This window comes from Ignavibacteria bacterium, assembly GCA_016707005.1.
Taxonomy (GTDB): Bacteria; Bacteroidota; Ignavibacteria; order Kapaibacteriales; family Kapaibacteriaceae; genus UBA10438.
On record JADJIQ010000001.1, the window covers coordinates 636,714 to 694,384 of the forward strand.

A 57,671-nucleotide genomic window follows, 5' to 3' on the forward strand; every position below is an offset into this window, starting at 1 on the left:
GGCACACCCGGCCACCTATACCGAGGCGCGCACGTCCATGGAGCTCACCACGCGCTGGGCGCAACGTTCGCGGACGCATCATCTGGAGAGCCCCTTTCTCTACGGACATCGGCAGGCACAATTCGCTATCGGACAGGGGAGTACGTATGCCGACCTGCGACGCGGATGTATGGAAGAGCTTGTGGGGATGGACTTTGAAGGCTATGCCATTGGCGGACTCAGCGTTGGGGAATCGGCCGAGGATATGTATGCCATGACAGAGGCTTCTACGGCGGTAATGCCCCCTCACAAACCTCGATATCTCATGGGCGTGGGGACGCCCGAGAATATCCTGAGGGCGATCGACCTGGGGGTGGATATGTTCGACTGTGTGATGCCCACCAGGAATGCGCGGAATGGGACGCTGTTTACTACGTCCGGACGGGTCAATATCAAGAATGCACGGTGGAAACAGTGCGACGAGCCCATCGACCTCCTGGTGGGGGCAGAAAGCAGTCAGAACTACAGCATGGCGTATCTTCGTCATCTTATCCACGCCGGAGAGATCCTGGGACTCATGCTGGTAATCATCCAGAACGTGGTTCTTTATCTTTGGCTGGTAAAAACAGCTCGGGAGAAAATTCTCGAGGGCACATTCCGTCCTTGGGCTGCTGAGACCATTGAACGACTCAATCAACAACGATCATAAACGACCTTTTCGAACGGAGAACCAATGCTTGCACTCTTTCTGATGTCACCTGCCCCTGCCGGCGGTGCTGGTGGTGATACAACCGGACAACTCATTCAAACAGTAGTGATGTTCGGTGCAGTGATCGCCATCTTCTACTTCATGATGATCCGTCCGCAGCAAAAGCGCGCCAAGGAACACCAGAAGTTGCTTGCCAGCATCAAGAAGGGCGACGCCGTGGTTACTTCCAGCGGCATCCATGGAACGGTCTATGAGGTTGACGAAACCACCATCACCGTTACCATCGCTTCCAACACCAACGTCAAGTTCGATAAGAGCTCCGTTGGCACCGTCGTAGCCAAATAACACGTCAACTCTCGATGCTCGACTCAATCGAATCAGCGGTCAACGACCTCAAAGCCGGTAAGTGCATCATCGTTGTTGATGATGAAGACCGTGAGAACGAAGGTGATCTGATCTGTGCGGCAGAGCTATGCACGGAACAGAACATCAACTTCATGGCCACAGAAGGTAGGGGGCTTATCTGCACCAGCCTTACGGAGGAACGCGCACGCGCGCTGGATCTTCCGCTCATGGTGAGCGATAACACTGCCCTGCACGGCACTCGGTTCACGATCAGCATTGATTACGTGCATGGTACTGCCAGTGGAATTTCTGTGAGTGATCGTACGGCAACCGTGCGCGCTATGGCAGAAGATGCCGTGCGTCCGGAAGACTTCGCACGTCCGGGACACATCTTCCCCCTCATCGCTGTAGAAGGTGGTGTGCTGCGCAGAGCAGGGCATACCGAAGCAACGGTTGATCTGATGAAGCTTGCCGGACTCAAACCCGTTGGTGTGTTGTGCGAGATCCTCAAAGTCGATGGGTCAATGGCCCGCGTGCCGGATCTTCTGGAAATGGCAAAACACCACGATCTCAAGATGATCTCCGTGCAGGATCTCATTGCGTACCGACGCAAACATGAGACCCTTATACGCATGGTTGCCGAGGCAAAACTGCCAAGCGATCATGGTGATTTTGTGCTGCGCATCTATGAGAACAGTTTGGATGGCAAGGAGCATGTGGCCGTTATCAAGGGCGACATCACAACGCCCGAGCCCGTTCTTGTACGCGTCCACAGTGAATGCCTTACCGGGGATATCTTTGGGTCGCGCAGATGTGACTGCGGACCCCAGCTCCACGCCGCCCTCGACCAGATCGAGAAGGAAGGTCGCGGAGTTGTCCTCTACATGCGTCAAGAGGGAAGGGGCATCGGACTAGCCAATAAGATCAAGGCCTATGCCTTACAGGAACAGGGAATGGACACCGTGGAGGCCAACACCCACCTCGGTTTTCCGCCTGATCCACGGGATTATGGAATTGGCGCGCAGATCTTGCACGACCTAGGTGTGCGGAAGATGCGCTTGATGACCAATAATCCCAAGAAGCGTGTTGGTTTGCAGTCGCACGGACTCGAAGTAGTGGACCTTGTTTCCCTCGAAGTTCCGGCAACAGCAGAAAATCAGGGTTATCTTGAGACCAAACGCGACAAGATGGGGCACCTGCTCCGTCACCTCTAATCATACTTCCGAAATCGATCTCTTCAAGGTTCAGTCATGGCCAGCGAATCCGTATACGTCACCAAAGAGTTCTTCCACGAACTGCAAGCAGAAGTCCACGAACTCAAAACCGTTGGACGCCGAGACATCGCCCAGAAGATCGCCGATGCACGCGCGCACGGAGACCTTTCTGAGAACGCAGACTACGATGCAGCCAAGAACGCCCAAGAACTCCTCGAGATCCGCATCTCGCGCATACAGACCATTCTCGGCAAAGCCCAGGTCATCAGCGCCAGTGACTTCCCGGACGACAAGGTCTACATTTTGAGTCGGGTTACCCTCCTCAACAAAAAGACCAAACGCGAGATCGAATACCTCCTCGTATCCCCAGAAGAAGCCGACTTCGAAAAGGCCAAACTCTCCGTAACCAGCCCCCTCGGAAAAGCCCTCCTCGGCAAGGTTGTTGGTGACATCATCGAGACCAAGGTCCCGGCCGGTGTGATCCAGTATGAGGTGTTGAAGATCGGGAAATGACGTTATGACTTTTATGACGGTATGACAATCATGACGGTATGACGAAATGACGTCATGCCGAGCTGTGCGCCAAGCAAGAACTCTCCCCCCGTCCCCCTCCCTCACGCTTCGCTAGGGAGGGGGTGCCAGTACGTGTAGTCGGTCATAGTCCTTTATGCCCGTCATACTTGCAATGACTGATGCTAGTTTGCAGCCGTCGAAACAGGCGGGGACTCCATGGTAGTAGGGGGTAAGGGCTCTGCTACTCGATACGCTGACAGAGAGAAAACACGCACCGAGGACTCACATGGACATGTTGTCGACGATTACATGGAGAAAATGCTTGACAGTTATTCTCTGTGCGCATGTTGGTATATGCAATTCCTTGATTGGATGCGCACCGCGTGAAAGCGAGAAAAAGGACCCGGAACTCATTGAGTCATCACAGCCACGGTCGAGCTATTACAAAAAAGACAGTACCGTCCATGAACATTTTGAGATTGAAGACAGTGGGGAAGGAACCATATCACATGTCGTCGTAGGCCACAAGTTCTTTGGCGACTCTATCTGGGTAACCATGAACGGGTCGGGTTTCGGGATCAGTGATGTGCGTGGTTACGATACTGCATATATTCTCAAGAATACGATGCTCGTTGTTGAGGGTATACGGCCTCGATCAAGTGCAGCAGTTATTCGGGTCACGTATCTGTTCCGAGTTCTGAACGGAAAGCTTGTCCACAGCTCAATTCTTGAACGTCATGTAGAAGTGCTTGAGTTTTGGACGGGGACTTCCGAGTTTCGAGCTGGAGATATACGTGTTGGTCAGATGACATACGGAGGATTTACATCCGATCTAACGATTTCGAAAGACTTGAGAACAATTCGGATACGGTACGTAGATACGAACTATCGTGTGAAAGAGGTAGGTGCGATACCACTTATCCGTCGCAGTAAATACAAACTGACGTACGATGAGAAAACCGGCGTCTACTTTACATCGATCCGTTCAGCGGAAGCGTTGCAACCGATGGAAGATGGTGAAGGTGAACGTCTTCAATCAGATTTACTACCTAGAATGCAATATCTCGGAATGCATCGCCAGTATGCATATTATGGCTTGCGATGGTATGAAAAATGGTTCAGAGGCAAGTGGAGTCAGGTATCCCGAGTTCAGGTCATACCCTAAGCATATGACGCGTTGGCAAATGACTCAATGACGTCCCCCTCGATCCTCCCTTCGGCAGGACAGGCTCCGCTCGGGGTGAGAATCGTGAGTTGAAGTAGTGACAGTTGTGACGATTTGACGGTTAACTTGTGTGACAGGCTTTCCCCAACTAGCCCAAGCGTTCCGATGATCGTGACACGAAATGCCTAGCCCCTTTACCAGCACAGAAGCAATGTGCACTCAGCTGCCTTTGTTGCGACTAGCCCTGCTCGCAGTTGTTGGAATATTGTGCCAGATAACGACGATGGCGCAGTGGCAGCGTGCAGTGATCGTACGCCCGCAGTATCTGGATATCACGGAGATCCACATTGCAAATCCTACGGCTGTGTTTGCTGCGGGGGTTCGTGGTGATACTCTCGTTATTGCCCGTTCTTCTGACCGTGGTGCATCGTTCGCAATTGCCTACGAAGCGCCAGCGGACGGGGACGGAAGTGGCATTCAGACCATTGCTAGTGTCAATGACTCAATGCTTTTCGCATGTGGAGGCAATGTGTTCATTGCCTCACGTGATACTGGAAGGAGCTGGTCCGACGCTTCACCGCTCTTACCCGATTCAATACTGTCGCGATTAGGCACACAGTACAAATTGACTTCATCTGCATCATATCGGGGCGAATACACGGTCATTTCTGGTTACGTAGATGAAACCGAGTCGGTCTTTATCAAGTACTTTCCACGCACGGGTTCCTGGCAGTTGATTGATTCGCAACTCGCTTTTGACGGAATGACAGCACCGGGTGAAAATGTTGTTTACGCCCATGTGTGGGATCGAGACATCTTCAAGAGCACCGATTCAGGAACTACGTATTCTGACATTACGAAATACCCATTCGATAGAGCTTTCGATATTTGTTTCCTTGATACTCTTATTGGAAAAGCAGCTGGCGGTTTGTTGCATTCAACTAGTGATGGAGGATCGACGTGGTCAAGTAAGGACGTGTGCAGGTTCGGTTGTTCATCCGTCGTGTTCGTCGACACATTGTACGGCTGGACTAGTGGTAGCAAAGCGCTACATCGTACAACCGATGGAGGCCTGACATGGCAGGATCAATCTAGCTTCATTGATACTCGTCCTGAGGCTGCGAATCTGTGGAGAGCTACGCACTTGGCCGCTATTGACTCAAACAATGCGATCTTTGGTGGTAGTTACGGTCTTTGGGTAACCTTCAATGGAGGGGTAGGCACAACATCCGTAGATCCGAGCGGTGATCTAACGCACCTTAAAGGCCTACAACTCTCGCCGAATCCTGCCATTGACGACATTACAATAACAACACCAACGGCTTCCACTGGTCGTGTACTGATCGTTGATCAAGCAGGGCGTACTGTTTATGAACGTGTTGTAGAGTCCGCAAGTTCTAATGTTCATACGCTCCGAGTTTCAACTGATCAATTCCAGCGCGGCGTCTATCTGGTGCTGTTCCAATCCGCCGATGGAGTTGTGGCTGAGAAACTCCTTGTCTCGTGGTGAGGTGGGGGAGTAAGAAGAGACGTGGGACCTCGGGAAGAAATGACGCCCCTCGATCCTCCCTTCGGCAGGACAGGCTCCGCTCGGGGTGACGAACGCCTCTTCGCCCCTTCGCCCTTTCGCCTCTTAGCCCCTTCGCCCCTTCGCCCCTTCGCCCTTTCGCCCTTTCGCCCCTTCGCCCATTCGCCCCTTCGCCCCTTCGCCCTTTCGCCCCTTCGCCCTGCCCCTACGGCATGCCGCGTCGTACCCACGTCTTCAACAGCTCCACCTCTCGTTCGCTTACGCGGGTTCGTCCCGGTGGCATGGGGACGTAGCCATCTTCGTGTTCTATGGTTTGCATGAAGTGACCGTTGATGATCTCGTCCTTCACACGTGCGTGGGTTGTGAGGATGGGGCCGCTGCCGCTCACTTGTTTGATGTGACATCCAACGCAGTAGAGATCAACGATCCTCTTGATGGAAGTTGTGTACGTTACTGTTGTTGTGTCGAGCGGGGATGTGCAGGCGCTGACAGAAGCCCCTTGATCGATCCATTGCGAGATGGTGTTGATGGTCTGTGAATCAAATGCAGGCCATGGTGGGAGGGGGCATGCGTACGGTGAGATCGGTTGAGGTGAGGAGCTTGATGAGTCGGCTCTGGGCGGGATCTCCGGGGACAACGATGCCCGGACGTTGCAATACATCACCGGCGGGGTCGGCTTCGTCGTGACATCCGCTCTTTGCACAGCCGGCATCGATCACGGGCTGTACCTGGGTGGTAAAACAGACGTCTGTGGTTGGTGGCGGCGCACTCGTATCTTCACATGCAACGATGAGGAGGCAGAGAAGAAGAGGGAGTGATCGTTGAATTGCGGACATCTGTGTCTCAAAAATCGCACCTATCGTATCTTCGAACAACAGAATTCGACGGAGCGCACGTGAAGACCCTTCTTGTTGGTATGGCGGTGATGTTCGCAGTGGCCCAATCCTGGGCACAAACACCGCCCCACGTATGGCGTCCGCTCATGCCCGGACTTGCCTATACCATCCGCATCAACCCGCTCGATAAGAACAAACTCTACGTTGGCAATTGGTCGAACCAGCTCTATCGATCCTTTGATCAGGGTCGCACGTGGACGATCTCCGTTCTTGGTGATCTTGATGCCGGCAACCACCTCACAACGGTTCATGTGTGCAGAGCCGATACCAATGTGATCTTGGTAGGGGGCTATGTGATGGACGGAGTGATGCGTTCGGCGGATGGAGGACGGACATGGACGCGGGTGTTGGCCGATAGTATGAACCGACGTATCTGGTTCATCAGCGAAGCCATCGTTGACGATCCGAATAACGTGACAACACTCTATGCCGTGCGTGGATCAACGATCAATGAAGTGTACAGGAGTCAGGACTGCGGAGAGACATGGGAGGTGATGGGTGTAGTGCCAAACACCATGACCACGAAACTGCACACCGTTGCTATCCGACGTGACAGTTCAAACATCCTCTTTGCCGGATGTCAGTCCGGGGTGATCGTCCGCTCCGATGATTCTGGTCGATCCTGGCGTCCAGTCCCTGTCAACGACCGCTTCGATCTCTACACCCCCGACGCTGAGATCCCCAAGATCGCCTTCTCACCACGCACGCCAAACCTTGGCTATGCCATCGTTACCATCAGTGACCCAAAGAACATCAAGGGCAACGGCGGAACCTTGCGCACAACTGATGGCGGCGCATCGTGGTATCGCATCGCTCATGAAGACACCAGTCTGTGGGCCGTAGAGTTCCAACCCGTGGGAGACAGAGAAGATGTGTGGGTAGGGGGCTTTCGGACATTTACGTTGCCAACGATCATCAAAGGCGACAGCATTGTCCGTCGCAGCACCGACGGCGGAGAGACATGGCTCAACTACGACGACGTACCATGGATCCCCGATGAGTTCGGCGATGTCTCCGCAAACATCTGGGTCATCAAACACGACTCGCTGTCAGGCCGCATGTACCTCTGCACCGAGTCGGGCCTCTTCCTCCTTGACGACGCCACCTCCGTATCGCCCCCTTCCGGAAATGATATGGGGCTTGACGTGCTCCCCACCGATGCCGGCATCCACGTCCGCCTCCGAGACGGCCGCGACTGCGACGTAGACGTCTACACCTACACCGGCGAACACATCGCATCATCTACTCGCGCATGTGATCATCACATCGCGATCCCTCAGCGTGCAAGCTCCCGCTATCTCCTCATCCGCGTGATCCCCGTAACGGGCGAGGCGTTGTATAGGGTGTGGAGGCGGTAGCGTCATGCCGAGCGAAGCGTCATGCCGAGCGTAGTCGAGGCACAGCGTCATGCCGAGCTACGCGCCACGCAAGAACTCTCCCCCCGTCCCCCTCCCTCACGCTTCGCTAGGGAGGGGGTGCCGGTGCGTAAACTGTCATTAGTCATTTGTCATTAGTCATTGAGACACAGCGTCATTAGAGTAAATGATCGATCTCGGCATAGATGAGATCGAGGAGTCGTTCACATATAGCGTCGAGATCAGTTAACACATCTGCGTTGCTGACTCTCACTGTGCAATAGCCGTGGGCAGCCAACTGAAAGTCGCGTTCGTCATCGCGCTCTTGCTGAATGGGAGAATGATGGGCTTCGCCATCAACTTCAATGATCAAACGAAGCTCATGACAATAAAAGTCAGCGATCGAATCGCGGACCACATGCTGGCGTAGAAATTTAAAGCCACCAAGTCTCCGAGCGCGCAGCCTCTCCCAAAGCATCCGTTCGGCAGGCGTCATCTTCTTACGCATCTGCCGTGCGATCTTGATCATGTCGATCTGTTCGTAGGGGTTCCTCATACCCGCTACGTGCTTCCCAGCGATCACAACGTGACATTCATTGCACTACAACAGCGCTCGCGAAACACTCACAATAGGCAACGGCACCCCCTCTCTAGCGAAGCGTGAGAGAGGGGGCAGGGGGGTGAGTTCTTGATATCCCTAGCGAAGCGTGAAAGAGGGGGCAGGGGGGGTGAGTTCTTGACTAACGTCGGGCTTTAGCCCGATGTTGTGAGCCCCCTCGACTCCCATGCACGTATATTTCGGGCGAGGCATGGCCTCGCCCTTACTAACTGGTGCATCTATGAAGACACTCCTCCTCCTTCTCGCCATCACTACCTCTCTTTGCGCTCAGGTGCCGCAGGCCGGACTGAAGATGTGGCTGCGTGCTGACTCCTTAGTAACGCAGAACGCGCAGGGTCAGCTCGTGTCGTGGAAGAACATCGTTGATGGCAGAGCGGCGTTTGTACCCGAGGGTTCGTCCGCTGTTACAACGGCTCCGTTGAATGGTCGTGCATCAATGGTGCTTGATGGAGCGGGGTATATGGAAGCCCCTTCCCTCATGCCTGTTGGCAAGGACTATACGGTGGTTGTGGTTCTGCAAGTGAACAACATTGGTGCAACGAATAACATCGTGTCGGGCAATGACCGTGCGTTCTGGCTTGGCAGCTCTGCCTTTCCGCGGATGTTGCATGCAGGCAATTTCTCACAACAAGCGGTGAGTAGTGTTGGAGTGAATGGTCCATCAATCGTGCGTGTGCGGTTTGATACGGAATCGGGTGTAGCTCGTATCGCAGTGAACAATGAACAAGGGGCGGCCGATCCTATCCCACAAAACATGGATAGTGTGATCTTCCTTGGTGCGTTTCAGCGCGGGAATTTCTATAGTGGACAGATCGCCGAGGTGCTTGTGTATGATAGAGAGGTGGAGGGGGCTGACCTGCTTGCACTTGATACGTACCTGCATGCGCGGTATGCAATTGCACGCACGCCCGACCCATTGCCGCCAACGATCGTCTTTGATGCTGTGCCGCAGAATATGATGTTGGCGAGATGTGGAGATTCGTTGTTTGTTGCCGGACGTGTTGCTGCTGCTCGTGTGAAGAATGTTGCGGTGACGGTCGACACCAATGGTGTTGATGTAGTATCACAAAGCTTCTTTGACCTTGCCGTCAATGCAACGTTCCGTGTGGGCTTTGTTGTTGAGTCGGGCGCACACTTGTACAATGTTGTCGTCACAGCCGATACCGGCGGCGTTGAGCTCGACACCGTCATCAACAACCGCAACATCACGTGCGGTGAAGTGATCGCCATCACCGGACAATCCAATTCGATCTTTGGTGCGGCCGGGATAGCCCCCTCACCATTCTCTCGTACCTATGGCGGCAACTTCTCATCGCAGCGAGCCGATACATTATACAAGGCAAGCTCTGCAGAAGGCACCGGTGGCGGAGCAAATGTTGGCGGGTGGGGACTGTACATGCAGAATGCCATCATTGAGAAGATGGGAACGCCGACGATGGTGATCAATGGTGGGGTAGGGGGCACGTCAATCCAGCAACATCTGCCCGACCCAAACAACCGACTCAACCTTTCCACGATCTACGGCAGTTGGTTGTATCGTGTGATACAGAGCGGAAGCAAGGATCGCATCCGGTGGTTGTTCTGGTATCAGGGTGAATCGAACAGTGGTGCTGATGACTACACCGCATTGTTCGATCAACTGCGCAATGCGTGGTTGGAGGATCTGCCCAATCTGCAGCATATCGTGGTTGTGCAGATACGTCCGGGATGTGGTGGGGACGGACATCAAAAACTCCGCGACTCCCAGCGCAAGCTCGAAGACCGTCACCCAGAGGTTGTTGTCCACGCCGCCGCCGGCCTCCCCTTCCACGATGGTTGTCACTACAGCGCCGACGGATACTTCACACTCGGCGAACAACTCTTCAACCTCTACCGCATCACCGAACTCAGTCTGATGCCCGGCAAATACGCGTCATCTCCAACCATCGCAACAGCCAACTGCATCGACGCACAATGCACACGCATTCGCCTCACATTCAACCGCGCTGCACAACTGCGCATGACTCCCGATATGTCGATAGGGGGCTCCATGCGCACCGCACGAGACGCCTTCTTTGCCAATGACGATCCAACGATCCAGCCAACCAACGTTACTGTTACCAACGATGCCGTTGAACTCACGTTCGCAAGCCCCATATCACGCATCTCCTACGTGCCGGATAAGTTTTACGTCGGAACAGAAGTGATCTACGAAGGTCCGTGGCTGGTGAATGCCGACGGCGTGGGCGCGATCACGTTTCATAACGTGGAGGTGGGAGCTACGTCAATCGCTGAAGACGGGACTGAGGATGGGACGTATGATGGGACTGAGAATGGCTACTATGTGATGGACATGCGTGGGATGGTGGTGGCCACCACTAGTGCTCAGGTCGAGCAGCTTGCTTCTGGTGTGTATATGCGCCGTGCAAACGGGCGGACGGACAAGGTGGTACTGGTGCGGTAGCACTCAAAGTGTACGCAAATAGCGTATATTACGACACATAGATTATCACGAGATCAATGTGTCAACAAAGAAATCCAAGAGATCTCTTTTCAAAGAGATCGCCGAGGGAATCGATGCATTAAAGCATGAACGAGAAGGGAAGATCACCCTTCGCCGACATGTGCTTGTGGAGCACGACGTTCCGACCATCAGCCCCGACGAGTTAGTTGCCATCCGCACGAATCTGAGGCTTTCGCAGCCAGTGTTTGCGGCATACCTCCGTACCAATGCCCGAACCCTAGAGAATTGGGAGCAAGGCAGGGCTAAGCCCAATACCCAAGCCGCCCTGCTGATCCTCATGGTCAGGAAGTACCCAGATACCATCAAACGCCTCAGTCAGCTCTAGATTCGCTATTCGCTATTCGCTATTCGCTATTCGCTATTCGCTATTCGCTATTCGCTATTCGCTATTCGCTATTCGCTATTTTCGCACATGGCATGGTTCCTCAGAAAAAACAAAAACATCACAACGGAGCAGCAGCTTCGTGAGATGCCCGACGGACTCTGGACGAAGTGTCCGGAGTGCGCAACCATTATCTACCGCAAAGAGCTTGAAGAGAACGCCTACACGTGTCCTACGTGTGACAGTCACTTCCGCATTGGTAGCAGCAAGTATGTGGATGTGCTTATCGACCGGGGGACGTGGGTAGAGACCGACCGTCAGGTCCGTTCTGCCGACCCCTTGGAGTTCGTAGACACACGTCCGTACAAGGCCCGACTCAAAGAAGCCTACTCGCGCACGGACCTGCCCGATGCCGTTACAACCGGCACCGGTGCCATCCACGGCGTACCCGTTGCTTTTGGTTGTATGAACTTCGGCTTCATCGGCGGCTCCATGGGATCCGTGGTGGGCGAGAAATTCGTCAGAGCCGGTCGCCGCGCCCTCGAACAAAAGATGCCCTTTGTCTTCATCTCCGCTTCCGGTGGCGCCCGCATGCAAGAGGCCGCCCTCTCCCTCATGCAGATGGCAAAGACCAGCGCCTTCCTCTCCGAACTCGGCGAGGCAGGCCTCCCATACATCTCCATCCTGACAGATCCCACTACAGGGGGCGTATCAGCCTCCTATGCAATGCTGGGTGACGTGATCATCGCCGAACCCAAGGCCCTCATCGGCTTTGCAGGCCCGCGCGTGATCGAACAGACCATCCGCCGCAAACTCCCCGAAGGTTTCCAACGCTCCGAGTTCCTCCTCGAACACGGCTTCGTTGATCTCGTTACCCACCGCAAAGAACTCAAACGCCAGCTCGCCACCGTGCTCACGCACTTGATGAGCGGCGGGACAGTGCGGGGGTAGACGAGGCACACGTCACCCCGAGCGTAGTCGAGGGGCAGGGCGAAGAGGCAACGTCACCCCGAGCGTAGTCGAGGCACACGTCACCCCGAGCGTAGTCGAGGGGCGGGGTTCCTCGTCGCTCCGCTCCTCGGAATGACGCTACCTCAATCCTATTCCCAATGATAGAAACGCGAGCACCATCAATGATGGTGCTCGCGTTTCTTTGTACATAGACCAGCGAGGCCAGCGTCACCCCGAGAAGCGTAGGGCACGGCATGACATTCGCTATTCGCTATTCACTATTCGCTATTCGCTATTCAGTTAAGGTTTTGTCAAGGTTCCATTCGGTTCAATTGCCACTAGCTTTGCTGTATGAAATCTCTCATACTGCTACTTGTTGCTGTTGGATGCGGCGTTGCCTCTGGGCAAGTACCAGTTTTGCCTGTGGCATGGACGCTTCCACCGTACGTGGCGATTGTCAATGCAAGTGATTCGACGGTGGTGTATGCCAACGGCACTATTGTAACGATCTGCGATGCCGTTAGTGGGTCGATCATTCGCTCATGGGAGGCGGGTGGACGTGTAGAGGCAATCGCATTCGAGAAACATCGAGAGGGCGTTGTTGTAGCGATGAGGCTCTCCGGAGACACCACTCGGGCTTTACTCATATCTAGCTATTCGTTAGAAGGGGCTCTCCGTGAAGTTGATACACTTCCGACATCGTCAAGGCCCTATGAAAACAACGGGAAGCTATTCATTAGTCCGTCGGGGAATGTTCTTGTCGGTAATGGGTTCATCTACAACAGGAAAACTAAGTCCGTATCGCAGCCGTTTGAGAGAAGCAGCTACCTTTTCCACGCGTCCTTTGGTCAGCATGACTCATTGCTGCTGGCGTATGGCTTAACGTACTATATAGATTTCAAAAACAACGCCGTCCGCTATTGTCAAAGAGTCACTCGAGGATCAAAACTGATCGGCAATTGCCCCGGCGTTGGTATCGATCAGTTTCTTCATGGAACCAACTACATTCTCTCCAGCAATGGTATCTACGATGGTACCAACGACGTCCTCTTTGTAGAGTTACCTGAGATAATTAATGGAATAGTGAGTTCAGATGGTATGCGGAGTATTGGAGAGTCTCGTGATGGCTACATAGCCGTGTACGACATCTTTTCAGGGCCGAAGTATAGAATGCCGTTGCCGTACTCATTGTACATTTCATATGTATACAGTGCCCCTTGGTCGATATCACCGAATGGACAGGTTGTTGTATTGCCTGGTCAGCCCATGCCCGTGTATATCGTGCCGCCATCGACGCAAACTCCACGTATCCATGCCCAGTTTGAATCACTCGTGGTAACAGAGCATAGTCCTAAGGTCATGACCTTTGCATCTCTACCGATCACAAAGCCCCTTGAGATTCGCGTTGAAGTCGACGACAAACCAATTGCCGGTCGAGTCTATTATCCGAAGGAGATAGGGAGTCACTCGATCCGCGTTGGACTCTTTGATGGCAACAATGTTGTGAGTGATACTGTCGGACAATTCACGGTAGCCCCTTTGGAGCGTTCGAAGTACACAACGTGGATCGGATCAGCTGGTAGAAGCATTGCTCTCTCTCCCTCTGGGGATCGTTTAGCTTTTGGCGCACCGGTACCAGGGATCGTCGATCTTGATCATGATTCGGTGCTGATGATGAGAAGTGGTCTGGTAAGTTGGGAAACAAGGGCTGTTACCGCGTTTGCCTCAGACAACCTTGTAGTGTTTCAATCATCCTATCGGTCAAGTGATGGGTATGGCGGAAATGAACCGGGTCCAGACCCATGGCAGATACTTCACTACAATGTCGTTGACCTGCGAGACTTAGAATGGGCTTTCCGAAGTACGTCGTTCACATCCAACAATAGCCAATATCCAACTGCAAGGTATAGAATCGAGCGGGCCACCGATCAATATCATGGGAGATACATTAGTTACGGTTTGAGTTCTTTCCTACATGGAAATCTTGAATCAGGCTGGATGAATATGATGACGTTTTCTGAGGACTCCAATGCCAACGACGTGCCATGTTGGGACTCACCTCTCTACGTAGCATTCGACCCATCACAGGATAGACCATTGTTTTTGGGCAATCTTGCAGAGGACACATCAAAGGCGGTAAGACGCGTATGGCGAGAGAATGCCACTACGGGTGAATGCGAGGAACTGCCCAACATCCCGGTGGGCCCAGCAGTATTCGTACACAACGGGGAGTACCTCTGGGTACCAAATCATGGTGTGTATGACGCAACATCGGGTGCGCAAATACTGTCGGCACGGTTGCCGAAGAACATCCTAGCCGTTCCACATTCGAGTCTCGTTCTTGAGGTACGAAATCATATGAGTGGGAACTCAACTAAGTCTATCGACCTCGTATTCTATAAGTCAACAGATAGCATTCCATTGAGGATCGTTAACGTCCCAGGTAGATATTACATCGAAGCGTCCATTGACACGGCTGGCGCTCGCCTGTTAGTTGTTACAGGTGAACCAAACGTAGCCAATATCATTGATCTGCAGAGGTTGCTCCTGGATGAAGGACTCGACATCTATCGTGTGGAGGATCGACCGAAGGGACTACCTGATACTTCCGGAGGCCCCCCCCGCGGGCCCTCCGATTCACATGAATCATCGTACCCAAACCCATGCTACGACCACGTCACATTATCGTTCGTGAAGAAAGTCGCTGGAGCCACAACCGTCACCGTTGTCTCCCTACAAGGGGAGATAGTATGGAACGCTGCTCTTGCTGACTCACAACAGTCCGTCTCCTGGAATCTGCGTTCTACATACGGAACTGCACTCTCATCAGATCTATACTCGGCTATCCGTCGCACCCAGGACGGTACAATCATCGAATCACTGACATTCGTGGTTGGATCGGAATAGTCAACCATACCGCATCTATGTGCCTATCCCCAAACTCTGCCACGAACCGGCACCCCCTCTCTAGCGAAGCGTGAGAGAGGGGGCAGGGGGGTGAGTTCTTGCCAGTCGGCGTGCCTCGACTCCGCTCGGCATGACAGGCTCCGCTCGGCATGACATTCACTATTCTCTATTCTCTATTCGCTATTCGCTATTCTCTATTCGCTATTCAGTTAAGGTTCTGTCAAGGTACAACCAAGCTCCCCCAGTACCTAGATTGCCTTCGTCACTCACAGAGAAGGTCAATGAAACGCGTAGTAATGATCGCCATAGGCATCCTGGCCCTGCTTGTGCAGGTCTATGAGTCAAGAGCCCAAGAGACGCTTCCGCGTCTTGGCGAGCGCAAGTGGACGATCACACCTCCAAACATGCGGGGTACGGGAAGTGTTGCCTATGCGCGCAACGCTGATCTCTTCTTCGTTGGAACAAAACACGGCTTTGTGCTTGTGGTCGACACTAAACAAGGCAGGATCACCGACACCATCAATATGCGGGACTACCCATCAGTGTGGGACAAGATCAAGGGTCTAAGCCAGCAAAGAGTAGTTAACATTGGGACTACCTATGATGGGAGTTTAGTAGCATTTCGAAGCGGCGACATCGCTAACGTAGGAACGGTTATGATAGAGTATCCATCAAAGCGTCTGTTAGACTCTGCGGAGAGAGGTCTTGGATTCTACGACCATTATCCCCCACAGGGCCTTGTACTCTCCTCCAAAGGCAGGTTCCTCGCGATGGACTATGGGGTCGTCATCGACCGTCAAACCGGTAAAACGTGGAAGACGACTCAACGAGCTCAGTTTGGGTGGATGTGCTTTGACGAGGCCGAGACTATGCTGGCCTACAGAACGGATTCAATTATAAATGGGGTCACCTTTGATGGCTTTGTTGTCATCCAGCCATTGGCTGACACCGGTATTGCGCCTGTTAACACTGGCTTGTATGGATTCCCGGCGTTCTCGGATGACGGCAGTAAACTCATGACATCCGGTGGCACCGGTAGCGTGTCTGAACCGCGCGTGTCTCTTGAATCCAAGGCTGTCGTTATGGATTTGGCCTCTCGAGAGATTCTTTGGGAACTCAGAAGTAACGGCGAACCAGATTTCGGATTTTTTGCATGGAGTCCCGATGTCAAGACGTATTTCGGCATCCGATCTTCATCGTGGCTTCCAGATAATGAGCGCAATAGACTTTGCAAATGGAATGTCGGTGAAACAGAGCCACATGCAATCGTGGACGAGACAAGAATCGCATCTGATAAACTACCGACGTTCAACAATGAAATGACTGAGTTCTTTGTAGCATCTCAATCAGAAATATTTGCCGTCGACCTCACGCAGACCCCCACGAACATCGCTCATGAATCAGCGTCATCGAAACCAGATCTCATCTACCCCAACCCAGCATCAGGTTCGACAACCGTCTCATGCTCATCAACATCACAAGCTGTTGCATGGAGCATCTATACCATCAGCGGCGCGAACGTTGCGCAAGGAACACTTGATGTCAACACCGACAACGAGAACAACACCTACAACATCCAGCTTCCGCCGGGTCTTGCACCAAGCGTCTACATCCTCGTACTCCAGAATGCTGATGGTGTGAAGACCTGTGCATATCGGGTTATGACGTTGTGAAGAATACCAAACCTCTGCTACGAACCGACACCCCCTCTCTAGCGAAGCGTGAGAGAGGGGGCAGGGGGGTGAGTTGAGGTTGCCACTTAGGTCCCTCGTCGCTCCGCTCCTCGGAATGCCCGTGTTACTCCAACCAATACGTCTTCATCATACCCTTGCCTTTTACCTCAATCTCGCCGCGCTCCAAAACCTGAAGAGGTCGCTCGAACGAGTCGCCAGAAGAGGTCGCAGGCAAGAGCGTAGCGAATGCCTCAGAGACGTGGATCTTACCTGGCTCTGATGTAGATTCCATCCTACTCGCCACATTCACCGTATCGCCCCATACATCATACTGCATGCGGGCGGTGCCGATAACGCCGGCAGTGACTGGACCGCAGTGCATTCCGATCCTGACCTTTATCTCGCCGATGTCATTTGTCCACGATGTTTCTCCAAGGGAAGGGGGCATGGTGATCACCAATGTATCGAGCGATGCGATCATTTCGAGTGCGCACGTTGCGGCATCATAAATGTGTCCTGAGTTCGCTGTTCGCTCTTCGCTGTTCGCTGTTCCGAAGGACACGGCCATATAGCTGTCACCAATTGTCTTGATCTTGACGACGTTGTGTTTCTCACACACTGCGTCAAGTGTGGTGAATATCTGCTCGAGCAAATGCACTACGTGACCTGACGGAATGCGGTCGCTGATAGATGTGAAGCCCACGATGTCCAGGAAGATCAGTGCTGCATTCTCATGATGATCATTTACTGTTTCACCGCGCGCTACTCTATCGGCAATGTGCTTTGGAAGTGTTGAGTGCAGCACGGCCATGTGTTTCTGGTGTTCGCGTTGAACAGCATCGATCTCGCGTTGTTTCTCTTGCATGGCCATCTTGGTTGCGGTTTCCTTGCCGTTGACCTCTTCTGTGATGCGTGTGAATTCGTTGTTGTGCTCTACGTATCCGGCAAGATCGTTTTGTTTCAATGCCAGATCGCGCAGAGATTTATGTATGTCGGCCTGCTTTGGAACAAGCGTGTGTTCTTGAGCGATCAGCAGTGCCGCTCGAAGAGTTGCTCTTGCTTCATCAAGGGTGCCATGATGCTCCTGAAGCGATGCACGGCTCTGTTCTTTTTGAACGACGATATGGGGATTATCAATCTGCAAAGTGTCCATGGTTTGCAGCAGAGCTTCAGCTTCGGCGTGCTCCCCTGATCCAATCATTGCCGTTATGATGTTGCCGATGACGCCTACCACGTCGCTGCGGTTGCCTAGCTCCTCGTGAATGGCAATTGCGCGGCGGTAGTGCTCGAGCCCCGCGAGGTAGTTGCCGGTGTTGCTGTGCACATTGCCGATGTTGCCAGTGACGACTGCCACGCCGCTGCGGTCGCCTAGCTCCTCATGCATTGCCAGCGCGCGGTGGTAGTGCTCGAGCGCCGCAGGGTAGTTGCCGGTGAAGTGGTGCACGTTACCGATGTTGCCGGTGGCGCGCGCCACGTAGCTGAGGTCGCCTAGCTGCTCGTGCATTGCCAGAGCGCGGTGGAAGTGCTCCAGCGCCGAGGGGTAGATGCCGGTGTGATAGTGCACGCCGCCGATGTTGCCGGTGACAAGTGCCACGTCGCTGCTGTCGCCTAGCTCCTCGTGCATTGCCAGCGCGCGGTGGTAGTGCTCGAGCGCCGCGGGGTAGTTGCCGGTGCTATAGTGCACGACGCCGATGCCGTTGGTGACACGTGCCACGCCGCTTCTGTCTCCAAGCTCCTGGTGCATTGCAAGAGCTCGGTGGAGCTGCTCGAGCGCCGCATGGTAGTCGCCGGAGTTCCGGTACACGTTGCCGATGTTCATGGTAACGCGTGCCACGCCGCTGCGGTTGCCTAGCTCCTCGTGCATTGCCAGGGCGTGGTGGTAGTGCTCCAGCGCCGCGGGGTAGTTGCTGCCAAGCGCGAAACCCACACCGCGAGCGGTGTGCGCCACTGCCTCGGCTTCTGACGTGGCCAGAGCGTGGAGCTCTTCAGCGCATTCCATCAATGAAGCGGCATCGCTATTACGCGTGGCATTATTCACAGCGTCTTTGAGTTCTTCGAAAGTGCGGGTGGACATGGGAATAAAGTTACGGAGATACGGATTTTCGGAGTTACTCGCCACAGGCTTTAGCCCGACGTACGGCGCGCCTCGATCCTCCCTTCGGCCGGACAGACTCCGCTCGGCATGACAGATAAGAAATGACGTTCATTGTTCCCAACCTCTGTTACGAACCGGCACGCCTTCACTAGCGAAGCGTGAGAGAGGGGGCAGGGGGGTGAGTTCTTGCTGGCGTAGGTTCCTCGTCGCTTCGCTCCTCGGAATGACGCTACCTCAATCCTATTCCCAATGATAGAAACGCGAGCACCATCAATGATGGTGCTCGCGTTTCTTTGTACAAAGACCAGCGGGGCCAGCGTCATCCCGAGAAGCGTAGCGACGAGGGACCTAGAGAAGAAAAAAAACTCCGCTCGGCATGACGTACTTTTGTAGGTCATAACGTCATAACAGTCATAACGTCATAAGCATAACCATGCGTCGCTCTCAAACAATTCGTGTTCTTGGTTTCCCGATCGATCTTGGTGCCGACCGCCGTGGGGTTGATATGGGGCCCTCTGCTCTGCGTATCGCCGATGTGGATCTCAAACTCGAAGAGCTTGGCTATACGGTGGTGGATGAAGGGGATATCCCGATCCGTAACATCGAGGTGCAGGAACTGCAGGACGCGAAGCTGAAGTATCTGCCGGAAGTGGCGGCGATGAGCTCGGTGCTTTCGTCGCGGGTGAAGGGGATCCTGGATGACGGACATTTCCCGCTGATCTTCGGCGGCGATCACTCGATGTCGGTTGGCTCTGTTGCGGGTATCGCTGCCCACTGCAAGGAACAGGGCAAGACGCTTGGAGTGATCTGGATCGATGCCCACGCGGATATGAATACGGCGGAAACAACACCAAGCGGAAATATCCACGGAATGCCCCTTGCCGTTGCAATGGGATATGGACACCCTTCTCTTCTTGGGATAGGGGGCGAGTTCACAAAACTGGATCCGCGCAACCTTGCCATTATCGGACTCCGCAGTATCGATGCGGGAGAACGGGAACTGATCAAGGAATTGGGCGTGGCGGCGTTTACGATGTTTGATGTGGACCGCCTTGGGATGTATGAGATCGCGTCTCGCGTCCTGGAGGATATGGGACGGAGTGTTGACCACCTACACATCTCCTTCGACATGGATGGCGTCGACCCCTCAGTTGCCCCGGGTGTTGGTACTCCGGTGGCAGGGGGCTTAACCATGCGCGAAGCCCACGTCTTTATGGAAATGATCTCCCAAGTAGAAGCCTATGCCTCGCTCGAGGTGGCCGAAGTGAATCCGATCCTCGATGATCGTAACAAGACCGCCGAGTTCGCAGCAGAGATCATTGCCTCGTCGATGGGAAAACGGATCCTCTGATCGTGCGCACCATCATCGTTGTTCTCGTGATGTGTTGCTCTGTGGTAACGTCACTCGCTGCCGATAGTCTGGTCATTGGTGCTACACGTCCGGCCCATAAAGGCAATCTCAAACCCGTTCGCGCCGAACTCTCGGCAATGTGGACGTTTGGTATTGATGCCGACGAGTTCTTCAAGGACTATCAACTGGTCCTGGGCGGCAAGGCCAGCGGCTTCAACGCCCCCATGGGCTTTTCCGCATCACTCTCCACCTACCAACTCGGCAACGCCAGCATCGGCGTGATGGCAGGGTATTACAAGGCCGTGGTGCGGGAGAATTACGACTATAAACCGCTGATCACCGATACGTCGTTTGCGCCCCCTCAAAACATCACGCAGGATATTGCGCTCACGTGTATACCGGCGCTGCTGACGATCGACTACTACCCGCATGCCCGACAGTTCACGGGCTTCGTTGGGGCAGGCATTGGAATGGGCGCTGCCACCTTCCGTTGGACGGAGACCATCACCGAATCGCAGTCCATCGGCGCACGTCTCGGCGGCGAACGCTATAACGAAACACACCTCGTCCCGGCCGTCATGCTCCGCGCCGGTGTCTCCCTCGGACTCGATGACGAACTCGGCGCCAATATCCGCGCTGCCATCACCATGGAAGGGGGCTATCTGTACATGCCCCTTACCGCCCCTCTCTTTACCAAGACCGCCGACTCATTTGTGGCAGAAACACCTGCGCGGTTGCAGGGAGATTACAAGATCCAGACGGGTGGACTTCAACTCCGTATAGGATTTGTGCTCTTCATACGTCCACCAGCCAAGGCCGTGGGAAACTCGTGAGAATGTTCCTTTGCAAGGAGCAGATTCCTTCCTACATTTCCCATGGTTAGTTGCCGAAGCACTTCATACATTCATTGACAAAGGAGACGATCGTGGATATCCATATCACCACCCGCCATTGCACTCTTACCGATACCGAACACCAAGCCGCCGTTGACGCCGCAACACACTTCGAAAAATTCCACAGCTCCATCATCCGCGTCGATGCCATCGTTGATGAAGGCCCCCTCACCAAAACCTGCGAATTCACCGTCAAGATCAATGGTCAACTCATCGTTGCCAAAGAATCCGCCCCAGACTTCGGCAAGGCCATCCACGACGCCGCACAGAAGATCCAACGCCAGCTGACGAAGATCCATGATAAGCAGACAAGTCACTAGTTACCAGTTACTAGGTACTAGTTACTAGTTACCCCGTAACCCCGTAACCCTGTAACCCTGTAACCCCGTAACCCCGTAATTGAATGATTGAGTAACTAGTAACTAGTAACCAGTAACCAGTAACTAGTAACTAGTAACCAGTAACCAGTAACTAGTAACTAAAAAGAATGCCTTCTCTCCGCGCCTCTCCTCCCATCTTCAAGGAATCCATAACGGTTCGTGAGTTGCTCACGGGTCCGGTGCACTTGCGTCCGCTTACGGGTGAGGTGGGGCTGGATAATTCCATTACGGACAAGAGTTTGCACAGGCCGCAATTGGCGCTGGCTGGGTATACGGAGTTCTTTACCTACTACCGCGTGCAGCTCTTTGGCAACACGGAGTTCTATTACCTGAAGTCGCTGTCGCCGGAGCGTCGGGCAGAGGCGTTTGCGCGCATCTGTTCGTTCAATGTGCCGGTGATCGTCTGCGCTAACGACCATGTGCTGGATGATGACCTTGTGCATCTGGCAGAGGCAAAGGGCATTGCGGTGTTTGCAACGCCGTTCGATACAACAAAGACGATCTATCTGCTGAGTGAATACCTGGACGATCAGTTCACGGCCCAACTCTCGGTGCATGGATCGTTTGTTGATGTCTACGGCGTGGGTATGCTCTTTACGGGATCGAGCGGTATTGGCAAGAGTGAGATCGCTCTGGACCTTGTGGAAAGGGGCCACCGACTCGTAGCTGATGATATCGTGGTCCTCACCAAGAAACGCGAAAGTATCCTCATGGGTACGGGCACGTCCTTGGTAAAACACTTCATGGAGATCCGCGGTCTGGGTGTGATCGATGTGCGCGAGATGTTCGGCATCCGCTCTATTCGTTTCCAGAAACGATGTGAACTCATCGTTGAACTTGAGGTGTACGACGAAAAACGTGAATACAATCGCACGGGCCTTGATGAGTCCACGCTGGACCTCCTGGGCGTGCAAATGCCGTCGGTCAAACTCCCGATCTTCCCGGGAAAGAACGTCACGGTGATCTCCGAAACCATTGCTCTTAACTATCTCCTGCGCACCTATGGCTACAATGCCTCCAAGGTCTTCTCAGACCGACTCCAAGAAGAGATCGCTCGACGCCGTAATACAAAAGGCAGCATCGATCAAAGGACGGTTACGTATTTCCAGTCTGATGACGAGTAGTATCGCAGTACTCTTAATGGTTCCTGCGCTCTTCTTGATGTCATGTGGGGGTGATGAGCAGGGTGGTAGTGGGGGAGCTGCGGGTGACGCAGTTGTTGGCGAGTGGGTGGTGATCCACGAGCTTTCTGATCCGGAGGGATTGAATCCGATGATCACGAATGATGCATCGGCGAGTGCGGTGTTTGAGCGGGTGTATGAGAAGATGTTGGCGCAGGACTTTGTCACAACGGACTTGTATCCGGTGCTGGCGGAGGCACGTCCAACCATCAGTGATGATCATCTGACGTATACCTTCAAACTGCGTGACGGGATAACGTTCAGTGATGGGAAGCCCCTTACCGCAAAAGATGTGGTGTTCTCGTATAAGGTGGTGAAGAACCCGCTGATCACGGACGGAGCGGCGCTAAGGAATTATTATGAGTCGGTGAAGGATGTGGTGTCACCCGATGATAAAACGGTGGTGATCACGATGTCGCAACCGTATTTCCTGGCAGAATATTTCCTGGGCGGACTCTGGATCGTTCCAAAACACATCTTCGATCCAAAGGGGCTTACCGACCGCTATACGTTTGATGAAGCCAACTCGATGGAGAAGGCGCAGGCCAATGCGGCGCTGAAGGACTTTGCTACGTGGTATAACACAGCAGAAGTGAAGCGCGATACAAAGCTCAACGTTGGTTCCGGACCATACATCTTTGACGAATGGAAGACAGGGGAATCCGTCACACTACGTCGGAATCCAAAACACTGGGCGGCCGGCAAGGACAAGTGGAACCCGGCCTACGTGGAGAAGCTGATCTACAAGGTGGTAAACGACAGAAACTCGGCCGTGGTGGCGCTGAAGAACGGCGAGCTCGACTTCATGGAATACGTACCGGCATCGAAGTTCGCAGAAGAGATCGATACCGTGGCCACTCCGTTCTTGCGCAAATACGCCTTCCCAACACAGGCCTATTCCTACATCGGCTTCAATACAGAACGTGCTGTGCTCTCCGATCCAAAGGTTCGCAAGGCCATGGCGTATTGTCTGGACCGCGATGCCCTTATCAAACAGGTTGTACGGGGCTTGGCAGTAAAGGTGAACTCACCGATCTATCAACAGCGTCCGGAGTATGATGCCTCGGTGCCGAACATCGACTACAACCCCAACACCGCAAAACAACTCCTGGCAGAAGCAGGGTGGGCAGATACGGATGGTGACGGAGTGTTGGATAAGGTCCTGGGTGGACGCAGGACGCCCCTCCATGTGAGTTTCCTGATCAACGCCGGCAATGAGATGCGCGAGGCCATTGCCATCACCATGTCCGAAGAGCTCCGCAAGATCGGCGTCAAGATGGACATCCGGAAGCTCGAGTGGAGCGTCTTCCTAGAGAACCTCCGCACGCGCAATTTTGAAATGTACATCGGCGGGTGGGTGAACGACCCAATCCCGAGCGACCCGTATCAGATCTGGCACTCGTCGCAGATCGGGAATAAGGGCAGTAACTATGTGGGGTTCCGGAACAAGCGGGCCGACCAGTTGCTCGACCTCAACCGCACCGAGTTTGACGAAACCAAGAGGATCGCCTACATGAAGGAATTCCAGCAGATCGTTGCTACGGAACAGCCTTACATCTTCTTGTGGAGTCCACTCTACCCAAGCGTCTACAACACCCGTCTCCAAAACGTCAACTACTCCGCTGTGCGGCCCGGCTACAATCCAACCCAATGGTGGGTGCCCAAGGCCCAATGGAAATACGCACCGGTCCAATAGTCCAACCTCATGCCCCTAAAACGACACGAGCTCCGGGAGATCATCGGCGGGGGTGAGTCATCCACCGTTGAGTTCAAGCGCAAGTTCACCACCACGGAGAAGATCGCGCGGGAGATCATTGCCTTTGCCAATACGGTAGGGGGCTATCTGTTACTTGGGGTGGACGATGACGGCACCGTTGTGGGTGTGCGCAGTGAGAAGGAGCAGGTGGGGCAGGTAGAGGTAGCCACCTTTGCCATTGTTCCGCCGTTGCAGGTGGATGTTGAGATCATCGAGATCGACTTCAAGGACGTGGTTGTGATCCGCGTTCCCAACAGTGACGCCAAGCCACACAGGTACATCTCCGACGACCCAAACGAACGTCCCCACGAGCGTAAGGCCTATATCCGTCAAGGAGAAAACTCCGTCACCGCAAGTAAGGAAATGACCAAGATCCTTGCCGGGCAGAGTCCGGCAGCGGCGCCCATCACCATCAGCATTGGCGACCGAGAACGTCGCCTCTTCACCTACCTCGAACGTCACGGCAAGGCCAGCATCCCCGACTTCGCCCGCCTGGTCAACATCTCCAAACGCCGTGCCGCCCAGATCATGGTCAAGCTCGTCCGCGCCGGCGTGGTCCACATCCATGCGGATGGATCGGGGGATTACTATACGTTAGTCTGAATAGCGTCCGTCATGCCGAGCGTAGTCGAGGCACAAGGCGACAGGGCGAAGAGGCGAAGAGGCACGTCCGTCATGCCGAGCGTAGCCGAGGCACGTCTTAACGTCAAGAACTCTCCCCCCGTCCCCCTCCCTCACGCTTCGCTAGGGAGGGGGTGCCGTTTCCTGTTAGCAGTCAGTGGTCACTACACAGCGAATAGCGAATAGCGAATAGCGAATAGCGAACAGCGAATAGCGAATAGCGAATAGCGAATAGCGAATAGCGACCGTCATGCCGAGCGGAGTCGAGGCACGTCTTGACGTCAAGAACTCACCCCCCGTCCCCCTCCCTCACGCTTCGCTAGGGAGGGGGTGCCGTTTCCTGTTAGCAGTCAGTGGTCACTGAACAGCGAACAGCGAACAGCGAACAGCGAATAGCGAATAGCGAATAGCGAATAGCGAATAGCGAATAGCGAATAGCGAATAGCGAACGTCATGCCGAGCGGAGCCGAGGCACGTCTTGACGTCAAGAACTCTCCCCCCATCCCACTCCCTCACGCTTCGCTAGGGAGGGGGTGCCGGTTCCTGTTAGCAGTCAGTGGTCACTGCACAACGAACAGCGAATAGCGAATAGCGAACAGCGAATAGCGAATAGCGAACGGCGAATAGCGAATAGCGAATAGCGAATAGCGAATAGCGACCGTCATGCCGAGCGGAGTCGAGGCACGTCTTGACGTCAAGAACTCGCCCCCCATCCCACTCCCTCACGCTCCGCTAGGGAGGGGGTGCCGGTTCCTGTTAGCAGTCAGTGGTCACTACACAGCGAACCGCGAACAAAAGAGCCCCGAAGGGGCGAAATAACCCTAGCCCATGACGACGTCATGGGAGTAGAGCGCCCCCCGTGCCAGGCCGGCGCGATCGCTCTGCTCATTGAACCCACCCCGCGTGACCTAGCGTCGCGCAGCCGCTTCCTCCGCCTCTAGCTTGCGCATGTACGCCTCTAGCATCACATCGTACGGTATGAGCTCATTGACCTCCGCCGGCATCGGAATGGCCGCGGCCTCGCGGATCGCAGAGAGGTAGGGTGAAAGTGCTGCTTTGAGACCTGGGAGGTTACCTCTTAACCGAGGTATCTGCTGAATTGCCTTGATAAAAAGCCGTACTCGGGTGTGTTGCCTATCTCGTAGGTATCTCGTGCAATAGACGTTAAGATATTCAATTCGTTTTTCGGCAAGATCAAATTTTTGTTCAGTAGAAGTGACAATGCGTGGAAGACGATGATAAGCGAGTTAGCACCGCGTTTAGATTTTGATTCATTTGTCATTGAGTTAAGGAACGTGCTTATCCGAAAGCCATCAATGGACATGTCTTTTAAATCTGACAAGCCGATTTGTTTGGCTAGTAGCAAGTAAGCATTGTGCAACAACCAGCGTTCTTTCGCCAACCCATGCATCTGATCGAAATTGTTCGCATTGAAAACAGATTTGTGCACTTCATTAGCCTGAGAAAAATCCAAGCTATACATTGATGAGACAAAGGAGAGAATCATACCCGTATTCCAATTAGGTCCTCCAACTGAGAACAGTGCCATACATTCATTGATAAATGAAATTGATACCGGATTCCGAGTATAGATGTCTGCTGCAACGCGTCTCAAAAGAAACTCGCCCAGCCGCGCTTTCTGAGTCAGATGTGGTAATCCTTTTAGGTAGTGGATCGCACTTTCACATTGCTCCTTTACTTCATCAAACTCTTCTAGTGTTTCATAATAGATTATCGATGCACGATACCTATTCAGAATAAGCAAGTGTGAAGGGCAACTATCAACCATTGACGAGATTGTGTCCAATACGGATTTGTGTTTGTTCTGATAGTATTTGCGATCATAATGCGTCACGCTTAACTCAAGACGGAGGTCGTCCAAAAGGAAATCGGACTCAAGCTCAAATACAACAGACCGCGAATAATATCTGACTTTTAAGTTATACTGATAGAACGTTGTTTGGTCTCCCCAAAGAGCAGCTGAATCCCTAATTAAGGCTGAAAGCGAGAGACAAACAGAGCTAAAATGATACTTCTGAGCAATCGATAGGGTACGAAGAGCAACCATATAGCCAGCTTTCCGAGAGGCGAAACGCATAAGCGTTTGAGCGGCGACTTCATATCGAATGCACTTGTAATAGGAACTGAGATATTCAGAATGATCAGGTGGCTTGATGTTCAAGTTTAGGATAGATAACGTCAGTTTATCATAAGCTCTTGATTTTAATGTCCGATATCTTGTATCTCTTGCTCCAGAATTGTATAAAGATCTCGATGCATCATCATCAGTTTGATATTCTTCCTCAACTAGGCCACTTAGAAATCGGCTCGTTAAAGTGGAGTATTCATTATCGTCACTAATCAGTGCAAGTAGATTAGACTTGCTTGTCTTAGCTCTAACTACCCGCAATATCTCTTTAAGCAACCTCATGGATTACCAGGCCATAAATTCGCACTCTAGAATCCTCCATTGACCGAGATAAACCTCTAACAATGGTAATCCGTTCGAGTAACAAAGAATGCTGCCGCGTTCTGCTAACAAATCGGTCTCCAACCAAGTGTGACGACATTTTCTTCAATTGCAATTGAAACCACGTGCGATTGCAATTAAGCATTTAGACTGTGATATAATGAATGTCAAAATACTATTCGATGTTACATACAACTCGGAAGAAACATTTAGATAGACTTGAGATGGGTTATCTCGGATAAACGAGTGTGACAATCTTAAATGACACAGCGGCTGGCTCAAATTTCTCAATTACCTCATTTCATCTCGTGAAATGTCATGTTATGAATCTATTCAGAGTCTGTCAACAGTCCTTGTTACGATTAGCTCACTAATATTGGGTGGTTCCTAATGCTTAGAATGGGGACGCGATAAATCTGCCCCAAGTTTCTTTGCTGTTTGATGAATCCAAAATATGACGTAACTAATCGGAGAAAATGGAGGCAGACAAACCGATAGGGATCTCGTAAGACGTTGAAAAATATAGCGTAAGGACGGAAGAGCAGATGAAGTGGCCGCTAAATGCCGTGTAACAAACGGCGATTATCTGTGACATATTGCGGAACCTACTATCCCGACTTTCGTACGGGAATCAACCCGCACCAAACTCGAAACAGATCATCGGTCAATTACAGCGAGAGCCATTATGTTGCACACAATGCCCGTCCTGAACTGCATGCACTTCCTGATGCCGGTCGGATTAGATAACTGGACGTCGTATGACGTTCCGGGCGTAGTAGGGGTCCTCCGCAAGCGTGAATCGGGTCAGTATGAGCTGGTTGACGCATTTGACTGTGATTCGATCCCGGGTGCTCGGGATCTGGCGCAACACCAAAACTTTGCTCAGTGGGTCACTGCGGCAGGGGGCACAGCTGACGTCCGGTTTGACGTCTTCCTCATGCCGAAGGCTGACGAAACGCAGCGGCACGATGTTGTCACCCTTATCCAGCGGTCGTGTGGGTTCCGCCTGGGTCCAAAGCCGGCATATGTGAATGCGGCGTAATAGGGTGGGTTATGGTAGGAGCTTGCGGAATATGACTTTATCGACGCCTTCAGCATAGAAGTCTCTGATGCGTCCTTCGTTCTCGAATCCGTTTGCCGCGTAGAAGTCCCGTACGTATTGGAAGTCGGGGATACCGGCTGTCTCAACGATCAACATTCGTTGCTCTTGTCGAATCAGCCAATCACAGATGAATTCGAGGATGGACTTGCCCCTTCCTCGACGTTGATTGTCGGGATGAACGGCAATGAAATAGAGGTTCCAGGTCCCTTCGGTGAACTTCTCCGGTGCCAGATACGCTACACCCGTTGGCCGATCACCGGTGAGATCGGCAAACCACACGTCCTGTTCGGATGGTTCGCGGATCATGGCAGAAAGGACGTCAAGCTGATCGTCGTCAAAGAGGCCCGATCGAAGGGCTACCTCAACAATGCCTTCGTAATCTGTATCAATGATGCGTCTGATCATGCGGCAAGCCAATCCAACACAACATCCCAAGCGGCATTGAAATAGTCGTAGACGAGATTCCAGTTTCCCTCGTTTGGCCAACCGAGATGGGTGAGGGTGACCTTGGTTGTTCGTTGATCGATTGCATCAAATTCAACGACTACCCAGGTACGATGTGCGGAATCTCTCTCAGCTTGATAACTGGGAGGTGCGTTCCATGTGAAGGAGATCATTCTCTCCGGCACATACGATAAGACCTTGCACCCTTCGCTACCGCGAAGCCCATATGGGTTGTCCATGAGAAAGTAGATCTCAAAAGCACCATTTGGCGCGAGAACTATCTGGTTGTCGACGCCAAAGAAGGTCTTTAATCCTTCATGCGTGCTCCATCGCCACCAAACCGTTTCTAGCGGTTGATCTATCTGCCTGACCTTCACTATCTGCTTGTTTGTTATCTCCACGTTCTTCTCCTTCTTTGATACTACTTCAGTACTTCACTCCTCAATGCCAGAGCAACGAAGGTACGGACGTATCCGACGATGATCGAATCTCGGTGGATAGGGGGCTTTTGAGGGCTGCGTGTGTTTCCTGCGTAGCTTGACCCATGCAAGTTGTTACAAATGAGACGCTTAGTAGATTGTAATGTTTGTTCTCAACCTATACCTTTGACGGAATGAGACGTTTGCTGATAACATTCCTTTCCCTTGGCATCCTGCTATCGGGATGTTCCCAGGGCGATCGTGTCAAGGATGTAGGTCAGGGCTGCCCGGAACTTCGCAAAGCCCTGTTAGGCGAATGGTATTACTTCAAAGATCCAAGGCACGTGCTTTCGATCAAAGAGACCTTCCGATTACTGATTACGGAGGGCAATGTTGAGGACTCAGTTGGAATCGAAATCATCGATAAACTGAACGATTGCAGCGATACTCTTGCTTTCTACCCTCCTTCAAAGCTGTTTTACACAGCTCGGTCAAATGATGGTGGACCAGACACAACTTGGGTGAGTCGTTTGGATACAAAGGAACTCGTTATTGCCCGTCAGTCACATCACGCATTCGTTCGCGTCCGAAATGATCCTGGTTCGATAGCCTATCGTTGGCTATTCCACGCATCTTTTAACGGTGATACCATTCGTGTTGCAGAAGCCTATGAGGCAGCTAGGACGTGGGTGGATGTTAGGTCCATGGATGCCGGACGTTTGATTGGTGATGGAGAAAGTGATGTACGAGGGGAAATGGAAAACTCGGCATTGTATGGTTCAAGGAGGTAACAGGCGTTAGCAGTCATCGAATAGCCTTCTTGTACGACCACTATGCCCGTCGCATACTGGACGGTATCATAGTGCAGCGCGATGATGACGTAGATTATTCTGGAGACTCGTTTTCCTCATCGCAGTGCATCATGAACTCAGACACGATCATGGTTGTTGAAAGGGAACATATAATCACAGATCGTGATAGTTATAACGACAGGGTTATCAAGGAAGTGGGCTGGCTATACCTACCGACACCAAGCGGTTTCAAAGAGGTCGGCATACGTCAGAGGACGAAGTATATAGAGGACATTCGTTGGGAGGAGTTTAAATGAAGTGCACGGCAAGAGATACTTCAGCGATAACGTAGATCAGGCATGTGCAGAACTGTATGGAAACAATGAGCGGAAGATCCATTTCCAAAGTAAAGGTTAATTTCGATGTTAGATGAATGAGTTGGCGCCACGATGTTGTCACCCTCATCCAGCGGTCATGTGGGTTCCGCCTAGAGCCAAAGCCGGCGTATGTGTGTGCGGCGTAGTTTCTGACAAGTTTGATCGCGTGGATAAATTCACGGGTTTACGTCTACCCAGCTACTCATCGAGTTGCAAGGGCTTTTCGGTACAGGGAATCTCCAGCTCATATTCGTACAGACGTGGTTTGTGACTTATTGTGGATGCTGGTTAGTTTGACTGTGCACGGTCATAGTCTTCTAATGTGAGATATCAAATGCGTTCATCTGCTCATGCGGCACTCTTCCTTCTCTTTGTCACCTTTCCTACCCTTCTCGCCTCCGCTACCACGTGGAATGTAGGTCCGTCGCGGACGTACAAAATGCCGAGCGATGTGGTGAGCTTGGTGCAAGACCATGATACCGTGCTTATTGATGAAGGGACGTATCGGGATCGAGAATGTGTATGGAAGGCGGACGGCCTGATGATCGTCGGAATTGGTAGAGTGGAGCTATTGCCAGACATAACGCAGGCAGGAGAGAGTATCTGGACAGCTGCGGGCGGCGGCACGCAGTTGATACACCTCGCGTTTCGGCAGGGTACAGAGAGGAGCGGGGCGGGCATAGGACTGTATGCGAAGGGAGCGGGGTGTCAGGTCGACTCCTGCATGTTCTCGGGAAACAGCATTGGGTTGCGTATTGCCGATGGTGAGTCTTCTTACGTCCAAGTCAATTCATGCACCTTCGAGAATAACGAGTTCGCCGACCTGGATGTTGGGCGGATCGTGATTCTGAACCTTCGGACGTCGTGGTTTCGCGGGAGCGCAAATGCCGTCAATGTTCGGTCACGTGCTCTTATGAATGAGATTAAGTACAATTTCTTCACCGATAAGCTTGGTGCGTCTACAACAACGTTGGAGCTGATGCGTGGCGGTTGGACGTTTATCACCGGCAACATCCTGCATGGCGCACGAACGATAGATTCAAGCAAGCACTTCATTTCCTACGTCGCCAACGAGACAGCGTCTGCAGCATTTCCACACGCCGTCGAATGTGCATGGAATACCTTCGTAAACGATTTGGATTCGATGACCTTTATCGAGACAGCGGGGAGTCAGCCGTACGAAGTGAGAATAGTGAACAACATCGTGGCGGGCAAGGGGACGTTGATTGGTGACACGACCATTCCCGGAAGAGTCATCATCGATACGGCAGGAAACCACATCGACCAACGCTTGGATTCTGTCGGCTTTGTCAATACCGCAGACCACGACTATCACCTCTTGGCCTGGTCACCGGCCCGCGACACCTATACATCACCGATTGTACAATTGCCGTTCGTCGAGTATCTGCATCCGCTCCGCATTCAGAACCGACCCGGAAACAATGCGACCGTTGGAGCCTTTGATTATGAAGAACCTCCACCCACCCCTCGTACGTGGCTCGTAGGGTGGGGACGATCGAGTGGAACGCCATCTGACGTGTGCAGGCGTGTGCATGACGGTGACACGGTGCTCATTGATTCCGGCGAGTACGTGGATGGAATCAGTGATTGGTCTGCAAACAATCTCACGATCATTGGCCTGGGCAAGGTTGTCATTCGCTCCAACGGCAGTACGTCGTTTAAAAACGCCCTGTGGGAGATCGAAGCAGGCAGCGTGTTCATCGAGGGGATCGAGTTTCGCGATCACACAACCATCGACGGAAAAGGAACGGGTCTGTTCATCGTAGGGGGAGACGTAACTCTGCGCTCGTGCACGTTCACAGGTCTGCAACGATGTATCGTGTTTGACCCACAGTTGATAGCGGCACGCCTCACCATTGAACAGTGCGCATTCGAGGGACTTGGCTCTGAGACCGCGTATCCACTGATCGACTGCAGAGCGATCAAGTCGTTGAGTATCTCTGGTTCCTCCTTCCACAACGCCGGATCGAGTGCCATCGTGAGTTCTCACGCACACTCCAACGTCATTTCGGCATGTCGCGCAGACGTAACCGACCTCTCCTTGCAACCTGCATTAGATTTCCCGTCTGGTGGCTTCGTTCAACTATCGGGAACGAATGTGCGTGCGGACGGTGGTGGTGCAGAAAGAGAGATCTTGCGCTATGGCTCCGGTACAATGTCTGACGCGCGCGACAATAGGCTGTTCGTTGGCTACAATACGATCGTGAATGACGGAAATGCAACGGTGTTTGTTCGTGCAGAGACAACCCGCCTAAAAAGCATGCGCGTAATCAACAACCTTCTTGTCGGTGATGGACTACAGAGTAGCGGTCAGGCGAGCAACGAAACAAATACAGCGAGTAATCATTACGCTTATAACATCTCCCTTCCTGGTTTTGTTGATGCCGCAGCGATGGATTACAGAATCACAGATACATCTCCTGCTCGTTTTGCCGCCGTACAGTCCGGATCTATCACGATCGTCAAGGATGATGGCATTGATAGCACGTATTCGTTCCAACCGCTGACGTCCTACGTACATCCGCAGAACACCGCTCGACGCACCTCGTGGTACGATGTAGGCGCATATGAGAGCGTTCTTTCTTCACACGTAGATGTTGTAATTGCAGATCACCCAGCAATCCGTATCGCACCTAATCCCGCACAAACATCACTCACTCTCACGCTCCCATCCGCACTTGTAGGGCACGACGTGGTGATCCTCGACATGCAGGGCAGCGAGGTGGCGAGGATCACAGCAAGAGACAGTTCGCTGCGAATCAGCCTGGATGGATGGTCTGCAGGTATTTTCGTGTCGCGATGTGGCACTCTGTCCACACGTTTCTTTGTGTTGCCATAAACGTGGGCATCATGTTCTCTTGCTATTGAAACCAACCTCTGAGTTGGATGGGTTTTGCTGTTTTGTGGGTGAGCACTAGAAACAAAGGGGGCATACGTGGTATTCTAGCGTCCTACCTCTTTCCTGCGTAGCTTGACCCATGCAAGTTGTTACAAATGAGACGCTTACCTTGGAGCCCCTTACTCGGGAGCATGCTGAGGAGATGTTTGATGTATTGGCAGATCCGGCGATCTATGAGTATGAGAACGAGCCGCCGCTATCGGTAGAGTGGCTGCGATCGAGATATGCGGGGTTGGAGTCGCGCTGGTCCCCGGATGGCGTGCAACAGTGGCTGAACTGGGCGGTCCGACTCCCCACACACGAATGTATCGGCTTTGTCCAAGCAACGGTCCACCCCGATCGCTCTGCCTCCCTTGCTTATGTCTTCTCCTCCACCCACTGGGGTAGGGGGCTTGCCACACTCGCCGTACAGGAAATGCTCTCGGAACTGCATGGTCGGTTCTTTGTGGAGTCGTTCCGGGCCGTGCTCAAAGAAGATAACCGACGCTCCTACCGACTCCTCGAACGCTGCGGTTTTCACCTGGCTCCGGCCGCAGAACACGATGCCCAGGGGATTCCGGGGGATGAGGTGCTGATGGTTAGAAATGACACTAAACGGCATGACACAGGTCCCTCGCTACGCTCGGGATGACGCTGGTCCCTCGCTTCGCTCGGGATGACGCTGTGCATACCATCTCTCCTATGTAGAAAGGCGAGCACCATCATGGATGGTGCTCGCCTTTCTTTTTACAGAAATAGTGCGATGCCAGCGTCATCCCGAGGAGCGAAGCGACGAGGGATCTCTACACATTGACCAACAACGATGCCAGCGTCATCCCGAGGAGCGAAGCGACGAGGGATCTCTACACATTGACCAACAACGATGCCAGCGTCATCCCGAGGAGCGGAGCGACGAGGGATCTCGGTGTATGAATGCCACAGGTCCCTCGCTTCGCTCGGGATGACGCTGCGCATACCGTCTCTCCTATGTAGAAAGGCGAGCACCATCATGGATGGTGCTCGCCTTTCTTTCTGTTAAAATGGTGCAATGCCAGCGTCATCCCGAGGAGCGTAGCGACGAGGATCTCGGTGTATGAATGATGAACGTGCCACTTCGCCACTTCGCCACTTCGCCACTTCGCCTTGTCGCCTTGTGCCATGTGCCTCGACTCCGCTCGGCATGACGTAATGACCCTACTGCACTAACACGAGCTTGCTGGTGTGTGTAACGGTGTTAACCATCAAGACCGGACCCGTCACGATGTGGTTCAACGCCAGTGTTCCGTTTGCTGTTGTTGTGGTTGAGGCTACGTGCCTGCCCATGAGGTCGTAAACAGATACAGCCGCGTTGCTCCAGTCGCCTGACGCATCAGTGAGATCATCCACATCTGTTGTTGTAACGGGTTCAAAGTGAATGTGGGTTCCACGTACGGGTACACCACGCATGGCGGGGAAGGTCACAGTCCGGGTGGTATCGGTCCGGAGATCAGTTGGGTCGCCATGAAGCCATACTTTTTGATACATCACGGTGAACTCAGCACTTACCAAGGAGATGCCGGCAAAGGGTTGAGCCTCGGGGTTGCTGATGGTGCGTGTGTTCTCCGAGCTTGGACCATACAGGATATCAAAAGCCCCGTCTGCAAAGTGATATTGGAGTTCGAAACAGACAAAGTTTGGAGCGCCGAGTCGGGCGATGGATACGGAATCGAAGCGGACGCGGATCATGGGGTCGGAGACCGACTCAACAAACTGATATCCGACCGACGCACCGGGTAAGGTACTGTCGAGCTCAGTAAACACTCCATCGGCCAACGCAAGCAACGATGGCGTATTGATCAAGAAGGAACCATTACCCGATACATAGAGCTGCACGGTATCTGATTGTGCAAACTCAAGTCCAAACATGGGCATGGGGCGTTGTGGTGCGGGTAGGGGAAGCAACGTGCCATACCCCCATGGAATATTCTGCAACTGTGTGCCGCTAATGGGTAGCCACGGTACGTCGTGGCTTGTCCCGGAAATGGTTGCTTGATACGGGGTCTGTTCTGAACGAACACTGGTACTGAGAACTACAACGAGCACAACGAGAAACACAAAACGCAACATGACGATCTCCGCAGTGGTGATTGGGGATAGTTTGTACGGTGTGGGGGACACCGCGCGTTGCGTAGGAGTTACAAAGGCGCTGGGCGAAGAGGCGAAGGGGCGAAGGGGCGAAGAGGCGAAGGGGCGAAGAGGCGAAGGGGCGAAGAGGCGAAGAGGCGAAAAGGCCTCGCTCAGGATGACGTTCTAATGCACGATCACGGGGATCCTGTCTGCACCATCAGATCTGTGTACAAGGACGATGTACCAACCGGGTGCGAGGGTTGAAACCGGTAGGGAAACGTGTGTTGCGCCGTTGCCGGTGAGGGTGTTGATGAGGCTGCCTTCGACGCCGTAGATGGAGATGTGCGTGATGCCGCGTTGGTCTTGAACTGTTGCCAACGACGATCGTTCAAGGGGCATGGGAGAGATGGTGCTTGAGAGGATCGTTTGGTCGGAATGGACATGCGTGGTGGCCGAGGTGTCTTCGAAGAAGACCTGGGACCAGCCGGTGTGGGGAAGGGTGACGGTGCGTGCGACGCCGCTTTGTTGGATGAGGCGGACGGAGATGGGGGTGTGTAAGAAGACAACGTCCGACATCGACCCGATAACAACGGGGGCAAAGGTGGCTACTCCATTGGCATCTGTTGTTGTGGTTGCAAGAAGTGTTCCGTCAGAACTCACAACGTGGACGGTGTCTGCCTCTACCGGTTCTCCATCCTTGGTGGTCACCACTGCCGAGATGTTCTGCAACTGTGTGATAACGCTACCGAACCGTGCTGCGGTCTTGGTGATATCGATCAGACAGTCCGTACAACGTAGCTCGCCCAAGCCCCTTTGCACAAGATCAAATCCATCCGCACCATCTACAACAAGTCCGTAGAAGTTCACATTGTCGTTTAATGTATGATGTATCGTAACGGCATCTCCCCGCGCACCGAAGGACGAAATGAAATCAAACTGGTCTGTGCCCCATGCATCCGTGATTGTTAACGGGGCTCCACCGATCACAAGATTTCTGATGATCGTTACAGAGGAGCTGACAACAATGTATGAGAGGCCACTGAGGACGACGTTGTTCAGATACGTGATCGCGTTTGAATCAGCCGATGTTTCGAATGCAGGAGCAGTTGTATCGTCGGAGCGGATAACCACATCTGACAGGCTTAGCGCAGAGTCAGATCCGATAAGCCCTGATGAAGGGGCTAGCTGAACCATACTTTTTGTTAGACGTTCAATGGTGGACGTCCCATTTGTGATCAGTACGTCACGATGATTTGTTGATGGCACCGGTGCACTGCCGGAAACAACAAGCGGTGTTAACACGCGCGTATGGAGTTGTGTTATCGCAAACGTTGTATCGTTGACAACGGTTGTAAGTACGTCTGCCCCCGCTGAATCTTGCGGGATCGATCCATAGACGTGGATCTGTGCGGGACGGTCTGGTTGCGATGCAAAGCGGTGTGGTTCGTTGCCAACGAGGTATTCGGCCGGACCTGTGGTTGAGGCGCTATAGAAAGCCCCTTGATCAGGATCGGCAATTGTGTAGGGGACGCGGAAGGTGTTGCCGTCTTGGTTGACGATGGTTGCATACTGCCGGGCAATGACTTTTCCCGAATCAAGAAGGACAGTGGGTAAACGAGGTGGAGCAACTTTGCGGACAAAGATCGACTGGCAGGTATCGGGCACAGTACATACCAGAACACGCTGCCGCATGCTGAGTTGAGGCTGTACTGTTGCGAGCACAACCTGTGTCTTTTTTCTACCTGATCCGCACACTGCTACGATCTCATACTGATGTGTCGCATTGCGAGCTGAACCCGAGGAATTGACGACGTAAATGTTTCGCCTGCAAATTGTGTCGTCTTTTCGAGTTGAGCCACTCTTGTAGGTCGTGCGAACACAGAAACGTTCTTGGCGCACCTCGATCGGCCCACCGCCTGATTCGATGGTCTTGGCATCAACTATGGTTGCATCGATGTAGGACGTGAGAGGTAGTGACAGATCAACAAGTTCCTTCACCTGCGGCTGTGGGCGCATTGCGTCATCAGTAGCAGGCTTGGTGGCCTTTACGTAAAGGGCCGCCTCGATCACATCAACCGTGCCATCCTTATTGAGGTCTGCGGCAGTATCACGTGAAGCAGTCAACAGAGCTTCTTCCCAATACGTGCCCGAGCCCCTTCCTTGCGGGGTAGTGTTGTTCCCATTGGAGCTCGTTATCACCCGTCCCCGCACGCCGGCCGTTTCCAGTGCAGGGATCACCTGTCCGCTATGGCATGATGTGATATCTACCGTAAGGTTCACACAATCAAGATCCTTGATCAACGATGCCCATTCTTCCCAGGTGAGAAGATCCGTCGTGTTTTTGTTGGGATCCTGTAAACATAGTCCCTGCACCAGACCATGTCCGATGTATTTGATGTAGATCCGTGCACATTTCTTTTCTTTCAACGCTGCAAATGCCGCTTTTACATCTGCTGGTGTTGCTCCAAAGTCATTCTTTCCGCGCACCACCATGATGTTGCTGCTCGAAACCTTCGGACCAAGTGCACCGGAGTTCAACCGCTCGATCACCTTGGGCAGATCATGTTCAATGGTTGTTCCATCGTGTTCCTTTACCACACGCCCGGTGATGATCAGCACACAGTCTGTATCGTTCTGCGTTGCCACCATGGTAATGTTTGGTGCTGCAAAACAATTCGGAGGAATACCGAGCACGAGCTGAGGGTTGGGTGAACAGTCGGGACCAAGCAATGGTTCTTCACCGTCTACCGAAACAACAAAGTCGGTGTGATGTGTTGTTGTTGCTGTAGAAGCCCCTTGCTCAGCCGGGATCTGCACGACCATTGCCGGGTGACCCCACAGGTCCATTGGTGAACGGTCGACAAAAAACACATAACTCGGTGCAGCGAGTAATGACGTAGTGCCATCGCGCAACCCGATCGTTGTGCCTTCATTGTGGACGGAGTCAGGGGGCTCCTGTCTTCCCCTCACGTGATATGCCGAGAGCGTGTTCTTCTCCGGCAGATCATTGATCACGTCAACCTGAAGTCGAGCAACCGCCTGAGCAATGGAGATAAAGGCGGGCAGGGGAGAGAATGTTGTTGCGATGGTGTTATCGCTTGGATCTATCTCATCACCGAACACAATCTCAGCGCGTGTGATATAGCCCCCTGCAGCAGGTGGCGTATACATGATGTCCGTCCAGAGTGTTAATGAAGAGTCGGGCTTGAGATTCACCCCAGTCACCCAAGCGTCAAACACCGTGCTTGTACCACGTTGAATGGTGAACCGCACAAGGAACTGTGCTGCAATGAGCGCGTTGGTGTTGGCAACCTCGCATCCAAGGCGCATGGTTCGGCCGAGACGCGGCGCAGAACTATAGACGATCTTCTTTGCAACGAGATCAGTCGCATAGACTGATGGAGATGCTACACAGAAGAGAAGAACCGCTGCTATAAGATGCATGCGAGTCATACCCACTCCTCAAATTATCGACGTAACGAATCTACAACACCAAGCCCCCTTGAGATTAGGTTTCAAAAGTGTATGTTTGAACACATAAACATATCCATTGGAGTTTTCGATGTCCGACAAAAAGATCATTGCCGTTGTAGGCGCAACAGGAGCACAAGGGGGCGGATTAGTCCGCGCCATTCTCGCAGATCCAAACGGTGGGTATGCTGTGCGTGCTATCACGCGTGATGTGAATTCCGACAAGGCAAAGGCGCTTGCGGCACTGGGCGCAGAGGTTGTGGCTGCCGACGTGGATAGTCAAGACAGTCTTGCCGAAGCTCTCAAGGGGGCATATGGTGCGTTCTTTGTGACGTTCTTCTGGGACCATTTCTCGCCCGACAAAGAAAAGCAACACGCTCGCAACATGGCCAACGCAGCAAAGGCAGCCGGTGTGCAGCATGTTATCTGGTCGTCGTTGGAAGACACCCGCAAGTGGATCCCACTCTCCGACGATCGCATGCCAACACTGCAAGGCAACTACAAGGTACCGCACTTCGATGCAAAGGGTGAGGCCAATGCCTACTTCGCTGAAGCCGGCGTGCCAACAACCATCCTGAACACATCGTTCTATTGGGAGAACTTCATCTTCTTCGGTGCGGGTCCGGCTCGCGGCGAAGATGGATCGCTTGCTCTTACTATGCCCATGGCCGATAAAAAACTCCCTGGCATCGCCGTCAAGGACATCGGAAAGACTGCCTACAACATCTTCAAAGATCCATCATTCATCGGCAAGACCGTGAGCATCGCCGGTGAACATCTTACCGGTGAAGAGATGGCTAAGGGGCTTTCCACCGCGCTCGGTGAAAGCGTTGTCTACAACGCCGTGCCTGCTTCGGTCTTCCGCACATTTGGTTTCCCTGGCGCTGATGACATGGGCAACATGTATCAGTTCAAGGCCGAATTCAACGACGCATATGTGGGCGCCCGCAACCTCGATGTTGTCCGCGCGATCAACCCGGAACTTCAGTCGTTTGCAGAGTGGCTGGAAGAAAACAAGACTCAAATTCCTATATGACGTTATGACATTATGACGTTTATGACGGTATGACTTTATGACGTTACTACTAACGAGTACGTCATACCGTCATACCGTCATATCGTCATAAGGCTTCAGACAACCAATACGTCTGCATCAAACCCTTTCCTTTAACGTCAACTGTACCCCGGGGAACAACCGTATAGCTCCCCCTCTCTAGCGAAGCGTGAGAGAGGGGGCTGGGGGGTGAGTTCTTGTGTTCATTAAGCGCATTTGCAAGCGCCTCGGAGATATGGATCTTTCCTGATTCGCTTGTGCTCTCCATCCGGCTCGCCACATTCACTGTATCGCCCCATACATCATACTGCATGCGCTGTGTGCCAAGAACTCCTGCCACCACCGGCCCGCAATGGATGCCGATGCGAAACATCACACGTTCTCCGGTGTGTGGCCACATGAACACGCTCGACATCATCGCCTGGGCGACATTCGCTATTCGCTGCTCGCTATTCGCTATTTGATTCGCTATTCGCTGCTCGCTATTCGCTATTTGATTCGCTATTCGCTGCTCGCTATTCGCTATTTGCTGTGCCTCGACTTCGCTCGGCATGACGTTCGGGATATCCGTTTGTTCACGGGCGAGGCGGGGCCTCGCCCCTACGGCGTCCGCTATATCAAATGCCACGGCCATATACGAATCACCGATGGTCTTGATCTTCGTTACGTCGTGCTTGGCGCATATCCCATCGAACGATGAAAAGATGTTCTGTAGCAATTCGACAACAACGGTGGCATCGAGCTCACTTGAATGGGTTGTGAATCCGACTACATCGACGAACAGGACGGAGGCGTTCTCGAAGTGATCATTAACCACCTCGCCCCTTGCTACTCTGTCGGCAATGTGTTTTGGTAGGGTAGAATGAAGCACGGCCATGTGCTTGTCGGTTTCTTTGCGTTCAGCATCGATCTCGCGTTGTTTGGCTTGTATAGCGAGTTTCGTAGCAGTGTCCTTGCCGTTGATCTCTTCGGTGATGCGAGTGAACTCGTTGTTGTGTTCGATGTAGCCGGCAAAGTCGTTGCGTTTCTGTGCAAGGTCTCGCAATGCCTTGTGCACACTGGTAGTCAATGAGCGCAGTCCATGCTCGTGTGCTTCGCTTAGCGCAAGTTGCAGCGTGGCAGCAGCAGCGTCAAGGTTGCCGCTGCGCTCCAGCAGTGTTGCTCGGTTTACCGCGCGTTGGATGCGTGACCTAGGTTCGCCGGGGTGCAGCTCATTCATGGTTGTCAGGAGGTGTTGAGCCTCGCTGTCAGAGCCCATTTGCACGTATACGGACAAGATGTTGTCTGTGACGATTGTTACGTTGTTACGTTCTCCGAGCTCTTCATGGAGCGCCAGGGCACGGTGGTAGTGACTCAGTGCAGCGGGGTAGTCGCCTGTGTCGCTGTGCACAATACCGATGCAGCACATGACGAGCGCCATGCCGCTGCGGTTGCCGAGCTCTTCATGGAGGGCCAGAGCGCGGTGGTAGTGACTCAGCGCGGAGGGATTGTCCCCTATGTTGCCATACACGTTGCCGATGTTGGCGGTGACGCGGGCCACGTTTCCGCGATCGCCGAGTTCTTCATGGAGTTCCAGAGCGCGGTGGAGATAGGTCAGCGCGGTGGGGAAGTCGCCGGTATTCCAGTGTACAATTCCGATGTTGCCCGTGGTGCTTGCGAAAAGACGGAGGTCGCCGAGCTCTTCAGAGAGTGCCAGAGCGCGATGGTAGTGACTCAGCGCTTCTGGGTAGTTTCCTGTGCGCCAGTGCAGGGTGCCGATGTTACCCGTAACGCCAGCCACACCCTTGCGATCGTCGAGCTCATGTAATATTGCCAGTGCGAGGTGGAAGTGGCTCAACGCCTCGGTGTAGTTGCCGATTCTGTTGTTCACGACGCCAATTCTGCTCGAGACAGCTGCTACGCCACCGCGATCGCCGAGCTCTTCATAGAGTGCCAGAGCGCTGTGGTAGTGACTCAGCGCTGCTGGACGGTCGCCTTGGATATACAGAGCCAAGCCACGCGAGTTGTTCGCCAATGCCTCTGCCTGCGGGGCTGAGATGGCGTCGAGCTCTACTGCATAAAGCAGCAATGCCTCGGCATCATTGATGCTGCTTGCGTGATTCACATCGACTTGGATCTCAGAGAAAGTTCTCACGCCCCCTCCAGCCAATACGTCTGCATTGTTCCTTTGCCCTTAACATCAATCGTACCCCGGGGAACAATAGTAAAGCTCCCCCTCTCTAGCGAAGCGTGAGAGAGGGGGCTGGGGGGTGAGTTCTTGTGATCGTTAAGCGCCTTTGCAAGCGCCTCGGACACGTGAATCTTTCCTGGTTCGCTTGTGCTCTCCATGCGTGATGCCACATTCACCGTATCGCCCCATACATCGTATTGCATGCGCTGTGTGCCAAGCACGCCTGCAACCACGGGACCGCAATGGATGCCGATGCGGAACATCACACGTTCTCCTGTATGTGGCCATACGAACTCGCTCGACATCATGGCCAAGGCGACATTCGCTATTCGCTGTGCCTCGACTACGCTCGGCATGACGTGTGCTGTTCGCTGTTCGCTGTTCTGTGTTCGCTGTTCTGTGTTCGCTGTTCCAAATGCCACGGCCATATACGAATCACCGATGGTCTTGATCTTCGTTACGTCGTGCTTGGCGCATATCCCATCGAATGATGAAAAGATGTTCTGTAGCAATTCGACAACAACGGTGGCATCGAGCTCACTTGAATGGGTCGTGAATCCAACTACATCGATGAACAGGACTGATGCATTGTCGAAATGGTCGTTAACTGTTTCGCCCCTTGCCACTCTATCGGCGATGTGCTTGGGGAGGGTTGAGTGGAGAACGGCCATGTGTTGCGCGTGTTCACGATCCTTGGCGTCGATCTCTCGCTGTTTGGCTTGCATGGCGAGCTTCGTTGTGGTCTCTTTTCCGTTGATCTCTTCGGTAATGCGTGTGAACTCGTTGTTGTGTTCTACGTAGGCGGCAAGGTTGTTTTGTTTGAGAGCGAGATCGCGCAGTGATTTGTGGATGTCAGCTGTCTTCGAACGAAGACCGAGTTCGAGTGCTTCTGCAAGTACATGATGCAGAGTAGTGGCAGCGTTATCGAGATCTCCGCTGCGCTCCTGCAGTGTTGCCCGACTCTGCTCACGACTGATGTGTGTAATTGGCTCGTCGATCTGCATTGCATCCATGGATTGAAGGAGTGTCAAGGCATCCGCATCCGAACCCATTCGAACGTAGGTCTCCAGTAGGCTACTCGTAACATGTGCCTGGCCATTTCGGTCTTCGATTTCCACAAAAAGTGCGAGTGCTCGATTGAAATGATCGAGTGCCGCCTGGAAGTTGCCAGCGGTTCCGTGAACATCGCCTAGGTTGCTCATTGCGTTAGCGATGCCGAGGCGGTCGCCAAGATCTTCATTGATGGCTAATGCACGATTGCAGTGCATCAGAGCCGCTGGGTTGTCGCCAGTGTTCATGTGCACGAGACCGATATTAGCCGTGACAAGTGCCACGCCGCTTAGATCTCCGAGCACTTCATAAAGTGCCAAGGCACGGTGGTAGTGATCTAGGGCAGCGGGGTAGTCGCAAGTGCTATTGTACACGTTGCCGATGTTGGCCGTCCCGATCGCCACGCCTTTATGGTTGTTTCGTGCTTCGTGGTAGGCCAGGGCTCGGTGGAAGTGACTCAGCGCCGTGGGGAAGTCGCCAATGTTCAGGTAAACGACACCGAGATTGCCCGTGACGATCGCCACGCTTTGGTGGCTGCCGAGCTCTTCATGGAGAGCAAGCGCGCGGTGGTAGAACTCGATCGCGGAAGTGAGGTTGCCAGTGCCTTCGTGCAGAATGCCCATGTTACCCATGACAATTGCCATGTCTATGCGCTCGCCGAGTATTTCGTAGAGTGCTACGGCACGTTGAAACTGAATCAGCGCGAGTGAATATTCACGCCGGACATAGAAAACCCAACCGCGAGATCGGCAAGCTAAAGCCTCGGACTGTTGCGTGGCGAGAGCGTCTAGTTCTGCAGAATAACGTAGCAGTGCCTCGACATCATTGTTGCTCGTTGCCTGTCGTGTGTCGGCTTGGATCTCTTCGAAGGTTCTACTGGACATAGAAAGGAAGTTACAGAGTTACGGAGATACGGAGTTACTCCAGCCAGTAGGTCTGCATGGATCCTTTGCCCTTAACATCAACTGTACCTCGGGGAACAACCGTATAGCTCCCCCTCTCTAGCGAAGCGTGAGAGAGGGGGCTGGGGGGTGAGTTCTTGTGTTCATTAAGCGCATTTGCAAGCGCCTCGGAAACGTGAATCTTTCCTGGTTCGCTTGTGCTCTCCATGCGACTCGCCACATTCACCGTATCGCCCCATACATCATACTGCAGACGTTGCGTGCCGATCACACCGGCAGTTGCCGGACCTATGTGGATGCCTCCACGGAATTGGATGGGTTCACCATTGGGCCATGTGAACGCCCCTTTCATCACATCCAAGGCAACAGATGCCATTGAATGAGCATTTAAGGTTGTATCGGAATCACCTCGGAAGCACATGTACGAATCGCCCATGGTCTTGATTTTGATCACTTGATGAGTGTCACAGGTACCGTCGATCATACTGAAGATGTTGTCCAGCATTTTCACCACATCGGTAGGGGGCAGGTGTGAGGTGTTGGAGGTGAAACCCACGATGTCAAGAAACATTACGGCAGCGTTATCGAAGTGATCACCGGAGACGTCTTCGCCGCGGATCATGCGGTCGGCAATGGACTTGGGGAGGGCACCGTAGAGCAGGGCGCGTTCTTTGTCCCGCGCACGTAACTCCGCTTCTACCTTCCGTTCAGCTTCCATCATGGCCATGCGTAGTGTAGCATCTTTGCCGCGGATCTCTTCGGTGATGCGCTGATACTCGTTGTTGTGCTCTATGTATCCTGCGAAGTCGTTTCGTTTTTGTGCGAGCTCGCGAAGCAATTCGTGAAAGTATGTTGATCTGGCGCGCAAGCCAGTCTTCATACTGATCGCCAGTGCCTCCAAGAGGTGATGATGTGAGGCATCAAGATCATTACGATACTCAGCAAGTAAGGCACTATTGGCATGATGATACGCTCGTACACCCGGGTTGTTCATCAGCATTGCCGATTGTCGCTCTTGCAGATTCGCGGCATCGTCGTACCGCTCAAGCTTCACGAGCACAGCCACGATGTTGCCGATAACACGCACCACGCTGGCACGGTCGTCCAGTTGTTCATGGATCGTCAAGGCGCGCCGGAGATACTCCAGAGCTGTCGGGTTGTCACCAGTTCCCGAGTAGACATTGCCCATGTTGCCGGTGACGACGGCCACGCCAATGAGGTCACCCAGCTCCTCGTACATCGCCAGCGCGCGGCCGTCGTACTCCAACGCCGACGGGTAGTCGCCAATAGCCAGGTACACACTACCGATGTTGACAGTGATCCGGCACACGCCGCGGCGGTCGCCTATTTGTTCATACATCGCCAGCGCACGGCGGTTGTGCTCCAGCGCCGATGGATAGTCACCCGTGGCCTCGTACACACCGCCTATATTGCCGGTGACACTCGCCACGCCAGCATGATTACCGATCTCCTCAAACATCGCCAGAGCACGGTAGTAATGCTCAAGTGAGGACGGGTAGTCTCCGGTGCTATAGAGCACAATACCGATGTTGGCAGTGACGCGGGCCATGCCAGCACGATCGCCGAGTTCTTCATGCATAGTGAGCGAATGGCGGTAGTACTCCAGAGCCGCTGTGTAGTTGCCGTCCAGATCTTCAGCGATGCCCAAGGCAATGTGTGCATGTGCCTTCGCGTGCGGTGTTCCTAGCGTTTGCATCTCAGAAGCCAGAGCTCGCAGTGATCGGATATCATTTCGGATATTGGCTTGACGTATCTCTTCTTTTATCTCTTCGAACGTTCTCATGAGGTTTGCTCCAGCCAATACGTCTGCATCATACCCTTTCCTTTAACGTCAACTGTACCCCGTGGAACAACCGTATAGCTCCCCCTCTCTAGCGAAGCGTGAAAGAGGGGGCTGGGGGGTGAGTTCTTGTGGTCAACAAGCACAATTGTTGCTCCGTTAACACTCAATTTACACCGTTCAACCGTGGCAAGTCCCACTACGCAGCAACGATCTCGTCGTTGTTGATAACGCGGACTCCCGGATGTGGGTTCTTCGCCGACTCCACCATGACCCGTGCTACATCCCGTACATGGACGGCCTGCCACTTCTTTGGGATAAGGGGCGAAAAAACGCGCATGAGAACGCTGGCGATCTTCTCTCCAATACGCTTCTCTTTGCGATCACCTAGAAGCAAGGACGGGTGTACGATCGTCACATGGGGATAGCCAATTGTCCGAAGTTCGGCCTCCATCTCACCCTTTACGCGGTTGTAGAATATCCGCGACGTTGCGTCGGCTCCCATCGCACTCACAATGATGAAATGCTGAGCCCCCTTCTCAAGAGCAGCGCGGGCAATGCGAATGGGCAGACGCTGGTCTACTTCGCGAAATGCATCTTCTGAACCGGCAACCTTGATCGTTGTGCCGAGACAACAGAACACAACGTCGCAATGGAGGGTAGGGGGCAGGGGAGCCGCCAATTCAACCCGTCCAAGCGCCGTGACGGCTGTGAAGGATGAGTCAGACCTGAGCTGAAGTACGAGTTCCGTCCCTACAAGACCGGAACCACCGAGAACGAGTGCATTCATGCAACGAAGATAGCACCCATCATTCCAGCCAGTACGTCTTCATCGTACCCTTCCCTTTAACATCAACCTCGCCACGGGGAACAACCGTGTGGCTCCCCCTCTCTAGCGAAGCGTGAGAAAGGGGGTCGGGGGGTGAGTTCTTGTGTTCGTTGAGCGCCTTTGCAAGCGCTTCAGAGATATGGATACGTCCGGGTTCAGAAGAGCTCTCCATCCTGCTCGCAACGTTTACGGTATCGCCCCATACATCGTACTGCATGCGCTCAGTGCCTAGCACACCGGCAACCACCGGACCGCAATGGATGCCGATCCGGAACCTCACACGCTCTCCGGTGTGTGGCCACATAAACTCGCTCGCCATCATCGCCCGCGCAACATTCGCTATTCGCTGTTCGCTATTCGCTATTTGTTGTGCCTCGACTACGCTCGGCATGACTTTCGCTATTTGATTCGCTATTCGCTGCTCGCTATTCGCTATTTGAAATGCAACTGCCATATACGAATCACCAATGGTCTTGATCTTGGTTACGTCGTTGTTGGCGCATATCGAATCGAATGACGTAAAGATGTTCTGCAGAAGCTCGACGACGATGGTGGCGTCGAGCTCACTTGAATGGGTGGTGAAGCCAACTACATCAAGGAACAGAACCGATGCGTTATCGAACTGGTCGTTAACCACCTCGCCCCTTGCCACTCTATCGGCGATGTGTTTGGGGAGGGTGGAGTGGAGAACAGCCATGTGTTTCTCATGTTCCTTTTCACGGGCATCGATCTCGCGTTGTTTTTCCGCCATGGCGAGTTTGACGGAGATGTCTCTGCCGGAGATCTCCTCCGCAAGCCTGGTGTAGCGTTCGTTGAAATCGATGTAGCCGGGGAAGTCACCCTGCTTTTGCGAGAGATCACGCAGATGTAGGAGAATGGTTGCTTCTTCCTTTCTCAGTTGATGCTCGGCTGCAAGATTCAATGCGTCAAGGAGAAGGGTTCGTGCCTCGTGGTGGTGCTGCGCTTCTACGGCGAGCAGTGCTTGGCCAATGTGATACCGGATAGCAGTGCTCGGTTCCGTGATGACGAATGTGCGCAGGTCCTCAACAACGACTGCAGCTTCGGTGTAGTTCTCGTCATCAATCAAGATCAAGAGGAGATTGGCGGTAATGTCGGCAAGTACGGCATGGTCTCCGATCTCTCGGTAGACATCAAGCGATTTGTTGAGCCACTCTATCGCACTGGTATTGTCTCCGGATGCATGCAACGTGTTGCCCAAATTGCTCATCACATTGGCTTGTCCATTTCGTGTACCGTTTGTTGTATGTAATTCCAGAGATCGATGGAAGTACGCACATGCTTCTGTTGAATTCCCCATGGAGCTATGGATGTTGCCGATGTTGCCGTACACGGCGGCAAGCCCGAAGGTATCTCCATTGAGCTCATAGATAGAAAGGGCGCGATAGTAATACGACAAAGCCTCGACATATGCCGCTGTTGCATTGTACACAGCGCCAATGTTGCAAAAGGCCATCGCCGTTCCACGATCGTCACCACATGAATGATAGTGTCCAAGCGCCTTTGTGTACCATTCCAACGCCTCATCAAAACGTCCAGCATCCTTGTGGACAAGCCCGATACTGTTTGATGCGCGCGCTACGCCATTCATATCGTTGCGCTGCAAGTGGATGGCAAGCGCTTCATTGTGTGCCGTGAGCGCCTCATTTGGTCGACCCAAGAAATACGAGGCACTCCCAATATTCCCAAGTGTCGCAGCAATACCCGCTTGATCGTCCAAGGACAGGTACCCAGCATGGGCACGCTGATAGTGACGAAGCGCAAGGGAAAAGTCAGATTCGATATACGCCGACTGCCCAAGTGCACGATACGCCAGAGCCTCAGACTCGGAGGTGGACATCGCCAACAACTCCTCACTCAGATATCTGAGCTCTTGCGTATCACTCTTGCGCGCAGCAACAGCAACCGCTGCCGAGAGTTCTTCATATGAGCGACTGGTCATGAGGGAAGTTACAGAGTTACGGAGTTACCTAGTTACAGAGTTACTCCGGACAGTACGTCCTCATCCTTCCTTGGTAACTGACATCAGGCGAGTCATGGAAAGTGTATGTATGGCTCCCCCTCTAGCGAAGCGTGAGTTCTTGTGCTCGTTGAGCGCCTTCTTTAAGCGCCTTCTTTAAGCGCCTTTCAAGATTCGCTATTCGCTATTCGCTATTCGCTATTCGCTATTCGCTATTCGCTATTCGCTATTCGCTGTTCACCTGATCCCGCGTCCAACCCACGTTACCCCAACATCATACCGTGTGCGTAATCTTCCGCAGAGCTGACCTACGTGATGCTGCAGATGGCGGATGCTATACATGTGGAGCTCTAGGCGCGCACATGGTAGCCACGGGAATCCGCTCGGGGCTTCGAGATCATCTTCTTCAACACGCGGCTGCACGATCTCGAGAACGTAGGTGATGAAGTCTTGTAACTCGGCCTTAGTGTAAGGGGCGATGAGCGACGCGGGGTCTGCCTGGTTTGCAGGGATCGGCAGTATGACATGCGCGCCGGAACGTACACCCGACCAAAACACGGTGCTCGTAGTGTCGGGATAGAGATAGTAGTTGGTCCACGCAAGGGCATGATACATCACATGCCACACGGGCTGAACTTCGGATGAATCATTCCATCCATCGTCAGAACACACTGTAATGATCTCTCGACACATCTCAAGAGCAGCGATGTACTGAGACTGTAGGGTCCGCTTCATCGCAACCCCGCGTTGATCTCCTCAAGTCTCGTCTTGCCCGGACAAAGCTCATCTTCCTTGAGAGTATTCAGGGGGCGATCACTGGTATTCAACACGTGATGGAGTTCTGTATCGGTAGGACCGTAATAGATGAGCCCCGTAAGAACCTTTGCATCATTGCGTGCATGTTGCAATGCTTGAATGGCACTCATTCTGTTGCTCGGATCCCAGCCTTCGGCAAGCTTGTGCAGATGAACGAGTGAACCATCATGAAGGGTGATGGCAGCATCGGTGCCGGCGTCGTAGTTGGCCGTGATCTCGGTCTGCATGGGCACGAAGTCCATGGTTGAGGTGGCAGCCATGTGCTGACGGACGTAGTCTTAGCTCTTCGTTGAGCCGACGTTGTTGTTGAAGGTCACACACGGACTGATCACGTTCAAGAAGGCGAATCCCTTGTGATTCATCGCGGCCTTGATGAGCGGAATGAGCTGGGTCTTGTCACCACTGAAACTCTGGCCAACAAAGGTTGCACCGAGTTCTAGGGCAAGTCCGCAGAGATCGATCGACTCAAACGGGTTCACGGATCCGGCCTTGCTCTTTGAACCGCGGTCGGCAGTGGCACTGTCCTGACCCTTGGTTAATCCGTAACAGCCGTTGTTCATCACGATGTAGACCATGTTGAGGTTACGTCGCACGGCATGGACGAACTGACCCATACCAATGGATGCTGTGTCACCATCACCGGACACACCAAGGTAGATGAGATCACGGTTGGCAAGGTTGGCACCGGTGGCTACAGATGGCATACGTCCGTGCACGGTATTGAAACCGTGTGACTGACCAAGGAAGTAGGCCGGAGTCTTGGAAGAACATCCGATGCCGGAGAGTTTAGCAACCTTGTGCGGCTCGATGTTCATCTCAAAGCAGGCCTGCACAATGGCAGCACTGATACTGTCGTGACCACATCCGGCGCACAAGGTAGAGAGCGACCCTTCGTAGTCGCTGGCCGTGTAGCCCAGGTCATTCGTTGGAAGAAGTGGATGACGGAATTTGGGGCGTACGTAGCTCATATCGAACGGTGCATGTGGTGGAGGATCTGCTCGGTGATGGTTTGTGCCGTGATCGGCATACCATCATAGTTCAGAACCGAAATGAGGGTGTTCGGGTCAACGCTAAGCTCATTGGTCAACAAGCTCCGCATCTGCCCGTCACGATTCTGCTCGATCACAAACACACGGTCATGTGATGCGATGAACTCTGCAACAGTGGTGTTGAATGGGAAGGCTCTTAACCGCAGGGCATCGAGTCCGTGACCCTGCGCTTGAAGGATGTCGAGCGCCTCTTGTGCACTATCGGTTGACGTCCCAAAGAACATCACACCATCACGATGGGTGTTCTTCTCCTGATACCGTTGCGGCGCATGGACAAGGGTCTTGGCTGTCTCCCACTTCTTTGCGAGACGGTCCATGTTGCGCTGGTACGCCGGGGAGTCCTCGGTATAGACGGCATATTCATCACGTGAGGAGCCCCGTACCACATACGAACCCTTGGTAGGGTGAACGCCGGGAATGGTGCGGTAGGGAATACCATCGCCATCCACATCGAGATACCGACCATATCGACCGATCGCCTCGAGGTCTTCAGCGGAATAGGTCTTGCCCCTGTCATAGGTTCTGGAGTCATCCCATTGGAAGGGGGCTGTCATGTGATCGTTCATCCCAAGATCAAGATCGGACATGATCATGATGGGTGTTTGAAGTCGTTCTGCGAGGTCAAAACTGTCGGCCGTCATCTCAAAACACTCGGTGGGTGTTGACGGAAACAACATCACGTGTTTCGTATCACCATGTGATGCATAGGCAGCCAACGTCAGATCCGATTGCTGCGTGCGTGTTGGCATACCCGTGCTTGGACCGGTGCGCTGTACATCGATGAGAACAGCCGGCACTTCGGCAAAGTAGGCTAGACCTAAGAACTCGTTCATGAGGGAGACTCCCGGACCGCTCGTGGCGGTAAAGGACCTCGATCCGTTCCATGATGCGCCAACAACCATACCGATGGCTGCGAGTTCATCTTCTGCTTGGACGATGGCAAAGTTCGTCTTTCCATGTTCATCAATGCGCAGGTCCGTTGCATAGTCGTGAAATGCCTCGGCTACCGATGTTGATGGCGTGATCGGATACCATGCAACCACCGTTGCGCCGCCGTAGACAGCACCAAGTCCACACGCAGAATTTCCATCTGTCAAAATGTGATTGCCAACAAGATCTCTGCGCTGAACACGCATTGGCAGGGGATAGGTGAAGTTCTCGTGCACGTAGTCGATACCGAGCTTGAGGGCCTTCACATTCGGAGCAATGAGTTTCTCCTTGCCGGCAAACTGTTCTGCAAGGAGTTCTTCAAGTGCGCTGAGTTCGATCTCGAGTAGGGCAGAGAGAGCACCCACATACATCACGTTCTTGAAGAGCTGACGTTGTCGAGGGTCCGTATACTCACGATTACACGTAGCCATGAGCGGAATGCCCAGGTACGTGATGTCCTCGCGAATGAACTCTGCAGCAAGGGGCTTTGTGTTATCGTACACAAAATATCCGCCCGGCTTAACGCATGCTACATCCTGCTTCAGGCTCTGCGGGTTCACGCTTACGCAGATGTCCACACCCTCACGTCGACCCAGATACCCTTTCTCGTTCACCCGCACTTCGTACCACGTGGGCAGGCCTTGGATGTTCGACGGAAAGATGTTCTTTGGCGAGACCGGAATACCCATCCGGAAAATGCTCTTGGCAAAAAGGTAGTTGGCAGAGGCAGAACCCGTGCCGTTGACGTTGGCGAAGCGGACGACGAAGTCATTGATCATGGACATTGTGTTTTACGCTCCTGCCTTTGCTGTTTTGTACGTGTAGAGTTGCATATCCCATGCCGCGGTTGGACAGCGCTCGGCGCAGAGTCCGCAGTGAAGACAGACATCTTCGTCCTTCACCATCACACGTTTTGTTGGGAGTACGTCCGACACAAGAAGATCCTGTGTGAGGTTTATCGATGGAGCCTTGAGTCGCGTTCTCAGATCTGCCTCTTCACCATTCTCCGTAAACGTGATGCACGATGTAGGACAGATATCAACGCAGGCATCACATTCAATACAGAGCGGTTCGCGGAACACCGTTTGCACATCGCAGTTCAAACAGCGTTCGGCTTCCTTCCACGCGGTAAGCACATCGAAGCCGAGCTCCACTTCCAACTTTCGGTCGGTGAGTGTGAGCTTCTTATCTGCTTGCGGAACGATGAATCGTTTATCCACCGTTACCATGCTGTCATAGCTCCACTCATGGATGCCCATCTTCTGACTCACCAGATTCACCATCGGATGAGGTCGTTCTGTGAGGGAAGCCCCCTTACAGAAGAGATCGATGGAGATCGCGGCAGAGTGTGCTTGAGCAACGGCCGTGATGATGTTCTTTGGACCAAAGGCAGCATCGCCGCCAAAGAAGACCCGAGGGATGGTGGACTGGTATGTTACGTCGTTGACCACCGGCATATCCCATTTGTCGAATTCCATTCCGAGATCGCGCTCGATCCACGGGAAGGAGTTTTCTTGACCGATAGCGATGAGGACATCATCGGCTTCAACAAAGACGTGTGGTTCACCGGTAGGAACCAGTGATCGTTTGCCTTTTTCGTCGTAGACCGCGTGGACCTTTTCGAACATCATCCCTGTGAGATGTCCATCTTCCAGAACGAACTCCACTGGCACATGATTATCCATGATCGGGATGTCTTCGTGCATGGCATCTTCTTTCTCCCACGGCGAAGCCTTCATTTCTGCAAAGGGGCTCCGTACGAGTACCTTTACCTGTTCGCCGCCGAGACGTCGGGCCGTGCGACAGCAGTCCATCGCCGTATTCCCGCCACCGAGCACGATCACCCGTTTCCCGATCTTCTTGATGTGTTCAAAGGCAACACTTTGCAGCCATTCAATACCAACGTGGATGTTCGGTGCCGCTTCATCTCTCCCCGGGATGTTGAGATTCCGTCCACGAGGGGCTCCCGTACCAACGAAGATCGCATCGTAGTCCTTGGTGAGCACTGAGCCCAGGCTATCCACGTAGGTGAGGAACTGTGTGTGGATGCCCATGTTGAGGACATGTCCAACCTCTTCATCGAGGACCGAAGCGGGGAGTCGGAACGACGGGATCTGCGTCCGCATCATCCCGCCGCCGGCCGGTTGTTCATCGAACAGGTGGATCTCATACCCAAGCGGTGCGAGGTCGCGTGCAACCGTAAGAGAAGCCGGACCGCCCCCTATCAACGCCACCTTCTTTCCATTGGAAGGGAAGGGGCCTGTGGGGATGTACTCAGACACATCGCCCTTGTGGTCGGCAGCTACGCGTTTGAGTCGGCAAATAGCCACCGGTTCTTCCTCCACCCTCACCCGCCTACACGCCGGCTCGCACGGTCGGTCACACGTACGGCCAAGCACGCCCGGGAACACATTCGATTCCCAGTTCACGATGTAGGCTTCGGTGTACTTTTCCGCTGCGATCAGTCGGATATATTCAGGGACAGGAGTATGTGCCGGACAGGCATATTGGCAATCGACAACCTTGTGATAATATTCCGGATCCTTCGTATTCGTAGGCTGCATGTCCGAAACCTGAATGGTGAGCGAATTCGCATAACGCTGATGCGAGGTTTCGGTTCCCAACATCTGAAAAATCCCATTGGAATCAAAGGACCGAAGTCAGTGTGGATTAAAATGGGGTTACCCGAGTCAAGAACTCACCCCCCAGCCCCCTCTCTCACGCTTCGATAGAGAGGGGGAGCCGGTTCGTGTATTTATGTTCGTTTGACGTCATAACGTCATGATTGTCATACCGTCATAATCATTAGATCCCTCGTCGCTCCGCTTCTCGGGATGACGCTGCGTCCGCCTGTTTTAGGTAAAAGAAGCGCGAGTACCATCAAAGATGGTGCTCGCGTTTCTAAAAATGAGTTGACGATGAAGGAAGCGTCATCCCGAGGAGCGTAGGGGCGAGGCCCCGCCTCGCCCGGAGCGACGAGGGACCTCGAGTCATACCGTCATTTTGTCATAACGTCATTACGAGCGAAGCGAGTGAAGTCATTTCCTCACCACAAACCCTGCAGAACTCACATCCTTCATCGTTCGGATCTGGACGAGATAGGAACCGGCGGCGAGTGCGGAAACATCTACCTGCATTGTTCCGATGTCGCGGATCGGTTGCTGAATCAAGGCACTTCCAGTGATGTTCAGAACTGTGAGAGATGCATCCGGTGGGAGATCAGGAGGAAGGTCAACGGTCACGGACGAAGTTGCCGGATTGGGATAGACGTTGAGCTTAGCACTTCCGCTCGGTGCCTGAGCCTTCACCGGTGATGGATTTGGAAGGATGATCACGCCGCGTTCTGTTGCGAGATAGATGTGTTCCTTCTTGTCGGCGACAACATCGTAGATGTAATCGATCCCAAAGTAGACATTTCCGCATGTATAGTGATAGTCGAGGGAACGAATCACTTGCTTCTCGAGCATTGTTCTGACTCGCGCATCAAACGTTGGCTCCTTTACAGTGCAGCGACTTACATGAAGGTCGTTTGCATCGGATTCCCCGGTGCACGGTGATATCGTGAACAGATCCCATCCTTTACGTTGACTCAACCAATTGTTGATGTGTGGTTGTAGACTTCGTTGTTGATTCAGCCACTCTCTATATCAGTGATTTGACGTGTCGCTGCCTATACCAAGAGTTGACAGTTCGTTGTGAATGAACATAGCGTTCGCCCTCATGTCAACTGTACAATGAAGTCCGGTAGTCGTTATCACGAACTGCTCGTCATCAAGAAATGTCACTCGCGCACCGGAGTACGGTAGTGGCATCCGAACGTGAGGCACCTTCATCGACACGTTGATATCGATAAGACCTGAACAAGTAGCTACACGTACATGATCGTGTACGAGCGTGACGTCAGAGATACAGCTGGTCAGCTTCGGGTTATGCTGAGGGCAGAGACGCATCGTTTCCCATGATACGCCATCGAAGACGGAGACGTCTCCCTTGCGATTGAACATCCAGACCGCATCTCGATTGTCGACGATCATATTCGTGATCTCGCCCTCAACCAACGGTGTAGTTGCTGAGGTCCATTCCGTGGTCTTGCGGTACAGCTCAGGAGCAAAGCCTAGCGTGTCCTCCCTCCTAGAACTCACCTTTGGAAGTGCTTCTCTCGTGACAGCATGATGTGTAGTGTCATAGATCACAACAAATCCACATGCCTGCAGAAAGAACTTGCCTTGTGCAAACACTGCGTTTCGACCGATCGACTCTATCGGGACCATGGTTTGAGCTGAGACGATCGTTCCCACAAGGAACACGAGTAGAAAATGAACGGGGCGCATGGTAACCTCCCTACGAGCGATGAAGAATGGTGTCTTCGATGGCCATCTGTAAGGAGGACACAAGGCTCGGTGGAGTGGTTACATTGATTGATAATGACGAATGACGAATGACTAATGACTAATGACGAACCGGCACCCCCTCTCTAGCGGAGCGTGAGAGAGGGGGCAGGGGGGTGAGTTCTTGGAGCCCCTCTGCTCCGCTCGGGGTGACGGCTCACTTCTTCAACAACACCTTCCTCGCGATCGCCATCCGCACCTCAACCGCCTGTTCCATCGTCATACTCGATGGTGGTTCGATGAGCACAACCACGTACCGAACGTTGGTAGCTAGTTGCAGCCAACCAACAAACCATCCGCGCATTGAAGCGTCGCGTAATGTGGTGCCGGTCTTCCCGCTGAACGTACCGAGACTGTCATTGGAGATGGGGAAGATGAGGGCGAAGTCGTCATAGGTGGATGGCTTCAGAGGCAGTGTCCGGTCGTGCAATCGACGTAGAAAGTTCAGCTGTTGCATGGGTGTGATAGCAGAAGCCCCTTGCAGCCAAAACATATCGATCGATGCATCAGAAAAGGTCATGCCGGGATACCCAAGTGTATCGAGCATCTGACGCATGCGTGTTTGGCCGATGTTTCGTGCGAGCTCCTGATAACACGGCACGCACGATGCACGGAAGGCAATGGGAAGGGGCAGATCTTGATTCCAATTGGGATTCCTGCGTGGTGTGCTGTCCCACAAGAAGATGTGGTCCTTGGTGATCACACCAAGTTCGAGTCCGATAAGTGTGTTCGGGATCTTGAAGGTCGAAGCCGGCAGAAATCCCTTATTGAGATAGGAGGTGTCGCCTACTTCCAGAACGTTTGTTGCAGAATCAAAGACGATCACCGTTCCCTGAATAGCAAGGGAATCCAAGAGCTGTTTGAAGTCGGTACGGATTTGTAGTTTTGGCTCGTTGCGAACCAGTTCGGTATTGCTGCAACCAAGAGCAAGTAGGACAATACAAACAATCATGATCGAACGTATACGAAGCATCTGCACATCTCTTGAGGGCGTGACGGAAAAACTCTCCCACGGCGAACCTACGTTTTTCGTGAAGAAACGCGTGTTTGTGATGTTCGCAAACAACCATCATAAGGATGGTAGGGTGGCGATCTGGATACCCGCACCCACAGGTGTACAAGAAGCCCTCATCGAGCACGACGCCGAAACGTTCTTTCGTCCGCCCTACGTCGGCGTAAAGGGCTGGGTAGGGATCGTCCTTGAACGAATGGATGATCAGTCGTTGGAAGCCCACATTAAAGGTGCATATGACTGCATCGTATCTCCGTAACATCGGGTTAAAGCCCGACGCCTGCATCTCCGTATCTCCGTATCTCCGTATCTCCGTATCTCAGTATCTCAGTATCTCAGTATCTCCGTATCTCACTATCTATCCAACAACGCATCCAATTGCTCAATGCTAGCGTTCTCATAAAACGTCTCATTGATCGCGATCATCGGTGCGCCGCCGCAGGCGCCCATACATTCTACTTCTTCGAGGGAGAACTTTCCGTCGGCTGTGGCTTGGTTGTGACCGATGCCCAGACGTTCTTTGGCGTGGGCGTAGAGTGCTTCGCCCCCTCTCAACATGCAGCTGACGTTGGTGCAGACCTGGACGTGGTGTTTGCCCATCGGCTTCTTGAAGTACATGGTGTAGAACGAGGCAACACCAAGCACATGGGCATAGGG

Annotated in this window: 48 protein-coding genes and 1 pseudogene (2 of these 49 cut by a window edge); 26 read left to right on the top strand and 23 right to left on the bottom strand. The window is 53.2% G+C overall.

The features are described from left to right. The 6 genes from tgt to IPI29_02760 all read left to right on the top strand — a co-directional run. Nucleotides 1-688 carry the 3' portion of a tRNA guanosine(34) transglycosylase Tgt gene (gene tgt, locus IPI29_02735; GenBank protein MBK7411451.1) on the top strand. Its footprint begins 461 nt before the window's first position, so only the last 688 of its 1,149 coding nucleotides appear in the window; the start codon falls outside the window, past its left edge; the stop codon is at nucleotides 686-688. Nucleotides 689-712: 24 nt separating this feature from the next. Continuing rightward, nucleotides 713-1,033, top strand: a complete 321-nt coding sequence (gene yajC / locus IPI29_02740; protein MBK7411452.1) for a preprotein translocase subunit YajC — start codon at nucleotides 713-715, stop codon at nucleotides 1,031-1,033. Between the two features lie 14 nt (nucleotides 1,034-1,047). Beyond that, nucleotides 1,048-2,247, top strand: coding sequence for a bifunctional 3,4-dihydroxy-2-butanone-4-phosphate synthase/GTP cyclohydrolase II (locus tag IPI29_02745; GenBank protein ID MBK7411453.1), 1,200 nt, complete (start codon nucleotides 1,048-1,050; stop codon nucleotides 2,245-2,247). A 36-nt stretch (nucleotides 2,248-2,283) separates the two neighbouring features. Next, the gene (gene greA / locus IPI29_02750; protein MBK7411454.1) at nucleotides 2,284-2,760 is read left to right on the top strand and encodes a transcription elongation factor GreA; all 477 of its coding nucleotides are present in this window, start codon (nucleotides 2,284-2,286) and stop codon (nucleotides 2,758-2,760) included. A gap of 322 nt (nucleotides 2,761-3,082) precedes the next feature. After that, nucleotides 3,083-3,925, top strand: a complete 843-nt coding sequence (locus IPI29_02755) for a hypothetical protein (protein ID MBK7411455.1) — start codon at nucleotides 3,083-3,085, stop codon at nucleotides 3,923-3,925. 181 nt (nucleotides 3,926-4,106) lie between these two features. Further along, on the top strand, nucleotides 4,107-5,435 hold the full coding sequence (locus tag IPI29_02760; GenBank protein MBK7411456.1) for a T9SS type A sorting domain-containing protein: 1,329 nt from the start codon (nucleotides 4,107-4,109) through the stop codon (nucleotides 5,433-5,435). A gap of 223 nt (nucleotides 5,436-5,658) precedes the next feature. Here IPI29_02760 and IPI29_02765 read toward each other — a convergent pair whose 3' ends face one another. Continuing rightward, nucleotides 5,659-6,090: a cytochrome c gene (locus IPI29_02765; GenBank protein ID MBK7411457.1), complete on the bottom strand. Its 432-nt coding sequence runs from the start codon at nucleotides 6,088-6,090 to the stop codon at nucleotides 5,659-5,661. Continuing rightward, nucleotides 5,993-6,289 carry a hypothetical protein gene (locus IPI29_02770; GenBank protein ID MBK7411458.1) on the bottom strand — a complete coding sequence of 99 codons (297 nt, stop codon included), beginning with the start codon at nucleotides 6,287-6,289 and terminating at the stop codon, nucleotides 5,993-5,995. Before IPI29_02770 ends, IPI29_02765 begins: the two co-directional genes overlap by 98 nt. Nucleotides 6,290-6,348: 59 nt before the next feature. Between IPI29_02770 and IPI29_02775 the strand changes: the two genes are divergently transcribed. Next, the gene (locus tag IPI29_02775) at nucleotides 6,349-7,707 is read left to right on the top strand and encodes a hypothetical protein (GenBank protein ID MBK7411459.1); all 1,359 of its coding nucleotides are present in this window, start codon (nucleotides 6,349-6,351) and stop codon (nucleotides 7,705-7,707) included. A 175-nt stretch (nucleotides 7,708-7,882) separates the two neighbouring features. Here the strand turns inward: IPI29_02775 and IPI29_02780 are convergent, their stop codons facing one another. Continuing rightward, nucleotides 7,883-8,260 (bottom strand): endonuclease domain-containing protein, encoded by a 378-nt coding sequence (locus tag IPI29_02780; protein MBK7411460.1) that lies wholly within the window; start codon nucleotides 8,258-8,260, stop codon nucleotides 7,883-7,885. A 283-nt stretch (nucleotides 8,261-8,543) separates the two neighbouring features. Here IPI29_02780 and IPI29_02785 point away from each other — a divergent pair, with 283 nt between their 5' ends. The 5 genes from IPI29_02785 to IPI29_02805 all read left to right on the top strand — a co-directional run bounded on the left by IPI29_02785 (nucleotide 8,544) and on the right by IPI29_02805 (nucleotide 16,679). Beyond that, nucleotides 8,544-10,766, top strand: a complete 2,223-nt coding sequence (locus IPI29_02785; protein ID MBK7411461.1) for a hypothetical protein — start codon at nucleotides 8,544-8,546, stop codon at nucleotides 10,764-10,766. 58 nt (nucleotides 10,767-10,824) lie between these two features. After that, a complete protein-coding gene (locus IPI29_02790; GenBank protein MBK7411462.1) occupies nucleotides 10,825-11,151 on the top strand; it encodes a transcriptional regulator in 327 nt (108 codons plus the stop codon). An 87-nt stretch (nucleotides 11,152-11,238) separates the two neighbouring features. After that, complete coding sequence (locus IPI29_02795; GenBank protein MBK7411463.1) at nucleotides 11,239-12,099, top strand: acetyl-CoA carboxylase carboxyltransferase subunit beta; 861 nt, start codon at nucleotides 11,239-11,241, stop codon at nucleotides 12,097-12,099. A gap of 351 nt (nucleotides 12,100-12,450) precedes the next feature. Next, on the top strand, nucleotides 12,451-15,006 hold the full coding sequence (locus tag IPI29_02800; protein MBK7411464.1) for a hypothetical protein: 2,556 nt from the start codon (nucleotides 12,451-12,453) through the stop codon (nucleotides 15,004-15,006). Between the two features lie 281 nt (nucleotides 15,007-15,287). Continuing rightward, the gene (locus IPI29_02805) at nucleotides 15,288-16,679 is read left to right on the top strand and encodes a T9SS type A sorting domain-containing protein (protein MBK7411465.1); all 1,392 of its coding nucleotides are present in this window, start codon (nucleotides 15,288-15,290) and stop codon (nucleotides 16,677-16,679) included. Nucleotides 16,680-16,803: 124 nt separating this feature from the next. On the opposite strand, the gene IPI29_02810 is transcribed toward IPI29_02805, so the two are convergent. After that, the gene (locus tag IPI29_02810; GenBank protein MBK7411466.1) at nucleotides 16,804-18,753 is read right to left on the bottom strand and encodes a tetratricopeptide repeat protein; all 1,950 of its coding nucleotides are present in this window, start codon (nucleotides 18,751-18,753) and stop codon (nucleotides 16,804-16,806) included. Nucleotides 18,754-19,207: 454 nt separating this feature from the next. Here IPI29_02810 and rocF point away from each other — a divergent pair, with 454 nt between their 5' ends. From rocF to IPI29_02840, 6 genes are all read left to right on the top strand, one after another. Beyond that, nucleotides 19,208-20,125, top strand: a complete 918-nt coding sequence (gene rocF / locus IPI29_02815; protein MBK7411467.1) for an arginase — start codon at nucleotides 19,208-19,210, stop codon at nucleotides 20,123-20,125. A 2-nt stretch (nucleotides 20,126-20,127) separates the two neighbouring features. Further along, nucleotides 20,128-20,958: a hypothetical protein gene (locus IPI29_02820; protein ID MBK7411468.1), complete on the top strand. Its 831-nt coding sequence runs from the start codon at nucleotides 20,128-20,130 to the stop codon at nucleotides 20,956-20,958. A 92-nt stretch (nucleotides 20,959-21,050) separates the two neighbouring features. Next, nucleotides 21,051-21,338: a ribosome-associated translation inhibitor RaiA gene (gene raiA / locus IPI29_02825; GenBank protein ID MBK7411469.1), complete on the top strand. Its 288-nt coding sequence runs from the start codon at nucleotides 21,051-21,053 to the stop codon at nucleotides 21,336-21,338. Nucleotides 21,339-21,505: 167 nt separating this feature from the next. Beyond that, on the top strand, nucleotides 21,506-22,522 hold the full coding sequence (hprK, locus tag IPI29_02830; GenBank protein MBK7411470.1) for an HPr(Ser) kinase/phosphatase: 1,017 nt from the start codon (nucleotides 21,506-21,508) through the stop codon (nucleotides 22,520-22,522). Beyond that, entirely contained in the window at nucleotides 22,512-24,275 is a 1,764-nt protein-coding gene (locus IPI29_02835) for a hypothetical protein (GenBank protein ID MBK7411471.1), read from the top strand. The genes hprK and IPI29_02835 overlap by 11 nt, the downstream gene beginning before the upstream one ends. Nucleotides 24,276-24,284: 9 nt before the next feature. Continuing rightward, a complete protein-coding gene (locus IPI29_02840) occupies nucleotides 24,285-24,938 on the top strand; it encodes a putative DNA binding domain-containing protein (GenBank protein MBK7411472.1) in 654 nt (217 codons plus the stop codon). Between the two features lie 1,096 nt (nucleotides 24,939-26,034). Here the strand turns inward: IPI29_02840 and IPI29_02845 are convergent. Next, nucleotides 26,035-27,387, bottom strand: a complete 1,353-nt coding sequence (locus tag IPI29_02845) for a hypothetical protein (protein MBK7411473.1) — start codon at nucleotides 27,385-27,387, stop codon at nucleotides 26,035-26,037. Between the two features lie 736 nt (nucleotides 27,388-28,123). Here IPI29_02845 and IPI29_02850 point away from each other — a divergent pair. Then, nucleotides 28,124-28,468 carry a hypothetical protein gene (locus tag IPI29_02850; GenBank protein ID MBK7411474.1) on the top strand — a complete coding sequence of 115 codons (345 nt, stop codon included), beginning with the start codon at nucleotides 28,124-28,126 and terminating at the stop codon, nucleotides 28,466-28,468. 9 nt (nucleotides 28,469-28,477) lie between these two features. Here the strand turns inward: IPI29_02850 and IPI29_02855 are convergent, their stop codons facing one another. Both IPI29_02855 and IPI29_02860 read right to left on the bottom strand, forming a co-directional pair. Then, nucleotides 28,478-28,933 carry a GNAT family N-acetyltransferase gene (locus IPI29_02855; GenBank protein ID MBK7411475.1) on the bottom strand — a complete coding sequence of 152 codons (456 nt, stop codon included), beginning with the start codon at nucleotides 28,931-28,933 and terminating at the stop codon, nucleotides 28,478-28,480. After that, nucleotides 28,930-29,373, bottom strand: a complete 444-nt coding sequence (locus tag IPI29_02860) for an SRPBCC domain-containing protein (protein MBK7411476.1) — start codon at nucleotides 29,371-29,373, stop codon at nucleotides 28,930-28,932. Before IPI29_02860 ends, IPI29_02855 begins: the two co-directional genes overlap by 4 nt. Nucleotides 29,374-29,585: 212 nt before the next feature. Between IPI29_02860 and IPI29_02865 the strand changes: the two genes are divergently transcribed. The 4 genes from IPI29_02865 to IPI29_02880 all read left to right on the top strand — a co-directional run bounded on the left by IPI29_02865 (nucleotide 29,586) and on the right by IPI29_02880 (nucleotide 34,110). Continuing rightward, complete coding sequence (locus tag IPI29_02865; GenBank protein ID MBK7411477.1) at nucleotides 29,586-30,182, top strand: hypothetical protein; 597 nt, start codon at nucleotides 29,586-29,588, stop codon at nucleotides 30,180-30,182. A 131-nt stretch (nucleotides 30,183-30,313) separates the two neighbouring features. Continuing rightward, nucleotides 30,314-30,499: a hypothetical protein gene (locus tag IPI29_02870; protein MBK7411478.1), complete on the top strand. Its 186-nt coding sequence runs from the start codon at nucleotides 30,314-30,316 to the stop codon at nucleotides 30,497-30,499. A 394-nt stretch (nucleotides 30,500-30,893) separates the two neighbouring features. Continuing rightward, complete coding sequence (locus IPI29_02875; protein ID MBK7411479.1) at nucleotides 30,894-33,419, top strand: T9SS type A sorting domain-containing protein; 2,526 nt, start codon at nucleotides 30,894-30,896, stop codon at nucleotides 33,417-33,419. 139 nt (nucleotides 33,420-33,558) lie between these two features. Then, a complete protein-coding gene (locus IPI29_02880; GenBank protein MBK7411480.1) occupies nucleotides 33,559-34,110 on the top strand; it encodes a GNAT family N-acetyltransferase in 552 nt (183 codons plus the stop codon). 95 nt (nucleotides 34,111-34,205) lie between these two features. On the opposite strand, the gene IPI29_02885 is transcribed toward IPI29_02880, so the two are convergent. After that, nucleotides 34,206-34,433, bottom strand: a complete 228-nt coding sequence (locus tag IPI29_02885; GenBank protein ID MBK7411481.1) for a hypothetical protein — start codon at nucleotides 34,431-34,433, stop codon at nucleotides 34,206-34,208. Between the two features lie 219 nt (nucleotides 34,434-34,652). Continuing rightward, the gene (locus IPI29_02890; protein MBK7411482.1) at nucleotides 34,653-35,564 is read right to left on the bottom strand and encodes a hypothetical protein; all 912 of its coding nucleotides are present in this window, start codon (nucleotides 35,562-35,564) and stop codon (nucleotides 34,653-34,655) included. Here IPI29_02890 and IPI29_02895 point away from each other — a divergent pair. Next, nucleotides 35,563-35,751, top strand: coding sequence for a hypothetical protein (locus IPI29_02895; GenBank protein ID MBK7411483.1), 189 nt, complete (start codon nucleotides 35,563-35,565; stop codon nucleotides 35,749-35,751). The two genes, IPI29_02890 and IPI29_02895, sit on opposite strands and share 2 nt — an antisense overlap. Here IPI29_02895 and IPI29_02900 read toward each other — a convergent pair. Next, the gene (locus IPI29_02900; protein ID MBK7411484.1) at nucleotides 35,748-39,017 is read right to left on the bottom strand and encodes a hypothetical protein; all 3,270 of its coding nucleotides are present in this window, start codon (nucleotides 39,015-39,017) and stop codon (nucleotides 35,748-35,750) included. The two genes, IPI29_02895 and IPI29_02900, sit on opposite strands and share 4 nt — an antisense overlap. A 109-nt stretch (nucleotides 39,018-39,126) precedes the next feature. Here IPI29_02900 and IPI29_02905 point away from each other — a divergent pair, with 109 nt between their 5' ends. Then, nucleotides 39,127-40,071, top strand: coding sequence for an NmrA/HSCARG family protein (locus IPI29_02905; GenBank protein ID MBK7411485.1), 945 nt, complete (start codon nucleotides 39,127-39,129; stop codon nucleotides 40,069-40,071). Between the two features lie 85 nt (nucleotides 40,072-40,156). Here the strand turns inward: IPI29_02905 and IPI29_02910 are convergent, their stop codons facing one another. From IPI29_02910 to IPI29_02965, 12 genes and pseudogenes are all read right to left on the bottom strand, one after another. Beyond that, nucleotides 40,157-42,223, bottom strand: coding sequence for a tetratricopeptide repeat protein (locus IPI29_02910; protein MBK7411486.1), 2,067 nt, complete (start codon nucleotides 42,221-42,223; stop codon nucleotides 40,157-40,159). After that, nucleotides 42,220-44,193, bottom strand: coding sequence for a tetratricopeptide repeat protein (locus IPI29_02915; protein MBK7411487.1), 1,974 nt, complete (start codon nucleotides 44,191-44,193; stop codon nucleotides 42,220-42,222). Before IPI29_02915 ends, IPI29_02910 begins: the two co-directional genes overlap by 4 nt. Nucleotides 44,194-44,227: 34 nt before the next feature. Continuing rightward, nucleotides 44,228-46,015: a tetratricopeptide repeat protein gene (locus IPI29_02920; protein MBK7411488.1), complete on the bottom strand. Its 1,788-nt coding sequence runs from the start codon at nucleotides 46,013-46,015 to the stop codon at nucleotides 44,228-44,230. 196 nt (nucleotides 46,016-46,211) lie between these two features. After that, nucleotides 46,212-46,802, bottom strand: a complete 591-nt coding sequence (locus IPI29_02925; protein MBK7411489.1) for an NAD(P)H-binding protein — start codon at nucleotides 46,800-46,802, stop codon at nucleotides 46,212-46,214. Nucleotides 46,803-46,821: 19 nt separating this feature from the next. Next, the gene (locus tag IPI29_02930) at nucleotides 46,822-48,801 is read right to left on the bottom strand and encodes a tetratricopeptide repeat protein (GenBank protein MBK7411490.1); all 1,980 of its coding nucleotides are present in this window, start codon (nucleotides 48,799-48,801) and stop codon (nucleotides 46,822-46,824) included. Nucleotides 48,802-49,056: 255 nt separating this feature from the next. After that, a complete protein-coding gene (locus IPI29_02935) occupies nucleotides 49,057-49,554 on the bottom strand; it encodes a hypothetical protein (GenBank protein ID MBK7411491.1) in 498 nt (165 codons plus the stop codon). Continuing rightward, nucleotides 49,551-50,603: pseudogene (locus IPI29_02940) on the bottom strand (2-oxoacid:ferredoxin oxidoreductase subunit beta). The gene IPI29_02935 and the pseudogene IPI29_02940 overlap by 4 nt, the downstream one beginning before the upstream one ends. Further along, nucleotides 50,600-52,399, bottom strand: a complete 1,800-nt coding sequence (locus tag IPI29_02945) for a 2-oxoacid:acceptor oxidoreductase subunit alpha (protein ID MBK7411492.1) — start codon at nucleotides 52,397-52,399, stop codon at nucleotides 50,600-50,602. Before IPI29_02945 ends, IPI29_02940 begins: the two are co-directional and overlap by 4 nt. 6 nt (nucleotides 52,400-52,405) lie before the next feature. Beyond that, complete coding sequence (locus IPI29_02950) at nucleotides 52,406-54,178, bottom strand: FAD-dependent oxidoreductase (GenBank protein ID MBK7411493.1); 1,773 nt, start codon at nucleotides 54,176-54,178, stop codon at nucleotides 52,406-52,408. Between the two features lie 474 nt (nucleotides 54,179-54,652). After that, entirely contained in the window at nucleotides 54,653-55,207 is a 555-nt protein-coding gene (locus IPI29_02955) for a T9SS type A sorting domain-containing protein (protein MBK7411494.1), read from the bottom strand. A 54-nt stretch (nucleotides 55,208-55,261) separates the two neighbouring features. Further along, nucleotides 55,262-55,945 (bottom strand): hypothetical protein, encoded by a 684-nt coding sequence (locus IPI29_02960; GenBank protein MBK7411495.1) that lies wholly within the window; start codon nucleotides 55,943-55,945, stop codon nucleotides 55,262-55,264. A 214-nt stretch (nucleotides 55,946-56,159) separates the two neighbouring features. Further along, entirely contained in the window at nucleotides 56,160-56,954 is a 795-nt protein-coding gene (locus IPI29_02965) for a class D beta-lactamase (protein ID MBK7411496.1), read from the bottom strand. Between IPI29_02965 and IPI29_02970 the strand changes: the two genes are divergently transcribed. Beyond that, nucleotides 56,953-57,273 carry an MmcQ/YjbR family DNA-binding protein gene (locus IPI29_02970; protein ID MBK7411497.1) on the top strand — a complete coding sequence of 107 codons (321 nt, stop codon included), beginning with the start codon at nucleotides 56,953-56,955 and terminating at the stop codon, nucleotides 57,271-57,273. The two genes, IPI29_02965 and IPI29_02970, sit on opposite strands and share 2 nt — an antisense overlap. A 95-nt stretch (nucleotides 57,274-57,368) precedes the next feature. Here the strand turns inward: IPI29_02970 and nuoE are convergent, their stop codons facing one another. After that, on the bottom strand, nucleotides 57,369-57,671 hold the 3' portion of the coding sequence (nuoE, locus tag IPI29_02975) for an NADH-quinone oxidoreductase subunit NuoE (GenBank protein ID MBK7411498.1). Its footprint extends 165 nt past the window's final position; only the last 303 of its 468 coding nucleotides appear in the window; the start codon falls outside the window, past its right edge; it ends in the stop codon at nucleotides 57,369-57,371.

Excerpts from the sequence above, each read along its gene's own strand:
- yajC (MBK7411452.1), top strand. The coding sequence starts at position 713 with ATGCTTGCACTCTTTCTGATGTCACCTGCCCCTGCCGGCGGTGCTGGT.
- IPI29_02745 (MBK7411453.1), top strand. The coding sequence starts at position 1,048 with ATGCTCGACTCAATCGAATCAGCGGTCAACGACCTCAAAGCCGGTAAG.
- greA (MBK7411454.1), top strand. The coding sequence starts at position 2,284 with ATGGCCAGCGAATCCGTATACGTCACCAAAGAGTTCTTCCACGAACTG.
- IPI29_02760 (MBK7411456.1), top strand. The coding sequence starts at position 4,107 with ATGCCTAGCCCCTTTACCAGCACAGAAGCAATGTGCACTCAGCTGCCT.
- IPI29_02770 (MBK7411458.1), bottom strand. The coding sequence starts at position 6,289 with ATGTCCGCAATTCAACGATCACTCCCTCTTCTTCTCTGCCTCCTCATC.
- IPI29_02780 (MBK7411460.1), bottom strand. The coding sequence starts at position 8,260 with ATGAGGAACCCCTACGAACAGATCGACATGATCAAGATCGCACGGCAG.
- IPI29_02785 (MBK7411461.1), top strand. The coding sequence starts at position 8,544 with ATGAAGACACTCCTCCTCCTTCTCGCCATCACTACCTCTCTTTGCGCT.
- IPI29_02795 (MBK7411463.1), top strand. The coding sequence starts at position 11,239 with ATGGCATGGTTCCTCAGAAAAAACAAAAACATCACAACGGAGCAGCAG.
- IPI29_02800 (MBK7411464.1), top strand. The coding sequence starts at position 12,451 with ATGAAATCTCTCATACTGCTACTTGTTGCTGTTGGATGCGGCGTTGCC.
- IPI29_02805 (MBK7411465.1), top strand. The coding sequence starts at position 15,288 with ATGAAACGCGTAGTAATGATCGCCATAGGCATCCTGGCCCTGCTTGTG.
- IPI29_02810 (MBK7411466.1), bottom strand. The coding sequence starts at position 18,753 with ATGTCCACCCGCACTTTCGAAGAACTCAAAGACGCTGTGAATAATGCC.
- rocF (MBK7411467.1), top strand. The coding sequence starts at position 19,208 with ATGCGTCGCTCTCAAACAATTCGTGTTCTTGGTTTCCCGATCGATCTT.
- hprK (MBK7411470.1), top strand. The coding sequence starts at position 21,506 with ATGCCTTCTCTCCGCGCCTCTCCTCCCATCTTCAAGGAATCCATAACG.
- IPI29_02835 (MBK7411471.1), top strand. The coding sequence starts at position 22,512 with ATGACGAGTAGTATCGCAGTACTCTTAATGGTTCCTGCGCTCTTCTTG.
- IPI29_02840 (MBK7411472.1), top strand. The coding sequence starts at position 24,285 with ATGCCCCTAAAACGACACGAGCTCCGGGAGATCATCGGCGGGGGTGAG.
- IPI29_02845 (MBK7411473.1), bottom strand. The coding sequence starts at position 27,387 with ATGAGGTTGCTTAAAGAGATATTGCGGGTAGTTAGAGCTAAGACAAGC.
- IPI29_02850 (MBK7411474.1), top strand. The coding sequence starts at position 28,124 with ATGCCCGTCCTGAACTGCATGCACTTCCTGATGCCGGTCGGATTAGAT.
- IPI29_02855 (MBK7411475.1), bottom strand. The coding sequence starts at position 28,933 with ATGATCAGACGCATCATTGATACAGATTACGAAGGCATTGTTGAGGTA.
- IPI29_02865 (MBK7411477.1), top strand. The coding sequence starts at position 29,586 with ATGAGACGTTTGCTGATAACATTCCTTTCCCTTGGCATCCTGCTATCG.
- IPI29_02870 (MBK7411478.1), top strand. The coding sequence starts at position 30,314 with ATGAACTCAGACACGATCATGGTTGTTGAAAGGGAACATATAATCACA.
- IPI29_02875 (MBK7411479.1), top strand. The coding sequence starts at position 30,894 with ATGCGTTCATCTGCTCATGCGGCACTCTTCCTTCTCTTTGTCACCTTT.
- IPI29_02880 (MBK7411480.1), top strand. The coding sequence starts at position 33,559 with ATGCAAGTTGTTACAAATGAGACGCTTACCTTGGAGCCCCTTACTCGG.
- IPI29_02885 (MBK7411481.1), bottom strand. The coding sequence starts at position 34,433 with ATGCGCAGCGTCATCCCGAGCGAAGCGAGGGACCTGTGGCATTCATAC.
- IPI29_02895 (MBK7411483.1), top strand. The coding sequence starts at position 35,563 with ATGACGATCTCCGCAGTGGTGATTGGGGATAGTTTGTACGGTGTGGGG.
- IPI29_02890 (MBK7411482.1), bottom strand. The coding sequence starts at position 35,564 with ATGTTGCGTTTTGTGTTTCTCGTTGTGCTCGTTGTAGTTCTCAGTACC.
- IPI29_02900 (MBK7411484.1), bottom strand. The coding sequence starts at position 39,017 with ATGACTCGCATGCATCTTATAGCAGCGGTTCTTCTCTTCTGTGTAGCA.
- IPI29_02905 (MBK7411485.1), top strand. The coding sequence starts at position 39,127 with ATGTCCGACAAAAAGATCATTGCCGTTGTAGGCGCAACAGGAGCACAA.
- IPI29_02915 (MBK7411487.1), bottom strand. The coding sequence starts at position 44,193 with ATGTCCAGTAGAACCTTCGAAGAGATCCAAGCCGACACACGACAGGCA.
- IPI29_02920 (MBK7411488.1), bottom strand. The coding sequence starts at position 46,015 with ATGAGAACGTTCGAAGAGATAAAAGAAGAGATACGTCAAGCCAATATC.
- IPI29_02925 (MBK7411489.1), bottom strand. The coding sequence starts at position 46,802 with ATGAATGCACTCGTTCTCGGTGGTTCCGGTCTTGTAGGGACGGAACTC.
- IPI29_02930 (MBK7411490.1), bottom strand. The coding sequence starts at position 48,801 with ATGACCAGTCGCTCATATGAAGAACTCTCGGCAGCGGTTGCTGTTGCT.
- IPI29_02935 (MBK7411491.1), bottom strand. The coding sequence starts at position 49,554 with ATGAAGCGGACCCTACAGTCTCAGTACATCGCTGCTCTTGAGATGTGT.
- IPI29_02945 (MBK7411492.1), bottom strand. The coding sequence starts at position 52,399 with ATGTCCATGATCAATGACTTCGTCGTCCGCTTCGCCAACGTCAACGGC.
- IPI29_02950 (MBK7411493.1), bottom strand. The coding sequence starts at position 54,178 with ATGCAGCCTACGAATACGAAGGATCCGGAATATTATCACAAGGTTGTC.
- IPI29_02960 (MBK7411495.1), bottom strand. The coding sequence starts at position 55,945 with ATGCGCCCCGTTCATTTTCTACTCGTGTTCCTTGTGGGAACGATCGTC.
- IPI29_02970 (MBK7411497.1), top strand. The coding sequence starts at position 56,953 with ATGATCGAACGTATACGAAGCATCTGCACATCTCTTGAGGGCGTGACG.
- IPI29_02965 (MBK7411496.1), bottom strand. The coding sequence starts at position 56,954 with ATGATTGTTTGTATTGTCCTACTTGCTCTTGGTTGCAGCAATACCGAA.